The sequence below is a fragment of the Pseudomonas sp. RIT623 genome, from assembly GCF_004519305.1.
Taxonomy (GTDB): Bacteria; Pseudomonadota; Gammaproteobacteria; order Pseudomonadales; family Pseudomonadaceae; genus Aquipseudomonas.
This window is the reverse complement of the sequence record NZ_SOZA01000036.1, coordinates 1-51,875: the sequence shown is the minus strand read 5'-3', so window position 1 is coordinate 51,875 and position 51,875 is coordinate 1. Positions and strand designations below refer to the sequence as shown.

At 60.1% G+C, this 51,875-nt stretch carries 56 protein-coding genes and 5 tRNA genes; 2 read left to right on the top strand and 59 right to left on the bottom strand.

Translation table 11 applies throughout. The features are described 5' to 3' along the window. Window positions 1-154: 154 nt before the first annotated feature. The 7 genes from E3U47_RS20390 to fdnG form a co-directional block, all read right to left on the bottom strand. Window positions 155-250 (bottom strand) — tRNA-Sec (locus tag E3U47_RS20390). Between the two features lie 10 nt (window positions 251-260). Continuing rightward, window positions 261-2,183, bottom strand: coding sequence for a selenocysteine-specific translation elongation factor (selB, locus tag E3U47_RS20385; RefSeq protein ID WP_134693412.1), 1,923 nt, complete (start codon window positions 2,181-2,183; stop codon window positions 261-263). Next, window positions 2,180-3,607, bottom strand: a complete 1,428-nt coding sequence (gene selA / locus E3U47_RS20380; RefSeq protein WP_134693411.1) for an L-seryl-tRNA(Sec) selenium transferase — start codon at window positions 3,605-3,607, stop codon at window positions 2,180-2,182. The genes selB and selA overlap by 4 nt, the downstream gene beginning before the upstream one ends. A gap of 140 nt (window positions 3,608-3,747) precedes the next feature. After that, window positions 3,748-4,674, bottom strand: a complete 927-nt coding sequence (gene fdhE / locus E3U47_RS20375) for a formate dehydrogenase accessory protein FdhE (protein ID WP_134693410.1) — start codon at window positions 4,672-4,674, stop codon at window positions 3,748-3,750. Window positions 4,675-4,678: 4 nt separating this feature from the next. Further along, complete coding sequence (locus tag E3U47_RS20370) at window positions 4,679-5,335, bottom strand: formate dehydrogenase subunit gamma (protein ID WP_134693409.1); 657 nt, start codon at window positions 5,333-5,335, stop codon at window positions 4,679-4,681. Continuing rightward, complete coding sequence (gene fdxH / locus E3U47_RS20365; RefSeq protein ID WP_134693408.1) at window positions 5,332-6,282, bottom strand: formate dehydrogenase subunit beta; 951 nt, start codon at window positions 6,280-6,282, stop codon at window positions 5,332-5,334. The genes E3U47_RS20370 and fdxH overlap by 4 nt, the downstream gene beginning before the upstream one ends. Next, window positions 6,282-9,350 (bottom strand): formate dehydrogenase-N subunit alpha, encoded by a 3,069-nt coding sequence (fdnG, locus tag E3U47_RS20360; protein ID WP_167659514.1) that lies wholly within the window; start codon window positions 9,348-9,350, stop codon window positions 6,282-6,284. The genes fdxH and fdnG overlap by 1 nt, the downstream gene beginning before the upstream one ends. Window positions 9,351-9,585: 235 nt before the next feature. Here fdnG and E3U47_RS20350 point away from each other — a divergent pair, with 235 nt between their 5' ends. Beyond that, window positions 9,586-10,080 carry a heme-binding protein gene (locus E3U47_RS20350; protein WP_256660315.1) on the top strand — a complete coding sequence of 165 codons (495 nt, stop codon included), beginning with the start codon at window positions 9,586-9,588 and terminating at the stop codon, window positions 10,078-10,080. A gap of 88 nt (window positions 10,081-10,168) precedes the next feature. On the opposite strand, the gene E3U47_RS20345 is transcribed toward E3U47_RS20350, so the two are convergent. Together E3U47_RS20345 and E3U47_RS20340 are read right to left on the bottom strand one after the other, a co-directional pair. Next, window positions 10,169-10,717 carry a single-stranded DNA-binding protein gene (locus E3U47_RS20345; protein ID WP_023629920.1) on the bottom strand — a complete coding sequence of 183 codons (549 nt, stop codon included), beginning with the start codon at window positions 10,715-10,717 and terminating at the stop codon, window positions 10,169-10,171. Window positions 10,718-10,726: 9 nt separating this feature from the next. After that, window positions 10,727-12,121, bottom strand: a complete 1,395-nt coding sequence (locus E3U47_RS20340; RefSeq protein ID WP_134693405.1) for an MFS transporter — start codon at window positions 12,119-12,121, stop codon at window positions 10,727-10,729. A gap of 129 nt (window positions 12,122-12,250) precedes the next feature. Here E3U47_RS20340 and uvrA point away from each other — a divergent pair, with 129 nt between their 5' ends. Continuing rightward, window positions 12,251-15,085 carry an excinuclease ABC subunit UvrA gene (gene uvrA, locus E3U47_RS20335; protein ID WP_167659513.1) on the top strand — a complete coding sequence of 945 codons (2,835 nt, stop codon included), beginning with the start codon at window positions 12,251-12,253 and terminating at the stop codon, window positions 15,083-15,085. Between the two features lie 132 nt (window positions 15,086-15,217). On the opposite strand, the gene bfr is transcribed toward uvrA, so the two are convergent. From bfr to birA, 50 genes are all read right to left on the bottom strand, one after another. Continuing rightward, window positions 15,218-15,682, bottom strand: coding sequence for a bacterioferritin (gene bfr, locus E3U47_RS20330; protein WP_011531900.1), 465 nt, complete (start codon window positions 15,680-15,682; stop codon window positions 15,218-15,220). Between the two features lie 163 nt (window positions 15,683-15,845). Further along, complete coding sequence (locus tag E3U47_RS20325; protein WP_134693403.1) at window positions 15,846-17,285, bottom strand: catalase; 1,440 nt, start codon at window positions 17,283-17,285, stop codon at window positions 15,846-15,848. A 171-nt stretch (window positions 17,286-17,456) separates the two neighbouring features. Continuing rightward, window positions 17,457-17,843, bottom strand: a complete 387-nt coding sequence (rplQ, locus tag E3U47_RS20320) for a 50S ribosomal protein L17 (protein WP_134693402.1) — start codon at window positions 17,841-17,843, stop codon at window positions 17,457-17,459. A gap of 42 nt (window positions 17,844-17,885) precedes the next feature. After that, window positions 17,886-18,887: a DNA-directed RNA polymerase subunit alpha gene (rpoA, locus tag E3U47_RS20315; RefSeq protein ID WP_003255452.1), complete on the bottom strand. Its 1,002-nt coding sequence runs from the start codon at window positions 18,885-18,887 to the stop codon at window positions 17,886-17,888. A 22-nt stretch (window positions 18,888-18,909) separates the two neighbouring features. Beyond that, window positions 18,910-19,530 (bottom strand): 30S ribosomal protein S4, encoded by a 621-nt coding sequence (gene rpsD / locus E3U47_RS20310; protein WP_134693401.1) that lies wholly within the window; start codon window positions 19,528-19,530, stop codon window positions 18,910-18,912. Between the two features lie 15 nt (window positions 19,531-19,545). Further along, entirely contained in the window at window positions 19,546-19,935 is a 390-nt protein-coding gene (gene rpsK / locus E3U47_RS20305) for a 30S ribosomal protein S11 (RefSeq protein ID WP_003255454.1), read from the bottom strand. Between the two features lie 18 nt (window positions 19,936-19,953). Further along, a complete protein-coding gene (rpsM, locus tag E3U47_RS20300; RefSeq protein WP_003255457.1) occupies window positions 19,954-20,310 on the bottom strand; it encodes a 30S ribosomal protein S13 in 357 nt (118 codons plus the stop codon). Window positions 20,311-20,441: 131 nt separating this feature from the next. Then, window positions 20,442-20,558, bottom strand: coding sequence for a 50S ribosomal protein L36 (rpmJ, locus tag E3U47_RS20295; RefSeq protein WP_011531897.1), 117 nt, complete (start codon window positions 20,556-20,558; stop codon window positions 20,442-20,444). A 30-nt stretch (window positions 20,559-20,588) separates the two neighbouring features. Beyond that, on the bottom strand, window positions 20,589-21,920 hold the full coding sequence (gene secY / locus E3U47_RS20290) for a preprotein translocase subunit SecY (protein ID WP_003255459.1): 1,332 nt from the start codon (window positions 21,918-21,920) through the stop codon (window positions 20,589-20,591). Further along, window positions 21,921-22,355: a 50S ribosomal protein L15 gene (gene rplO, locus E3U47_RS20285; protein ID WP_011531896.1), complete on the bottom strand. Its 435-nt coding sequence runs from the start codon at window positions 22,353-22,355 to the stop codon at window positions 21,921-21,923. A gap of 3 nt (window positions 22,356-22,358) precedes the next feature. After that, window positions 22,359-22,535, bottom strand: a complete 177-nt coding sequence (gene rpmD, locus E3U47_RS20280; protein ID WP_028690238.1) for a 50S ribosomal protein L30 — start codon at window positions 22,533-22,535, stop codon at window positions 22,359-22,361. Between the two features lie 2 nt (window positions 22,536-22,537). Then, window positions 22,538-23,038 (bottom strand): 30S ribosomal protein S5, encoded by a 501-nt coding sequence (gene rpsE / locus E3U47_RS20275; protein WP_023629184.1) that lies wholly within the window; start codon window positions 23,036-23,038, stop codon window positions 22,538-22,540. 3 nt (window positions 23,039-23,041) lie between these two features. Next, window positions 23,042-23,392 (bottom strand): 50S ribosomal protein L18, encoded by a 351-nt coding sequence (rplR, locus tag E3U47_RS20270; RefSeq protein WP_011531893.1) that lies wholly within the window; start codon window positions 23,390-23,392, stop codon window positions 23,042-23,044. A 10-nt stretch (window positions 23,393-23,402) separates the two neighbouring features. Then, complete coding sequence (rplF, locus tag E3U47_RS20265) at window positions 23,403-23,936, bottom strand: 50S ribosomal protein L6 (RefSeq protein ID WP_011531892.1); 534 nt, start codon at window positions 23,934-23,936, stop codon at window positions 23,403-23,405. A 12-nt stretch (window positions 23,937-23,948) separates the two neighbouring features. Continuing rightward, the gene (rpsH, locus tag E3U47_RS20260; RefSeq protein ID WP_134693400.1) at window positions 23,949-24,341 is read right to left on the bottom strand and encodes a 30S ribosomal protein S8; all 393 of its coding nucleotides are present in this window, start codon (window positions 24,339-24,341) and stop codon (window positions 23,949-23,951) included. Between the two features lie 209 nt (window positions 24,342-24,550). Next, on the bottom strand, window positions 24,551-24,856 hold the full coding sequence (rpsN, locus tag E3U47_RS20255) for a 30S ribosomal protein S14 (protein ID WP_134693399.1): 306 nt from the start codon (window positions 24,854-24,856) through the stop codon (window positions 24,551-24,553). 13 nt (window positions 24,857-24,869) lie between these two features. Beyond that, complete coding sequence (rplE, locus tag E3U47_RS20250; protein ID WP_012316517.1) at window positions 24,870-25,409, bottom strand: 50S ribosomal protein L5; 540 nt, start codon at window positions 25,407-25,409, stop codon at window positions 24,870-24,872. Window positions 25,410-25,429: 20 nt separating this feature from the next. Then, on the bottom strand, window positions 25,430-25,744 hold the full coding sequence (gene rplX, locus E3U47_RS20245; RefSeq protein WP_023629180.1) for a 50S ribosomal protein L24: 315 nt from the start codon (window positions 25,742-25,744) through the stop codon (window positions 25,430-25,432). 11 nt (window positions 25,745-25,755) lie between these two features. Next, window positions 25,756-26,124, bottom strand: coding sequence for a 50S ribosomal protein L14 (gene rplN / locus E3U47_RS20240; protein WP_008089810.1), 369 nt, complete (start codon window positions 26,122-26,124; stop codon window positions 25,756-25,758). A gap of 23 nt (window positions 26,125-26,147) precedes the next feature. Next, the gene (gene rpsQ / locus E3U47_RS20235; RefSeq protein WP_023534981.1) at window positions 26,148-26,414 is read right to left on the bottom strand and encodes a 30S ribosomal protein S17; all 267 of its coding nucleotides are present in this window, start codon (window positions 26,412-26,414) and stop codon (window positions 26,148-26,150) included. Window positions 26,415-26,416: 2 nt separating this feature from the next. Continuing rightward, entirely contained in the window at window positions 26,417-26,608 is a 192-nt protein-coding gene (gene rpmC / locus E3U47_RS20230) for a 50S ribosomal protein L29 (RefSeq protein ID WP_002555481.1), read from the bottom strand. Continuing rightward, complete coding sequence (rplP, locus tag E3U47_RS20225) at window positions 26,608-27,021, bottom strand: 50S ribosomal protein L16 (RefSeq protein ID WP_009397508.1); 414 nt, start codon at window positions 27,019-27,021, stop codon at window positions 26,608-26,610. The genes rpmC and rplP overlap by 1 nt, the downstream gene beginning before the upstream one ends. 12 nt (window positions 27,022-27,033) lie before the next feature. Continuing rightward, the gene (gene rpsC, locus E3U47_RS20220) at window positions 27,034-27,720 is read right to left on the bottom strand and encodes a 30S ribosomal protein S3 (protein WP_003255481.1); all 687 of its coding nucleotides are present in this window, start codon (window positions 27,718-27,720) and stop codon (window positions 27,034-27,036) included. 13 nt (window positions 27,721-27,733) lie between these two features. Further along, window positions 27,734-28,066: a 50S ribosomal protein L22 gene (gene rplV / locus E3U47_RS20215; protein WP_003103908.1), complete on the bottom strand. Its 333-nt coding sequence runs from the start codon at window positions 28,064-28,066 to the stop codon at window positions 27,734-27,736. A gap of 11 nt (window positions 28,067-28,077) precedes the next feature. Further along, a complete protein-coding gene (gene rpsS, locus E3U47_RS20210; RefSeq protein WP_003255482.1) occupies window positions 28,078-28,353 on the bottom strand; it encodes a 30S ribosomal protein S19 in 276 nt (91 codons plus the stop codon). Between the two features lie 16 nt (window positions 28,354-28,369). Continuing rightward, entirely contained in the window at window positions 28,370-29,194 is an 825-nt protein-coding gene (gene rplB / locus E3U47_RS20205; RefSeq protein ID WP_016393391.1) for a 50S ribosomal protein L2, read from the bottom strand. A 14-nt stretch (window positions 29,195-29,208) separates the two neighbouring features. Then, entirely contained in the window at window positions 29,209-29,508 is a 300-nt protein-coding gene (gene rplW / locus E3U47_RS20200; RefSeq protein WP_003255484.1) for a 50S ribosomal protein L23, read from the bottom strand. Then, on the bottom strand, window positions 29,505-30,107 hold the full coding sequence (rplD, locus tag E3U47_RS20195; protein WP_003255485.1) for a 50S ribosomal protein L4: 603 nt from the start codon (window positions 30,105-30,107) through the stop codon (window positions 29,505-29,507). The genes rplW and rplD overlap by 4 nt, the downstream gene beginning before the upstream one ends. A 12-nt stretch (window positions 30,108-30,119) precedes the next feature. Further along, window positions 30,120-30,755 carry a 50S ribosomal protein L3 gene (rplC, locus tag E3U47_RS20190; RefSeq protein ID WP_011531887.1) on the bottom strand — a complete coding sequence of 212 codons (636 nt, stop codon included), beginning with the start codon at window positions 30,753-30,755 and terminating at the stop codon, window positions 30,120-30,122. 80 nt (window positions 30,756-30,835) lie between these two features. Beyond that, window positions 30,836-31,147: a 30S ribosomal protein S10 gene (gene rpsJ / locus E3U47_RS20185; protein ID WP_003186070.1), complete on the bottom strand. Its 312-nt coding sequence runs from the start codon at window positions 31,145-31,147 to the stop codon at window positions 30,836-30,838. 141 nt (window positions 31,148-31,288) lie between these two features. After that, window positions 31,289-32,482, bottom strand: coding sequence for an elongation factor Tu (gene tuf / locus E3U47_RS20180; protein WP_010951775.1), 1,194 nt, complete (start codon window positions 32,480-32,482; stop codon window positions 31,289-31,291). Between the two features lie 27 nt (window positions 32,483-32,509). After that, the gene (gene fusA, locus E3U47_RS20175) at window positions 32,510-34,657 is read right to left on the bottom strand and encodes an elongation factor G (RefSeq protein WP_134693398.1); all 2,148 of its coding nucleotides are present in this window, start codon (window positions 34,655-34,657) and stop codon (window positions 32,510-32,512) included. A gap of 30 nt (window positions 34,658-34,687) precedes the next feature. Continuing rightward, on the bottom strand, window positions 34,688-35,158 hold the full coding sequence (rpsG, locus tag E3U47_RS20170; RefSeq protein WP_003246741.1) for a 30S ribosomal protein S7: 471 nt from the start codon (window positions 35,156-35,158) through the stop codon (window positions 34,688-34,690). A gap of 106 nt (window positions 35,159-35,264) precedes the next feature. Then, a complete protein-coding gene (rpsL, locus tag E3U47_RS20165) occupies window positions 35,265-35,636 on the bottom strand; it encodes a 30S ribosomal protein S12 (protein WP_003255492.1) in 372 nt (123 codons plus the stop codon). A gap of 211 nt (window positions 35,637-35,847) precedes the next feature. Beyond that, window positions 35,848-40,047, bottom strand: coding sequence for a DNA-directed RNA polymerase subunit beta' (rpoC, locus tag E3U47_RS20160; protein ID WP_134693397.1), 4,200 nt, complete (start codon window positions 40,045-40,047; stop codon window positions 35,848-35,850). 64 nt (window positions 40,048-40,111) lie between these two features. After that, window positions 40,112-44,185 carry a DNA-directed RNA polymerase subunit beta gene (gene rpoB / locus E3U47_RS20155; RefSeq protein WP_134693396.1) on the bottom strand — a complete coding sequence of 1,358 codons (4,074 nt, stop codon included), beginning with the start codon at window positions 44,183-44,185 and terminating at the stop codon, window positions 40,112-40,114. Window positions 44,186-44,405: 220 nt separating this feature from the next. Beyond that, window positions 44,406-44,777 (bottom strand): 50S ribosomal protein L7/L12, encoded by a 372-nt coding sequence (gene rplL / locus E3U47_RS20150; RefSeq protein WP_133330037.1) that lies wholly within the window; start codon window positions 44,775-44,777, stop codon window positions 44,406-44,408. Between the two features lie 78 nt (window positions 44,778-44,855). Continuing rightward, on the bottom strand, window positions 44,856-45,356 hold the full coding sequence (gene rplJ, locus E3U47_RS20145; protein ID WP_043215352.1) for a 50S ribosomal protein L10: 501 nt from the start codon (window positions 45,354-45,356) through the stop codon (window positions 44,856-44,858). Between the two features lie 198 nt (window positions 45,357-45,554). Then, entirely contained in the window at window positions 45,555-46,250 is a 696-nt protein-coding gene (rplA, locus tag E3U47_RS20140; RefSeq protein ID WP_028692260.1) for a 50S ribosomal protein L1, read from the bottom strand. After that, window positions 46,250-46,681, bottom strand: coding sequence for a 50S ribosomal protein L11 (gene rplK / locus E3U47_RS20135; protein WP_070094635.1), 432 nt, complete (start codon window positions 46,679-46,681; stop codon window positions 46,250-46,252). The genes rplA and rplK overlap by 1 nt, the downstream gene beginning before the upstream one ends. A gap of 119 nt (window positions 46,682-46,800) precedes the next feature. Next, on the bottom strand, window positions 46,801-47,334 hold the full coding sequence (gene nusG, locus E3U47_RS20130) for a transcription termination/antitermination protein NusG (RefSeq protein ID WP_011531880.1): 534 nt from the start codon (window positions 47,332-47,334) through the stop codon (window positions 46,801-46,803). 9 nt (window positions 47,335-47,343) lie between these two features. Beyond that, entirely contained in the window at window positions 47,344-47,712 is a 369-nt protein-coding gene (gene secE, locus E3U47_RS20125) for a preprotein translocase subunit SecE (protein WP_011531879.1), read from the bottom strand. 44 nt (window positions 47,713-47,756) lie between these two features. Continuing rightward, window positions 47,757-47,832: transfer RNA gene (locus E3U47_RS20120), tRNA-Trp, on the bottom strand. A gap of 54 nt (window positions 47,833-47,886) precedes the next feature. Further along, complete coding sequence (gene tuf / locus E3U47_RS20115) at window positions 47,887-49,080, bottom strand: elongation factor Tu (protein WP_010951775.1); 1,194 nt, start codon at window positions 49,078-49,080, stop codon at window positions 47,887-47,889. Between the two features lie 79 nt (window positions 49,081-49,159). Beyond that, window positions 49,160-49,235, bottom strand: a tRNA-Thr gene (locus E3U47_RS20110). Between the two features lie 29 nt (window positions 49,236-49,264). Then, a tRNA-Gly gene (locus E3U47_RS20105) sits at window positions 49,265-49,338 on the bottom strand. Between the two features lie 24 nt (window positions 49,339-49,362). Beyond that, window positions 49,363-49,446: transfer RNA gene (locus E3U47_RS20100), tRNA-Tyr, on the bottom strand. Between the two features lie 152 nt (window positions 49,447-49,598). Then, window positions 49,599-50,024: a hypothetical protein gene (locus tag E3U47_RS20095; protein WP_134693395.1), complete on the bottom strand. Its 426-nt coding sequence runs from the start codon at window positions 50,022-50,024 to the stop codon at window positions 49,599-49,601. A gap of 7 nt (window positions 50,025-50,031) precedes the next feature. Next, window positions 50,032-50,781: a pantothenate kinase gene (locus E3U47_RS20090; RefSeq protein ID WP_134693394.1), complete on the bottom strand. Its 750-nt coding sequence runs from the start codon at window positions 50,779-50,781 to the stop codon at window positions 50,032-50,034. Further along, window positions 50,771-51,730 (bottom strand): bifunctional biotin--[acetyl-CoA-carboxylase] ligase/biotin operon repressor BirA, encoded by a 960-nt coding sequence (birA, locus tag E3U47_RS20085; protein WP_134693393.1) that lies wholly within the window; start codon window positions 51,728-51,730, stop codon window positions 50,771-50,773. Before birA ends, E3U47_RS20090 begins: the two co-directional genes overlap by 11 nt. Window positions 51,731-51,875 lie beyond the last annotated feature (145 nt).

The following is a 51,875-nucleotide window of genomic DNA, read 5'->3' as shown; positions in this document are numbered from 1 at the left end:
AGAGCGGGCGGGTATTAATTATTTTCAGATGCGGTTAAATGAATAAAAATTCAAGATCGCGACCAACATGATTAAACAAGGGACCATCCGCGCTGGCAGAATGAACTTGAAGTCAGCAAGCCTATATCGCGAGCAATCAAGGTCAAAAATAAAATGGCGGAAGGCAGCGGGAGTCGAACCTGCCCGGGAACGGCTGCCGTCCCCAACCGGGTTTGAAGCCCGGCCGCGCCACCGGGCGCGATTGCCTTCCTTAGAAATCGTCAGCGCCTGGCCTGCAACTGGGCCAAGGCACTGTCAGCGCGGATATGCCGCTGGTCGGCGACCCTGCGGGTCAAGCCAACACGGTCGAAGTACTCCAGAATCTGCACGCTACGCTTGCGACCGATGCCCAACATATCGCGAAACGCCGCCACCTGCACTATCGGCGATGTCGTCGCCTGCTGCAACAACAGCTCTGCCATGCGCCTTAGCGTCGCCTCCGGGTAGAAAAGATCACGCACCACCTGGTGCAATATCCCCAACCTCGCCAGCTTGCGCAGCAACAAACGCACCTCGGCCTCCTGGACCTGTTCCTCGGTAGCCAAGGTCCGCACCCAGGGCGGATCGAACTCACCCGCCAGCAGGCGCGGCTCCAGGCGAGCCCACAGCGCCGTATCGGCAGCACTGAGCTGGACCTTGTGCGCGGGTAGGTGCAACCAAGGCCCGCTGCTGCTGATCGCGCCCTCGCCCAGCAACTCATCCAACAAGCTGACGAAGGCCGGGCGCTCCAACGGCAAAGCCGTATATCGACGCAGCCGATCACGGTCCGGGCCAAGCTGGTCAGGCTCCTGCTCATGGAACTGCGCCAAACGCGCCAGCACCTGCTGCTTGAGCGCCTGCCATTGGCCACGATCGAACAACAACTGGCCCTGACGGGTGGCGACCACCAACACTTGCTCTGGCAACCGCCAGGTATCGCGCAAGCGATTGAACTGGCGCTCCAACCGCTGCGGGTCGAGCCCGCCTGGGGCGGCCTCGAGCAAGGCCGGCAGGGCCTGTTCGAGATCCTCGGCCTCGCGCAATACCTGCAACTGGCGCAGACGCGCCTCGCTGCGACGCTGCCGGCTAGGCGCGAACGGGTCGAGCACCCGGCCACCACCCAAGGTGCGCTGGGCCCGCTGGTCGCGCAGCACCAGGCGATCGCCATGCACCGCCTGCAACGGCGCATTGAGCAACAACTGGGCGAACATGCGGTGGCCTGCACGCAGGCTTTCGCCTTCGAGCAACGCCACCCGGGCGGTGACATCCTGGGTACCCAGATGCACATGCACGGCGCTGAAATGCTCGAATGTACGGGTCTCGCCCGGCAACAGCGTCAAATCGATATCAACCCGCACGCTCGGGCCATGCAGCCATGCCGGCAGCAGCCAGTCACCCCGATGTACCTGCTCGACCGCCAGCCGCTCCCCGCTGATGTTCAATGCCACCCGTTGCCCGGCCTCGGCCACCAGCGCCGCCTGGTTCTGCGCGTGCAGGCCGCGCACCCGCACCGGTTTGCCGGCCTTGCCCAGCAGCAAGGTATCGCCGGCACTGACCTGCCCGGCCAAGGCCGTGCCGGTGACCACCAGACCTGCGCCGGACACCGCGAACGCTCGGTCCACGGCTAGACGAAAACCACCGCGCGCGCTGCGCTGGCGTATCTTGGCCGCCGCGGCCAACAAGGCATCGCGCAGGGCCCCGACGCCCTCGCCGCTGACACTCGACAACACGAACTGCGCCGCCCCCGCATAGGGTCCTGGCGCCAGCAGTTCAGCGACCTGGGCCTGCACCTCGGCCAGCCGCGCCGGCTCCACCCGGTCGCACTTGCTGATCGCCACCAGCGCCTGGGGAATGCCCAGCAGCTCGATGATCGACAGGTGCTCACGCGTCTGCGGCATCACCCCATCGTCAGCGGCCACCACCAGCAACACCAGGTCGATACCATGGGCGCCAGCCAGCATGTTGTGGATAAAACGCTCATGCCCGGGCACATCGATAAAACCGGTCAGCGGCGCCCCCTCTGCCAGTGCCGCATAGCGGTAACCGAGGTCGATGGTCATGCCCCGGGCCCGCTCTTCCTGGCGCGTGTCCCCGGCCTGGCCGGTAAGGGCCTGGAGCAGCGTGGTCTTGCCATGGTCGATATGCCCGGCGGTACCGACAATCACTGCACCGGCCCTAATTGCAGCGCTGGTAGTTGCGCCAGCCACTGGGCCTCGTCGTCCAGCTGGCGCAGGTCGAGCCACAGGGCATCGTCATCGATGCGCCCCAGCACTGGCACCGGCAGCTCGCGCAAGGCGCGCTCCAGCACATGCAGGCTACGGCCACGCAACTTCTTCGACACCTGCGGGCGCAGGCACAGCGCCGCGCTGGGCAGGCGTGCCACCGGCTGGCTGCCGCTGCCGATCATGCCCAGGGCCGTTTCGACCGTGACGACCCACTGCGCGCCCAGGCACGTCGCCAAGGCCGGCGCCAGGCGCTCGGCCTGGGCGGCGATCTCGGCTTGCGGTCGGGTCAGCAGGCGCAAACTGGGCAAGCGCTCGGCCAGGCGGTCGGGGTTGCGGTAGAGCTGCAAGACCGCCTCCAACGCCGCCAGGGTGATCTTGTCCACCCGCAAGGCGCGCTTGAGCGGGTTCTTCTTGATCTTCGCGATCAGTTCCTTGCGCCCGACGATGATCCCCGCCTGGGGGCCGCCGAGCAGCTTGTCGCCGCTGAAGGTGACGATATCGGCGCCGTCGACCAGGGCCTGGCGCACCGTCGGCTCGGCCGGCAGGCCCCAGCGGGTGAGGTCGAGCAAGCTGCCGCTGCCCAGGTCCTCGAGCAGCGGCAGCTCATGCTGGTGGGCAATGCGCGCCAGCTCGGCGGTGGCCACCTGGGTGGTGAAACCCTGGATGCTGTAGTTGCTGCAATGCACACGCATCAGCAGGCCAGTGCGCGGGTTGATCGCGGCTTCGTAGTCGCGTGCGTGGGTGCGGTTGGTGGTGCCGATCTCGTGCAGCTTCACCCCGGCGCGGGCCATGATGTCGGGGATGCGGAAGGCGCCGCCGATCTCGATCAGCTCGCCGCGGGAAATCACCCCTTCCTTGCGCGCGCCCAGGCTGTTGAGCGCCAGCAGCACGGCGGCGGCGTTGTTGTTGACCACGGTGACGGCTTCGGCGCCGGTCAGCTCGCGGATCAGGCCTTCGATCAGGTCGTCGCGGTCGCCCCGCTTGCCGGTGGCCAGGTCGAACTCCAGGTTGAGCGGGTAGCGGGCGGCGGTCTGCATGGCCTCGACCGCTTCCTCGGGTAACAGCGCGCGACCGAGATTGGTGTGCAGTACCGTGCCGGTGAGGTTGAACACCCGGCGTACCTGGCTGCGCTGCTGAATAGCCAAGCGCTCGCCGGCGCGACCGAGCAGCACTTCGGCAGCCAGCTCCACGGCACTCAGCTGGCCCAGGCGGGCCGGCTCGCGCAGGTCGTCGAGCAGTTGCCGCAGGGCGGCCAGCGTGGCGTCGCGGCCATGGCGTTCGAGCAAGGGCTGGCAGGCGGGGTGGCGCAGCAGGGTGTCGATGGACGGCAGGCGTGGGGTGTCGCTGGCGAGGCTGGAAGACATGCGGTACTACCTATGACTGATCCGTTGTCTGTTCTGGCCCTTTCGCTGGCTAGGCCGGCTCCTACAAGGCTAAGCGTCGCCGGTTGTAGGAGCCGGCCTTGCCGGCGAACGGGGGCAACTCGGTATTGCAGTGTAGCCCGCTAACCCCCTCCAGGTGCCAGCAGCAGGTTCGGCGCCAGGCGCTGGAAGCCCTCCTCGTCCAGACGCATATCCAGCGCCAGGCTGGCCAGGTCGTCGGCCATCGGTTCGGCGGCGGCGTCGTTTTCCAGGTAGCTCTGCTTGAGGTAGGCCTGGCACCCTGGGCAACACTCGGCACGCAGTGGCGCCTTGCCCGGCGCGTGGAGATCATCCTCGAGGTTGCTGTAGCGCAAGTCCTTACTCGACTCGCAATACACGCACTTGACCCGCACCACATGCCATTCGCAACTGCACAACGAGCAGGCCAGGTAACGCAGGCCATTGTGCTTGCCGCGGTTGCGCACCACCCCGGCCATGGCCGGCGAGCCGCAGGCCGGGCATTGGGCCAGGCTACCGGCCGGCTTGAGCTCCGGCTCCGGCAGCGCCAGCAACCAACTGGACCAGGCCGCCTGCAACGCGGCACCAATCAACGGCACCAAGGCTGCGGGCACCGCGTCGTACTGGCCGCCAAGCAAGGCAATGCCCCAGCCCTTGCGCCGAGCCTCATCAGCCTCACGCAAACTGCGCACGGCATCGGCCAACGGCCCCTCGGGCTCGTTCCTGAAGCGCTCCAGCAGCGCCTGCAGCCAGACCAGCCAAGGCCCTTCGCGTACCAGGCTGTCCGCCGCCAAGGGCGGCAGGCCATGACTTATACACAGGCGCTGGCGTTCGTCGGCCACCGGCAAGGCGCCGGGTGGGTTATCCACAAGCTGCTGCTGAATGCGGCACAACCGCGCCACCAGCCGCAGGTAATCGCCGAGGGCGTTGCCCTCGGCCAGATACTCCAGGCGCACGGCGCGCAGTGCGAACAGGTTGGCGGGCGGCAGGTGCAGAAACGGCGGCATCACTGCCGACGCTTCGATCTGCCCGGGTTCGAGAATCGTGCTCAAACGGTCATCCTTCTTTTCCACCATGGTTGTGCGGCGACTTGTCGCCGGTCACGTCCCGGTACCAGAGTTCATGATGCTTGCGTGCCCAGGCGCGGCTGACCCAGCCATGCAGCATGGCGCCGATCGAGCCCTTGATCCAGATCCCGGCATAGATGTGCACGATGATGCTGAGGATCAGCACGAACGCCGCCAGCGCATGCAGCAACGCAGACAGACGAATGAGGTCGATGCCGAACCAATGGCTGAAATATGCGCGCCAGATCACCACGCCACTGACCAGCAGCACCAGCATGCACGCCAGCAGGGTCCAGAACAGCAACTTCTGCCCGGCGTTGTACTTGCCGATCGGCGGCACGCCTTCTTCCTTGTTCAGCATCACCCGGTCAATCCGCCGTAGCCACAGGCGGTCATTGGCGCTGATGAAGTTGGCGCGCCAGAAACGCAGCACCAGGCCCAGGAAGAACACGAACATCGCCACGCCGATGAACGGGTGGAGAATCCGCGTCCAGGGCCCGCCGCCGAACAGGTGGCTGAGCCAGAACAGCGCCGGATGGAACAGCGCCAGCCCAGACAACCCGGCCAGCACGAACAGGATCGCCACCACCCAGTGATTGCTGCGCTCGTTGGCGTTGTAGCGCAGGATCGGTTTGTTGTCGCTCATGGCCGCTGCTCCCCTTCGCCGCCCGGGCGCTTCGGATCATAGACATGCACCGCCGGATCCACCTGGTGCACGCTGTTATCCACAGGCGCTGGATGCTCGTCCTCCTCGACCCGCTGCGGCCCCACCCGTACATAGTGGAAGAACCCGGCCACCACCGCCGCGCCCATGGCCAGCAGCGCCAGCGGCTTGGTGAAGCCCTTCCACAGCCCCACCAACGGGCTGATCACCGGTTGGTCCGGCAAGCCGGCGTAGATCCGTGGGGTGTCGGCGTGGTGCAGCACGTACATCACATGGGTGCCACCGACCCCGTCCGGGTCGTACAGCCCGGCGTTCTCGTACCCACGCGACTTGAGGTCGACGATGCGCTCGTCGGCATGCACCTTCATCTCATCCTTGGTACCGAAGACGATCGCCCCGGTCGGGCAGGTCTTCACGCAGGCCGGCTCCAGGCCCACGCTCACGCGGTCGGAGCACAGGGTGCACTTGTACGCCTTGTGATCCTTCTGCGAGATGCGTGGAATATTGAACGGGCAGCCGGTGATGCAGTAGCCGCAGCCGATGCAGTGGTCCTGGTTGAAGTCGACGATGCCGTTGGCGTGCTTGATGATCGCCCCCAGGCTCGGGCAGGCCTTCAGGCAACCGGGCTCGGCGCAGTGCATGCAGCCGTCCTTGCGGATCAGCCACTCGAGGTTGCCGTCGTCGCGCTCGTGCTCGGTGAAGCGCATCAGGGTCCAGGTCTCGGCGGAGAGGTCCTGGGGGTTGTCGTAGGTACCGTGATTGTGGCCAACCTCGTCACGCAGTTCGTTCCACTCCGAGCACGCCACCTGGCAGGCCTTGCAGCCGATGCACTTGGTGGTGTCGATCAGCTTGGCGACTTCCTGCTGCTGGCGTACCGAGGGCGGCACGGTGGTGGTGGCCGAGCGGGCAATGATGTCTTGGCTGGCCATCAGAGTTTCTCCACTTTGACGAGGAACGACTTGGACTCCGGCGTCTGCGTGTTGCCATCGCCGAGGAACGGCACCAGGGTGTTGGTCAGGTAGCCGTGCCGCGTGGTGCCGGTGAAGCCCCAGTGCAACGGTATGCCGATCTGGTGCACGGTCTGGTTGTTGACCTGCAGCGGACGGATCCGCTTGGTCACCACCGCCACCGCGTCGATATGCCCGCGCTTGCTCGACACCCGCACCCGGTCACCGGCCTTGATGCCTTTCTCATTGGCCAGCACCTCGCCGATCTCGACGAACTGCTCGGGCTGGGCGATGGCGTTGAGCCGGCAATGCTTGCTCCAGAAGTGGAAGTGCTCGGTCAGCCGGTAGGTGGTCGCCGCATGGGGGAACTCGTCGTGGGTGCCCAAGGTGTCCCACACCGAATCGAAGATGCGCCCGGCCGGGTTGCTGGTGGCCTTCTTGTTCTGCGGGTGCAGCGGGTTGATGCCAATCGGCGTCTCGAACGGCTCGTAGTGCTCGGGGAACGGCCCCTCGGCCATCTTGTCGATGGCGAAGAAGCGCGCCACGCCCTCGGGGTTCATGATGAACGGGTTCATCCCTGCCTCGGGCGGCGAGTCGACCTTGAAATCGGGCACGTCGGTGCCGGTCCAGGCCTTGCCGTTCCACCACACCAGGCGCTTCTTCTCTGGGTCCCACGGCTTGCCTTGCGGGTCGCTGGAGGCGCGGTTGTAGAGAATGCGCCGGTTGGCCGGCCAGGCCCAGGCCCAGTTCTGCACCTGGTGCATGCCGTACGGGTCGCTGTTGTCGCGCCGGGCCATCTGGTTGCCCTGCTCGGTCCAACAGCCAGCGAAAATCCAGCAGCCCGACGCGGTGCTGCCGTCGTCCTTCATCTGGCCGAAGCCGGCGAGCTGTTGCCCGGCCTTGAGCGTGGCGCCGCTCGGGTCGGTGAGGTCGCTGACCGCCCAGCCGTTCATCTCCTTGGCCAGTTCCTCGGGCGAAGGCTCCTCTGGCACCTTGTACGGCCAGCTGATGTTGAGCATCGGCTCGGGATACGCTCCGCCCTCGGCCTGGTAACGCTTGCGCAGGCGCAGGAACAGCTCGCTCATGATGTGCACGTCGGTACGGGTCTGGCCCGGCCCATCGGCGCCCTTCCAGTGCCACTGCAGCCAGCGGCTGCTGTTGACCAGCGAACCGTCCTCTTCGGCGAAGCAAGTGGTGGGCAGGCGGATTACCTCGGTCTGGATGTTGGCCGTGTCGACATCATTGAACGGGCCGGCGTTGCGCCAGAACTCGGAGGTCTCGGTAGCCAGCGGATCCATGATCACCAGCCACTTGAGCTTGGCCAGCGCGGCGGTGACGCGGTTCTTGTCCGGCAACGCGGCAATCGGGTTGAAGCCCTGGCACATGTAGCCGTTGACCTTGCCCTGGCCCATCATCTCGAACATGCGCAGCACGTCGTAGGCCGGCACGTCGAGCTTGGGCAGCCAGTCGTAGCCCCAGTTGTTTTCGGCGGTGGCATTGGCGCCGTACCAGGCCTTCATCAGGCTGACGTGGAACTTGCCGTAGTTCTGCCAGTACGACAGTTGCCCGGGGCGCAGCGGCTTGGAGGCGCGCTTGTCGATGTAGCTGGTGTAATCCTGCTCGGCATCGCCGGCCAAGGTGAGGTAGCCCGGCAGCGAGTTCGACAGCAGGCCCAGGTCGGTCAGGCCCTGGATGTTGGAATGCCCGCGCAGGGCGTTGACCCCGCCACCGGGCATGCCGACGTTGCCCAGCAGCAACTGCACCATCGCCGCGCTGCGGATGATCTGCGCGCCGATCGAGTGCTGGGTCCAACCCAGGGCATAGAGGATCGTCATGGTCTTGCCCGGCACCGAGCAGGTGGCGATCTCTTCCCAGACTTTCATCATCTGGTCCTGGGGCATGCCGCAGGTCATGCTCGCCAGCTCCGGCGTGTAGCGGCTGTAGTGCTGCTTCATCAGCTGGTACACGCAACGCGGGTGCTGCAGGGTCGGGTCGACCTTGGCAAAGCCATCCTCGCCCAGCTCATAGCCCCAGCCAGACTTGTCGGCATACACGCGCTTGGCCGCGTCGTAGCCGCTGAACAGCCCGTCCTCGAAGCCATAGCTCTCTTTGACGATGAACGACACATCGGTGTAGTTGCGCACGTACTCGTGCTGGATCTTGTCGTTGCTCAGCAGGTAGTTGATCAGCCCGCCCATGAAGGCGATGTCGCTGCCGGTACGGATCGGCGCGTAGTAATCGGCCACCGAGGCGGTACGGGTGAACCGCGGGTCGACCACGATCAGCCGCGCCTTGTTGTGCGCCTTGGCTTCGGTCACCCACTTGAAGCCGCACGGGTGCGCTTCAGCGGCGTTGCCGCCCATCACCAGGACCAGGTTTGCGTTGGCGATATCAGACCAGTGATTGGTCATCGCGCCACGGCCATACGTCGGGGCAAGACTTGCCACCGTCGGGCCGTGTCAGACACGCGCCTGGTTGTCGAACCCCAGCATGCCTAGCGAACGGATCACCTTGTGCGTCAGGTAGCCCGCTTCGCTGGAAGCGGCGGACGCGGCAAGAAAGCCTGTGGTCAGCCAGCGGTTGACCGTCTGGCCCTGGGCGTTCTTCTCGATGAAGTTGGCATCGCGGTCCTGTTTCATCAGGTCGGCGATGCGGTCGAGGGCTTCGTCCCACTCGATGCGGGTCCACTCGTTGCTGCCCGGCTTGCGTACCTCGGGGTACATCAGGCGGTTGGGGCTGTGGATAAAGTCCAGCAGGCCAGCGCCTTTCGGGCACAGGGTGCCGCGGTTGACCGGATGATCCGCGTCGCCCTCGATATGGATGATGTTCTGCTTGACGTTCTTGCCCGCGTCACCCTGGCTGTACATGATCAGGCCGCAGCCGACCGAGCAGTAAGGGCAGGTGTTACGGGTTTCTTTAGTGTGCGCCAGCTTGAAGTGGCGCACCTGCTCGGCGAACGCAGGGGTCGGGGCCATGCCCAACGCCGCGAGGCTCGAGCCTCCAAGGCCGACGGCGGCGACCTTGAAGAATTGCCGACGGTTGAGGTCCATCGTGCACTCCTGATCAGGTTCTCGGGCGCACGGGACATGGCCGGCGCCTCAGGGACTCCACGGTGGCGGTGGGTAGAGACCGCCAACTGTTAAGCCTAGTCAAGAATCTGGGAAGTGGGGTGATCTGGATCATGGAAAGGTAATGCAATCCCACATCGCGATCAGAAACGGACTACACCGCAAACCAGCTTTTGCTTGCTAGGTTGCTGAATCCACATGGACGAGGCACGTATGAATGAACACGAAACACTTCATGGTCGGGCTCTTGCTCGCCCTCCCGATGCACGTAACGCCCACACTGGCGGCCCCACCCAACCGACCCGACACCCCTGCCATTTCGCCCATTAGCGCCGAGAAGGCTCGAAGCCTGGCCGCCGCCGCCGAGCGTGCCGCCCGCGCCCAGGGCTTCGCCATCGTCATCAGCATCGTCGACAACCATGGCAACCTGAAGCATTTCCACCGCATGGATGGCACCAGCAGCGGCAGCATCCAGGTCGCGCAGCTCAAAGCCGCTACATCTGCACGCTTTCCACTTTCATCCCGCACACTGGGTGAACGCAGCGCCGGGTTGCCAGCCAATCCCTACGCTTCGCTGCCCGGTTTCACTTTGCTGGAAGGCGGGTTGCCAATCATGGATGCGAACGGCAGGCATATCGGCGGTATAGGCATCAGCGGAGCAACACCCGAGCTTGATGCACAGTTTGCCAAGGCGGCGCTCGAAGAAAGCTGACAGGCAAAAAGAAACCCGCTTCATGCCTGAAGCGGGTTTCTTGTCACAGCTCCGTTCACCTGTGGCACCTGGTGCCCACAGGAAAGGATCAGAACGGAATATCGTCGTCGAAGCTGTCGAAGTCAGCGGCAGGCTGCGGAGCCGGCTGTTGCGGCGCTGGGCGCTGCGGAGCTTGCTGCGGGCGCTGGGCCTGCTGGCGCGGGGCCTGGTTGTACTGTTGCTGCTGACCGCCCTGGTTGTAGTTGTTGCCACCACCCTGGTTGTACTGGTCGCCACCGCCCTGCTGGCCCTGCGGACGACCGCCGAGCAGCTGCATGGTGCCGTTGATGTCGACGATGATCTCGGTGGTGTAGCGCTTGATGCCGTCCTTTTCCCACTCGCGGGTCTGCAGCTTGCCCTCGATGTAGCACTGCGAACCCTTGCGCAGGTATTCGCCGGCGATTTCGGCGACCTTGCCGAACAGCGAGACACGGTGCCACTCGGTGCGCTCGACCTTCTGGCCCGACTGCTTGTCGGTCCACTGCTCGCTGGTGGCCAGGCTCAGGTTGGTCACGGCGTTACCGTTGGGCAGGTAGCGGACTTCGGGATCCTGACCGCAGGTGCCGACCAGAATGACTTTGTTAACCCCACGGGCCATAACGTTCTCCTAGGCTTCGCACGCCGAAGCGGCTGGGTTCACCAGACGCTCTAGGGTCGCGCGGTCCAAAATTTTCGTATCCAGTTTGATATAGATGGCGGCTTCTTCTGCCACCACCACGGCGTCGGTCACACCCGGCACGGCCAGCAAGCGCTCGGTCAGCCCGGCTTCCCGGACCGCTTCTGGCGTCAATGGCATGCGCAGGCTGGTCACGTAGGGTGGTTCGTTCATGCGCAACGCAGTGAGCAACCACAGGACGCACAACACCGCACACCCCAGGAACACCATGCTCAAGCCACCGTGCTGGAACAACCAGCCACCGAGGATGCCTCCCAGCGCGGCGCCGAGGAACTGGCTGGTGGAATACACCCCCATTGCCGTCCCCTTGCCGCCGGCAGGCGATACCTTGCTGACCAGCGAAGGCAAGGATGCCTCCAGCAGGTTGAATGCAGTAAAGAATACCACGGTGCCGATCACCAGTCCCTGCAAGTTGTCAGCCCACTGCCAGAAGAACACCTCCACCAGCAGCAGGACACTGACCGCGCCGAGCAACACGCGTTTCATCTTGCGCTTCTTTTCCCCGTAGATGATGAAGGGGATCATTGCAAAAAATGAAACCAGCAGCGCGGTCAGGTACACCCACCAGTGCTGCTCCTTGGGCAGCCCGCCGCGCTCGACGAAAGCCAGGGGCAGCGCCACGAAGCTGGCCATCAGGATCGCGTGCAGCACGAAAATGCTGATATCCAGGCGCAGAAGGTCCGGATTGCGCAGGGTCGGGCCAAGAGCTTGACGGGCAACACCAGACTCACGGTGTGTCAGAACACTGTGCGAGCTGGGCACGACGAAGGCGATCAAGCCAATGCCGACCAGGGCAAGTCCTGCGGTGGCAAGGAACAATCCTGACAAGCCAAAGGCGCGGGTCAGCAGCGGCCCGACCACCATCGCCACGGCAAACGACAGGCCGATGCTCATGCCGATCATGGCCATGGCCTTGGTCCGGTGCTGCTCACGAGTAAGGTCGGACAGCAAGGCCATGACGGCCGCGGAAATCGCCCCAGCGCCTTGCAGGATACGCCCGGCGATCACGCCCCAGATCGAGTCGGCCTGGGCCGCCAGCACACTGCCCAGGGCGAAGATGATCAATCCCACGTAGATCACCGGACGGCGACCGATGCGGTCGGAAATCACCCCGAACGGAATCTGCAGCACCGCCTGGGTCAGACCATAGGCGCCGATGGCCAGGCCGATCAGTGCAGGCGTGGCGCCGGCCAGGTCCATGCCGTAGGTGGCCAGCACCGGCAGCACCATGAACATGCCCAGCATACGAAAGGCAAAGACCAGGGCCAGGCCGCTCGCGGCGCGGGTTTCGCTACCGCTCATGCGCTCGTTGTGGGTGTCGTGCATGGATTAACCTCGTGTGAACCGGCGGCGATTCTATCAGTCCGACGCCTTGACGGCATATACGCGACGCTTTGCCGCGTAATGGCAGCGCGCCGTATACTCCTTTGTTTATGCCCGCCGAGCGAGGCCGTAGTGGACAAGATCCTGATCCGTGGGGCGCGTACCCACAACCTGAAGAACATCGACCTGACCCTGCCCCGGGACAAACTGATCGTGATCACCGGCTTGTCCGGGTCCGGCAAGTCCTCGCTGGCCTTCGACACGTTGTACGCCGAGGGCCAGCGCCGCTACGTCGAGTCGCTGTCGGCCTATGCCCGGCAGTTCCTGTCGATGATGGAAAAGCCCGACGTCGATACCATCGAAGGCCTGTCGCCGGCGATCTCCATCGAGCAGAAGTCGACCTCGCACAACCCGCGCTCGACCGTGGGCACCATCACCGAGATCTACGACTACCTGCGCCTGCTCTATGCCCGGGTCGGCACGCCGCGCTGCCCGGACCACGATATTCCACTGGAAGCGCAAACGATCAGCCAGATGGTCGACCTGGTGCTGGAAAAACCCGAGGGCAGCAAGCTGATGCTGCTGGCGCCGGTGATTCGCGAGCGCAAGGGCGAGCACCTGGCGGTGTTCGACGAACTGCGCGCCCAGGGCTTTGTGCGGGCCCGGGTCAACGGCAAGCTCTACGAACTGGACGAGCTGCCCAAGCTGGATAAGCAGAAAAAGCACAGCATCGACGTGGTGGTGGACCGCTTCAAGGTCCGCGCCGACTTGCAGCAGCGCCTGGCCGAATCGTTCGAGACCGCGCTCAAGCTGGCCGACGGCATCGCCCTGGTGGCACCGATGGACGATGAGCCCGCAGAGGAGATGATCTTCTCCGCGCGCTTCGCCTGCCCGGTCTGCGGCCACGCCATCAGCGAACTGGAACCCAAGCTGTTCTCCTTCAACAATCCGGCCGGCGCCTGCCCGACCTGCGATGGCCTGGGCGTGAAGCAGTTCTTCGACACCAAGCGCCTGGTGAACACCGAACTGACCCTGGCCGAGGGCGCGATCCGCGGCTGGGACCGGCGCAACGTCTATTACTTCCAGATGCTCGGCTCATTGGCCGCGCACTATGGCTTCAGCCTCGAAGAACCGTTCGGCCAGCTCTCGGCCGATCACCAGAAAGTCATCCTGCACGGCAGCGGCAAGCAGAGCGTCGACTTCAAGTACCTCAACGACCGCGGCGATATCGTCAAGCGCTCGCACCCGTTCGAAGGCATCGTGCCGAACCTGGAGCGCCGCTACCGCGAGACCGAGTCGGCCACCGTGCGCGAAGAGCTGGCCAAGTTCCTCGGCACCCAACCCTGCCCGGACTGCCGCGGCACCCGTCTGCGCCGTGAAGCGCGCCACGTATGGGTGGGTGAGAAGACCCTGCCGGCGGTGACCAACCTGCCGATCGGCGAAGCCAGCAACTACTTCGGCGCGCTGACCCTGACCGGACGGCGCGGCGAGATCGCGGCGAAGATCCTCAAGGAAATCTGCGAACGCCTGCAGTTCCTGGTCAACGTCGGCCTCGACTACCTGACCCTGGACCGCAGCGCCGATACCCTGTCTGGCGGTGAAGCCCAGCGGATCCGCCTGGCCAGCCAGATCGGTGCTGGCCTGGTGGGGGTGATGTACATCCTCGACGAGCCGTCCATCGGCCTTCATCAACGGGACAACGACCGCCTGCTGGCCACCCTCAACCACCTGCGTGACCTGGGGAACACGGTGATAGTGGTGGAGCACGACGAAGACGCCATTCGCCTGGCCGACTACGTGGTCGACATTGGCCCAGGCGCTGGGGTGCACGGCGGCCAGATCGTCGCCGAGGGCTCGCCGCAGCAGGTCATGGATCACCCAGACTCGCTGACCGGCAAGTACCTGTCCGGGCGCAAGAAGATCGTCGTGCCGGCCAAGCGCACCCCGCGCAACAAAAAGCTGCAACTCAAGCTCAAGGGCGCGCGCGGCAACAACCTGCAGAACGTCGACCTGGAGATCCCGATCGGCCTGCTGACCTGCGTGACCGGGGTTTCCGGCTCGGGCAAGTCGACCCTGATCAACAACACCCTGTTCCCGCTGGCTGCCACCGCCCTGAATGGCGCAAGCAGCCTGGAGGCCGCGCCGCACAGCAGCATGGATGGCCTGCAGCACCTGGACAAAGTGGTGGATATCGACCAGAGCCCGATCGGCCGCACCCCACGCTCGAACCCGGCGACCTACACAGGCATCTTCACACCGATCCGCGAGCTGTTCTCCGGCGTCCCGGAATCACGCTCACGCGGCTACGGCCCGGGGCGGTTCTCGTTCAACGTCAAGGGCGGCCGCTGCGAAGCCTGCCAGGGCGATGGCTTGATCAAGGTAGAGATGCACTTCCTGCCAGACATCTACGTGCCGTGCGATGTGTGCAAGAGCAAGCGCTATAACCGTGAAACCCTGGAGATCAAGTACAAGGGCAAGAACATCCACGAGGTGCTGGAAATGACCATCGAGGATGCCCGCGAGTTCTTCGATGCGGTGCCGGCGCTGGCGCGCAAGCTGCAAACCTTGATGGACGTCGGTTTGTCGTACATCAAGCTGGGGCAGTCGGCGACCACCTTGTCGGGAGGCGAGGCGCAGCGCGTGAAGTTGTCCCGCGAGCTGTCCAAGCGCGATACCGGCAAGACCCTGTATATCCTCGACGAGCCCACCACCGGCCTGCACTTCGCCGATATCCAGCAGTTGCTGGACGTATTGCACCGCCTGCGCGACCACGGCAACACCGTGGTGGTGATCGAACATAACCTGGATGTGGTGAAGACCGCCGATTGGCTGGTCGACCTGGGGCCGGAGGGTGGCTCCAAGGGTGGGCAGATCATTGCCTGTGGTACGCCGGAAGAGCTGGCCGAGACGAAGCAGTCCTACACCGGGCATTACTTGAAACCGCTGCTGGAGCGGGATCGGGCATAAGACACTGGGGGCGCTTTGCGCCCATTCGCGACACAAGGCCGCTCCTACAGGACCGCGCAAACCGTCAGATCGGCGCTGTCCTGTAGGAGCGGCCTTGTGCCGCGAATGGGCTGCAAAGCAGCCCCCAGGCTTTTACATCTGCGACTGCAGGTAATTCTCCAGGCCGATGGCCTTGATCAACCCCTGCTGCTTCTCCAGCCAGTAGGTGTGATCTTCCTCGGTGTCAGCCAGCTGCGCGCGCAGGATGTCGCGGCTGATGTAGTCCTTGTGCAGCTCGCACAGCTCGATGCCTTTGCACAGCGCGGCGCGCACCTTGTACTCGAGCTTTAGGTCGGCCTCGATCATTTCAGGGACCGTGGTGCCGACTTCGAGGTCGTCGGCACGCATGTCGGGGGTGCCTTCGAGCATGAGGATACGGCGCATCAGAGCATCGGCGTGCTGCGTCTCTTCTTCCATCTCGTGGTTGATACGCTCGTAGAGCTTGCCCAAGCCCCAGTCTTCGTACATGCGCGAGTGGATGAAATACTGGTCGCGTGCTGCCAGTTCGCCCTTCAGCAACGTGACGAGGTAGTTGATTACGTCCGGGTGACCTTGCATCGCCCTGCTTCTCCCTGTGAATGCGTCAATGACCACTAGTGTGAACCAGCTTTTGCCCGCGGTCACTGAAAAATGCGCAATCAGATGCAAAAAATCGGTTAAACAGTAGTGATTTTCATTGAAAAACCGCCCAAATGAGGGCGGTTCTTCTTATCACTTCGACTTAGGCGAGATTCACGCCCAGGGCCTTGGCGATGCCTTCCCCGTAGGCCGGATCAGCCTTGAAGAAGTGCTGCAGCTGGCGCCGCACCACATCCTCGCTGACCCCGACCAGGGTGCCGGCAATGTTGCTGATCAGCAGCGCCTTCTGCTCGGCGCTCATCAGGCGGAACAGCGCGCCGGCGTGGCTGTAGTAATCCGTGTCCTCACGGTGATCGTAGCGATCCGCCGCCCCACTGAGTGCCAGCGCTGGCTCGCCATGGCGGGGCGATTGCTTCGGCGCGTCGGCATAGCTGTTGGGCTCGTAGTTCGGCGCGCTGCCGTAGCCGCCCATAGCCATCGAACCGTCACGCTGGTAGCTGTTGACCGGGCTGCGCGAAGCATTGACCGGCAACTGCTGGTGGTTGGTGCCCACCCGGTAGCGGTGCGCATCGGCGTAGGCGAACACCCGGCCTTGCAGCATGCGATCCGGCGACAGGCCAACACCCGGGACCATGTTGCTCGGGCCGAAGGTGGCCTGCTCGACCTCGGCAAAGTAGTTGAGCGGGTTGCGGTTGAGCTCCAGCACACCCACTTCGATCAGCGGGTATTCCTTCTGCGACCAGGTCTTGGTCACGTCGAAGGGGTTCTCTGCCCGCGCGGCCGCCTCGTCTTCGCTCATCACCTGAATGCACACCGTCCAACGTGGGAAGTCGCCACGCTCGATGGCCTCGAACAGGTCGCGCTGGGCGTAGTCCGGGTCGGTGCCGGCCAGGCGTGCGGCATCGGCCGGCGCCAGGTTCTTGATGCCCTGCTGGGTCTTGAAGTGCCACTTGACCCAAGTGCGCTCCCCCTTGGCGTTGATCAGGCTGTAAGTGTGGCTGCCGAAGCCGTGCATGTGACGGTAGCCATCCGGAATACCGCGGTCGGAGAACAGGATGGTGACCTGGTGCAGCGCTTCCGGCGAGTGCGACCAGAAGTCCCACATCATCTGGGCGTTCTTCAGGTTGCTCTGCGGGTGGCGCTTTTGGGTGTGAATGAAGTCAGGGAACTTCAGCGGGTCGCGGATGAAGAACACCGGGGTGTTGTTGCCGACGATGTCCCAGTTGCCTTCCTCGGTGTAGAACTTCACCGCGAAGCCACGTGGGTCACGCTCGGTATCGGCGGAGCCGCGCTCACCACCGACCGTGGAGAAACGCAGGAAGGTTTCGGTGCGCTTGCCAATGGCATCGAACAACTTGGCGCTGGTGTAGCCGCTGATATCACGGGTGACGGTGAAGGTACCGTAGGCGCCCGAGCCCTTGGCGTGGACGCGACGCTCAGGGATGTTCTCGCGGTTGAAGTGGGCCAGCTTCTCGATCAGGTGGAAGTCGTCGAGCAGCAGCGGGCCGCGCGGGCCGGCGGAACGGGAATTCTGGTTGTCAGCAACGGGGGCACCGCTGGCGGTGGTGAGAATCTTGCTCATGGGCTCTCCTTATCGGGTCTCGAACTGCCGGCTAATCGGCTTGGAGAGAGTATTGACCAGCAGTATTACAAGAACAAATTCATTAAGTGACTTACATCAATAGAAAATAACAATTCATCAGGCGACAAAAAACCGGGCCTAGGCCCGGTTTCTTGTAGCAGACAGAACGTCTTACTCGGCAGCTTCTACAACACCACCGACCGGACGATCAACCAGCTCGACGTACGCCATAGGCGCGTTGTCGCCAGCGCGGAAACCGCACTTCAGGATGCGCAGGTAGCCGCCCTGACGGGTGGCGTAACGCTTGCCCAGGTCGTTGAACAGTTTGCCAACGGCGGACTTCGAACGGGTACGGTCGAAGGCCAGACGACGGTTGGCGACGCTGTCTTCCTTGGCCAGGGTGATCAGCGGCTCGGCAACGCGGCGCAGTTCCTTGGCTTTCGGCAGGGTGGTTTTGATCAGCTCGTGCTCGATCAGCGACACTGCCATGTTCTGGAACATAGCCTTGCGGTGAGAGCTGGTACGGCTCAGGTGACGTCCACTTTTACGATGACGCATGATTCATTCCTTACCAAACACTACGTTCGGTGATTACGACGATCAGGCAGTCGCCTTGTCGTCTTTCTTAAGACTTGCAGGCGGCCAGTTGTCGAGGCGCATGCCGAGAGACAGACCACGGGAGGCCAGGACGTCCTTGATTTCAGTCAGGGACTTCTTGCCCAGGTTAGGAGTCTTCAACAGCTCTACTTCGGTACGCTGAATCAGGTCGCCGATGTAGTAGATGTTCTCCGCCTTGAGGCAGTTGGCCGAACGTACAGTCAGTTCCAGGTCGTCAACCGGACGCAGCAGGATCGGATCGATCTCGTCTTCCTGCTCGACCACCACCGGCTCGCTGTCACCTTTGAGGTCGACGAACGCGGCCAGCTGCTGTTGCAGGATGGTCGCGGCGCGGCGGATAGCCTCTTCAGGGTCCAGGGTGCCGTTGGTTTCCAGATCGATGACCAGCTTGTCCAGGTTGGTACGCTGTTCAACACGGGCGTTCTCGACCACGTAGGCGATACGACGCACCGGGCTGAACGAAGCGTCCAGCTGGAGACGGCCAATGCTGCGGCTTTCGTCTTCGTCGGTCTGACGGGAGTCGGCCGGCTCGTAACCGCGACCACGAGCTACGGTGAGCTTCATGTTCAGGGCGCCGTTGGACGCCAGGTTCGCGATTACGTGATCGGGGTTGACGATCTCGACATCGTGATCCAGCTGAATATCGGCAGCGGTAACCACCCCCGAACCCTTTTTCGACAAGGTCAGCGTAACTTCGTCACGACCGTGCAGTTTGATAGCCAGGCCTTTCAGGTTCAACAGGATTTCAATGACGTCTTCCTGTACACCTTCGATCGCGGAGTACTCATGGAGTACGCCATCGATCTCGGCCTCGACTACTGCACAGCCAGGCATGGAGGACAACAGGATGCGGCGCAGCGCGTTGCCCAGGGTATGGCCGAAGCCACGCTCGAGAGGCTCGAGCGTGATCTTGGCGCGGGTTGGACTGACAACCTGCACGTCGATGTGACGGGGTGTCAGAAACTCATTTACCGAAATCTGCATGGATGCACCTATTTTCTAGCCCTTACTTGGAGTAGAGCTCGACAATCAGGTTTTCGTTGATGTCGGCGGACAGGTCGCTGCGAGCAGGAACGTTCTTGAAAACGCCCGACTTTTTGGCAGCATCCACGTCAACCCACTCAACGCGGCCACGCTGGGCGCACAGTTCAAGGGCTTGAACAATGCGCAGCTGGTTCAGCGACTTCTCGCGAACTGCGACCACGTCACCCGGACGAACTTGGTAGGATGGAATGTTTACGGTCTTGCCGTTCACGCTGATCGCTTTGTGCGAAACCAGCTGACGGGACTCGGAACGGGTGGAACCGAAGCCCATACGGTAAACGACGTTGTCCAGACGGCACTCGAGCATCTGCAGCAGGTTCTCACCAGTGGCGCCTTTCTTCGAGGCAGCCGCTTGGTAGTAACCGCGGAATTGACGCTCCAGCACGCCGTAGATACGACGGACTTTTTGTTTCTCGCGCAGCTGGGTACCGTAGTCGGACTGACGGCCACGGCGCTGGCCGTGGATACCTGGGGCTGCTTCGATGTTGCACTTCGATTCCAGAGCGCGAACGCCGCTCTTCAGGAACAGGTCAGTGCCTTCACGGCGAGACAGTTTGCATTTTGGACCAATGTAACGTGCCATTTATCTGTCTCCTGATTACACGCGACGCTTCTTCGGCGGACGGCACCCGTTATGCGGGATTGGCGTCACGTCGGTGATGCTGGCGATCTTGTAGCCGCAGCTGTTCAGTGCACGAACGGCGGATTCACGACCTGGACCTGGACCCTTGACGTTAACGTCGAGGTTCTTCAGACCATATTCCAGCGCAGCTTGACCAGCACGCTCAGCAGCGATCTGAGCTGCGAACGGGGTGGATTTGCGCGAACCACGGAAACCCGAACCACCGGAAGTAGCCCAGGACAGTGCGTTGCCCTGACGATCGGTGATGGTCACGATGGTGTTGTTGAAAGACGCATGGATGTGGGCGATGCCATCAACCACTGTCTTTTTGACTTTTTTACGAGGACGAGCAGCAGGTTTTGCCATGTCTATATTCCTGGGCGATTACTTGCGGATCGGCTTACGCGGGCCCTTACGGGTGCGTGCGTTGGTCTTGGTGCGCTGACCGCGAACCGGCAGACCCTTACGATGGCGCAGGCCGCGGTAGCAACCCAGGTCCATCAAGCGCTTGATCTTCATGTTGATGTCACGACGCAGGTCACCTTCGGTGGTGAACTTCGCGACTTCGCCACGCAGGGTTTCGATTTGCTCGTCGCTCAGATCCTTGATCTTTGCGGCTGGGTTGACACCAGCGTCTGCACAGATTTTCTGCGCAGTAGTGCGACCGACACCATAGATGTAGGTCAGCGAGATAACAGTATGCTTGTTATCTGGAATGTTGACGCCTGCAATACGGGCCATTCAGTGGGACTCCAATTGACAGCTACCTACGCCCCGGAAGCCAAGAAATAGGGCGCGAGATAATATCGCTGTAGAAACGAATAATCAACCCAGCAGCACACTAGCTGCTGGGTTTGAAGCGCGGATCACACTCAGCCTTGGCGCTGCTTGTGACGCGGTTCCGCGCTGCAGATCACGCGCACGATACCTTCGCGACGAATGATCTTGCAGTTGCGGCACAGCTTTTTCACCGATGCACGAACTTTCATTACCGACTCCTCGAACCTTAAGGGGCTAGATCAGCGCAGCAGACCGCTGCCGCCGTAGCCTTTCAGGTTGGCTTTCTTCATCAGGGATTCGTACTGGTGCGAAACGAGGTGCGATTGTACTTGGGACATGAAGTCCATCACAACCACTACCACAATCAGCAACGAGGTCCCGCCAAGGTAGAACGGCACGTTTGCTGCCACCACCAGGAACTGGGGCAGAAGGCAGACGGCCATCATGTAAAGAGCACCGAACATGGTCAAACGGGTCAGAACGCCATCAATGTAGCGTGCCGACTGTTCACCAGGACGGATACCCGGAATAAAGGCACCGGACTTCTTCAGGTTTTCCGCTACGTCTTTCGGGTTGAACATCAGCGCTGTGTAGAAGAAGCAGAAGAAAATGATCCCTGCACTAAACAGCAGAATGTTCAACGGCTGACCAGGAGCGATCGACTGCGAGATGTCCTGCAGCCAGCCCATACCTTCGGACTGACCGAACCAGGCACCCAGCGAAGCCGGGAACAGCAAGATGCTGCTCGCGAAAATGGCCGGGATGACCCCCGCCATGTTCACTTTCAGCGGCAGGTGGCTGGTCTGCGCAGCGAAGACCTTGCGGCCCTGCTGACGCTTGGCGTAGTGAACGGCGATACGACGCTGACCACGCTCAATGAACACCACGAAGCCGATAATCGCTACTGCCAGCAAACCGATAGCGACCAGGGCGAAGATGTTGATATCGCCTGTGCGCGCAGACTCGAAAGACTGCCCGATTGCTCTCGGAAGACCGGCAACGATACCTGCGAAGATCAACATCGAGATACCGTTGCCCACACCGCGCTCGGTGATCTGCTCGCCGAGCCACATCATGAACATCGCACCCGCCACGAAAGTGGAGACAGCGACGACATGGAAGCCCAGGCCTGCAGAAAACGCCACGCCCTGGTTGGCCAGGCCAATGGACATGCCAATGGCTTGAACCAGCGCCAGGATAACGGTGCCGTAGCGGGTGTACTGGCTGATCTTGCGACGGCCAGCTTCACCTTCCTTCTTCAACTGCTCCAGCTGCGGGCTGACAGCGGTCATGAGCTGCATGATGATCGATGCCGAGATGTACGGCATGATCCCCAGTGCAAAGATGCTCATGCGCTCCAGCGCGCCACCGGAAAACATGTTGAACAAGCTAAGAATGGTCCCCTCATTCTGCCGGAACAGATCCGCGAGACGGTCCGGGTTAATGCCTGGCACTGGGATGTGCGCGCCAATCCGATAGACGATGATCGCCATGAACAGAAAGCGCAGACGAGCCCAGAGTTCCGACATCCCGCCCTTACCGAGCGAAGAGAGAGCACCTTGCTTAGCCATTTATTCCTCGAACTTGCCGCCAGCTGCTTCGATAGCCGCACGTGCACCTTTGGTGACGGCGATACCCTTGAGGGTGACTGCGCGAGTGACTTCGCCCGACAGCATGATTTTCACACGCTGTACGTGCTGGCCGATCACGTTGGCGTCCTTCAGGGACTGAACGGTGATCAGATCGCCTTCCACCTTGGCCAGCTCGGACAGACGCACTTCGGCGCGGTCCATGGCTTTCAGGGAAACGAAGCCGAACTTCGGCAGGCGACGGTGCAGCGGCTGTTGACCGCCTTCGAAGCCTGGAGCGATGGAGCCACCGGAGCGGGAGGTCTGACCTTTGTGACCACGGCCACCGGTCTTGCCCAGACCGCTACCGATACCACGGCCCGGACGGTGCTTCTCGCGACGGGAACCCGGCGCTGGACTCAGATCATTGAGTTTCATCGATTAACCCTCGACCTTCAGCATGTAGTAAGCCTTGTTGATCATCCCGCGGTTCTCGGGAGTATCCTGGACTTCTACAGTGTGACCGATGCGACGCAGACCCAGGCCTTTAACGCACAGTTTGTGGTTAGGCAGGCGGCCGGCGGTGCTCTTGATCAGCGTTACTTTTACGGTTGCCATGATCAGATGATCTCCTCAACAGTCTTGCCGCGCTTGGCAGCAATGGACTCAGGGGATTGCATGGCTTTCAGACCCTTGAAGGTGGCGTGAACCACGTTCACCGGGTTGGTCGAGCCATAGCACTTGGCCAGAACGTTCTGCACGCCAGCGACTTCCAGGACGGCACGCATGGCGCCACCGGCGATGATACCGGTACCTTCCGAGGCAGGCTGCATGTAGACCTTCGAGGCGCCGTGGGCAGCCTTGGTGGCGTACTGCAGGGTGGTGCCCTTCAGGTCAACCTGAATCATGTTGCGGCGAGCAGCTTCCATGGCTTTCTGGATCGCGGCAGGTACTTCGCGCGATTTGCCACGGCCGAAACCAACACGGCCCTTGCCATCACCTACCACGGTCAGCGCGGTGAAGGTGAAGATACGGCCGCCCTTGACGGTCTTGGCTACGCGGTTAACTTGAACCAGCTTCTCGATGTAGCCTTCGTCGCGCTTTTGATCGTTATTTGCCATAACTTAGAACTCCAGCCCGCCTTCACGAGCAGCATCAGCCAGCGCCTTGACGCGGCCGTGGTACTTGAAGCCGGAACGGTCAAAGGCAACTTGAGATACACCGGCGGCTTTCGCGCGCTCAGCTACCAGCTTGCCAACCTTAGTGGCCGCGTCGATGTTGCCGGTGGCGCCATCACGCAGTTCTTTGTCCAAGGTCGAGGCGCTTGCCAGAACCTTGCTGCCGTCGGCCGAGATGACCTGGGCATAGATGTGCTGCGAGGAGCGGAACACGCACAGACGCACGGCTTCGAGCTCGTGCATTTTCAGGCGTGCTTTGCGAGCGCGACGCAGTCGAGTAACTTTTTTGTCGGTCATTTGCTAGGCCCTACTTCTTCTTGGCTTCTTTACGACGGACTACTTCGTCCGCGTAACGCACACCCTTGCCCTTGTAAGGCTCTGGCGGACGGAAACCGCGGACTTCAGCGGCCACCTGACCTACCAGCTGCTTGTCGATACCCTTGATCAGGATGTCGGTCTGGCTTGGGGTTTCAGCGGTGATACCGGCTGGCAGTTCGTAATCCACTGGGTGCGAGAAGCCCAGAGCCAGGTTCAGGACGGTGCCTTTAGCCTGTGCCTTGTAACCAACACCGACCAGCTGGAGCTTGCGCTCGAAGCCTTGGCTTACGCCCTGGACCATGTTGTTCACCAGGGCGCGGGTGGTACCGGCCATGGCGCGAGCTTGCTGGTCACCGTTGCGAGCGGAGAAACGCAGCTCACCAGCTTCTTCGGTAACTTCAACAGACGAGTGAACGTTCAGTTCGAGAGTGCCCTTGGCACCCTTCACCGAAAGCTGCTGGCCGGCGAATTTGACTTCGACGCCTGCTGGCAGCTTAACGGGGTTCTTAGCGACGCGAGACATGCCTATCTCCCCTTAGAACACTGTGCACAGAACTTCGCCGCCGACACCGGCAGCGCGCGCAGCGCGGTCAGTCATCACACCTTTGTTGGTGGAGACGATAGACACGCCCAGGCCGCCACGTACTTTCGGCAGCTCGGTAACGGCCTTGTACTGGCGCAGGCCAGGACGGCTGGTACGCTTCAGCTCTTCGATAACCGGACGGCCTTCGAAGTACTTCAGCTCGATCGACAGGGAAGGCTTGGCTTCGCCAGTGACTTCGTAGCCGGCGATGTAACCTTCGTCTTTCAGTACTTTGGCAACCGCGACCTTCAGGGTGGAAGAAGGCATGCTTACGACAGACTTTTCAGCCATCTGGGCATTACGGATGCGAGTTAGCATGTCCGCTAACGGGTCCTGCATACTCATGGGCTAGATGCTCCTGATACAAGAATTATTAGCCTTGCGGCTATCACAACCACCCGAGCAGGCAGGGCAAAAAACCCAGGCTCAGGTGAGCCGGTCATTCTAGACACAAGACAGAAACGAAACAAGCCCCATATAGGGGCTTGTTTCGTTGCGAGGTCACCGGCGGTCGGAAGATCACTCCCCTCCCGCCGGTGGTCACGCCAACCGGATTACCAGCTGGCCTTGACCAGACCTGGCACGTCACCACGCATGGCGGCTTCGCGCAGCTTGTTACGGCCGAGGCCGAACTTGCGGTACACGCCGTGCGGACGGCCGGTGATGCGGCAACGGTTACGCATGCGCGAGGCGCTGGCGTCACGTGGTTGCTTCTGCAGGGCGACAACGGCAGCGAAACGCTCTTCAGGAGAGGCGTTCTGGTTGACGATGGTCGCTTTCAGCTCGGCACGCTTTTTGGCGTACTTGGCAACCGTGAGCTGACGCTTCAGCTCGCGGTTTTTCATGCTCTTCTTGGCCATTTTCCTACTCCAATCAGTTGCGGAACGGGAACTTGAAAGCACGCAGCAGAGCGCGGCCTTCGTCGTCCGAACGAGCAGTGGTGGTCAGGGTGATGTCCAAACCGCGCAGAGCATCGATCTTGTCGTAGTCGATTTCCGGGAAGATGATCTGCTCTTTCACGCCCATGCTGTAGTTGCCGCGACCATCGAAGGACTTGGCATTCAGGCCGCGGAAGTCGCGAACCCGTGGCAGGGAGATCGCCAGCAGGCGGTCCAGGAACTCGTACATTTTTTCGCGACGCAGGGTCACCTTGACACCGATCGGCCAGCCTTCACGAACTTTGAAGCCCGCGATGGATTTACGAGCGAAAGTCACGACCGGCTTTTGACCGGTGATCTTTTCCAGGTCGGCAACAGCGTGCTCGATGACTTTCTTGTCGCCGATCGCTTCGCCCAGACCCATGTTCAGGGTGATTTTGGTAACGCGCGGAACTTCCATCACGTTCGACAGCTTAAGTTCTTCCTTAAGCTTAGGAGCGATTTCGTTCCGGTAAATCTCTTTCAGTCGTGCCATGGTCTTCTACCTAGCAGTGTTCAAGCATCAACCGCTTTTTGGGTCGACTTGAAGACACGAATTTTTTTACCTTCTTCAACTTTGAAGCCAACGCGGTCAGCCTTGTTGGTTTCGCTGTTGAAGATGGCAACGTTGGAAGCGTGCAGAGGCGCTTCTTTCTCGACGATACCGCCCTGGACGCCCGCCATCGGATTAGGCTTGGTGTGACGCTTGACCAGGTTGACACCACCGATGACCAGACGGTCGTCAGCGAGAACCTTCAGCACCTTACCGCGCTTACCTTTGTCTTTGCCGGCGATCACGATGATCTCGTCGTCACGACGAATCTTTTGCATGTCGGATCTCCTTACAGCACTTCAGGGGCGAGCGAGACGATCTTCATGAACTTCTCGGTACGAAGTTCACGGGTCACTGGCCCGAAGATGCGAGTGCCGATCGGCTCTTGCTTGGTGTTCAGCAGAACAGCAGCGTTGCCGTCGAAACGAATGATGGAACCGTCAGCGCGACGTACACCGTGACGGGTACGGACGACAACAGCGGTCATCACCTGGCCTTTCTTGACCTTACCGCGCGGAATCGCTTCCTTGACGGTTACTTTGATGATGTCACCGATGCCGGCGTAACGGCGGTGCGAACCGCCGAGCACCTTGATGCACATGACGCGACGAGCGCCGCTGTTATCGGCCACATCGAGCATGGATTGAGTCTGAATCATAAAATTTCTCCGACCCCTAGCCCTTAGACTTCAACAGCGCGTTCGAGGACTTCAACCAGTGCCCAGGACTTGGTCTTGGCCAGCGGACGAGTTTCGGTGATCGAAACTTTGTCGCCGATTTTGCACTGGTTGGTTTCGTCGTGCGCGTGCAGCTTAGTCGAACGCTTAACGTATTTACCGTAGATCGGGTGCTTGACGCGACGCTCGATCAGAACGGTGATGGTCTTGTCCATTTTGTCGCTGACGACACGGCCAGTCAGCGTACGGACGGTTTTTTCAGCTTCAGCCATGATCACTTACCTGCCTGCTGGTTGAGCACAGTTTTCACGCGAGCGATGTCACGCTTAACTTGCGAGAGCAGGTGCGACTGCCCCAACTGGCCAGTTGCTTTCTGCATGCGCAGATTGAACTGGTCGCGCAGCAAGCCGAGCAGTTGCTCATTCAGTTGCTGTGCCGATTTTTCACGAAGTTCATTCGCTTTCATCACATCACCGTCCGCTTAACAAAGGAGGTGGCGAGAGGCAGCTTTGCAGCAGCCAGGGCGAAAGCTTCGCGCGCCAGCTCTTCAGAAACACCCTCGATTTCGTACAGGACTTTGCCTGGCTGAATCTGGGCAACCCAGTATTCCACGGAACCTTTACCTTTACCCATACGAACCTCGAGAGGCTTCTTGGTAACCGGCTTGTCCGGGAAGACACGGATCCAGATCTTACCGCCACGCTTAACGTGACGGGTCAGGGCACGACGTGCCGACTCGATCTGACGGGCGGTGAGACGACCGCGAGCGACAGCTTTCAGAGCGAACTCGCCGAAGCTGACCTTGCTACCGCGCAGTGCCAGACCACGGTTGTGGCCGGTCATCTGCTTGCGGAATTTTGTACGCTTTGGTTGCAACATTTGGCGTACCCCTTACTTAGCAGCTTTTTTACGAGGCGCTGGTGCTTGAGGCTTCAGCTCTTCCTGGCGACCACCAATAACTTCGCCTTTGAAGATCCAAACCTTCACACCGATCACACCGTAGGTGGTGTGAGCTTCGTAGGTGTTGTAGTCGATATCGGCACGCAGGGTGTGCAGAGGCACACGACCTTCGCGATACCACTCGGTACGTGCGATCTCGGCACCGCCGAGACGACCGCTCACCTGGATCTTGATGCCCTTGGCACCAATACGCATGGCGTTCTGCACGGCGCGCTTCATGGCGCGACGGAACATAACGCGGCGCTCCAGCTGCTGGGCAACGCTCTGAGCAACCAGCATGGCGTCGAGTTCCGGCTTGCGGATCTCTTCGATGTTGATGTGCACAGGCACACCCATCTGCTTGGTCAGGTCCTGACGCAGTTTCTCAACATCTTCACCTTTCTTGCCGATAACGATACCGGGACGAGCGGTGTGGATGGTGATGCGTGCAGTTTGAGCCGGACGATGAATATCGATACGGCTTACGGACGCGCTTTTTAGTTTGTCTTGGAGGTACTCACGCGTTTTCAGATCCTTCAACAGGTAATCTGCGTAAGTAGCGCCGTCTGCATACCAGACGGAGGTGTGCTCCTTGACGATTCCCAGGCGAATGCCAGTGGGATGTACTTTCTGACCCATCTGATCGACTCCGTTACTTGTCCGCAACCTTGACAGTGATATGGCAAGACCGCTTGACGATGCGATCAGCGCGGCCTTTGGCACGCGGCATGATGCGCTTCAGCGAACGCCCTTCGTTGACGAAGACGGTGGAGACCTTCAGGTCATCAACGTCTGCGCCTTCGTTGTGTTCGGCGTTGGCAACGGCCGACTCGAGGACTTTCTTCATGATTTCAGCGGCTTTTTTGCTGCTGAAGGCCAACAGGTTGAGCGCTTCGCCCACCTTCTTCCCGCGGATCTGGTCGGCGACCAAGCGGGCTTTCTGGGCGGAGATGCGAGCGCCCGACAACTTAGCGGCTACTTCCATTTCCTTACCCCTTAACGCTTGGCTTTCTTGTCAGCCACGTGCCCACGATAAGTGCGGGTACCGGCGAACTCGCCCAGTTTGTGGCCGACCATGTCTTCGTTCACGAGAACTGGGACGTGTTGGCGACCGTTGTGTACCGCGATGGTCAGACCGACCATCTGTGGCAGGATCATCGAACGGCGCGACCAGGTTTTAACTGGCTTGCGATCGTTCTTCTCCACCGCCACTTCGACCTTCTTCAGCAGGTGAAGATCGATAAAAGGACCTTTTTTCAGAGAACGTGGCACTGTCGTATCCCTCTAGTTACTTGCGACGACGGACGATCATGTTGTCGGTACGCTTATTACCGCGGGTTTTAGCACCCTTGGTTGGGAAGCCCCATGGCGATACCGGATGACGACCACCGGAGGTACGACCTTCACCACCACCATGTGGGTGGTCAACCGGGTTCATGGCAACACCACGAACGGTTGGGCGAACGCCGCGCCAGCGTTTGGCACCAGCTTTACCCAGCGAACGCAGGCTGTGCTCGGAGTTCGAGACTTCGCCCAGGGTCGCACGGCACTCAGCCAGGACTTTACGCATTTCACCAGAGCGCAGACGCAGGGTCACATAGACACCGTCGCGAGCGATCAGCTGAGCCGAAGCACCAGCGGAACGAGCGATCTGAGCACCTTTACCCGGCTTCAGTTCGATGCCGTGAATGGTGCTACCTACTGGGATGTTGCGCAGCTGCAGGGAGTTACCGGCCTTGATTGGGGCCAGGGCACCTGCGATCAGCTGGTCGCCAGCGCTCACGCCTTTAGGGGCGATGATGTAGCGACGCTCACCGTCTGCGTAGCACAGCAGGGCGATGTGAGCAGTACGGTTCGGGTCGTATTCGATACGCTCGACAGTGGCAGGGATGCCATCTTTGTCGTTGCGACGGAAGTCAACCAGACGGTAATGCTGCTTATGACCACCACCAACGTGACGAGTGGTGATGCGGCCATTGTTGTTACGACCACCAGACTTCGATTTTTTCTCGAGCAGCGGTGCGTGAGGAGCGCCTTTGTGCAGCTCCTTGTTGACCACCTTGACCACAAAACGGCGGCCAGGGGAAGTCGGTTTGCATTTAACGATTGCCATGATGCACCCCTTCCTTACTCAGCACTGCTGCTGAAATCGAGATCTTGGCCTGGCTGAAGGGAGACGATCGCCTTCTTCCAGTCATTACGCTTGCCCAGACCACGTGCGGTACGCTTGGTTTTACCCAGAACGTTAACAGTCGACACGTTTTCAACTTTTACGTTGAACAGGCCTTCGACAGCTTTCTTGATTTCCAGCTTGGTTGCGTCAGTAGCAACCTTGAATACGAACTGGCCTTTTTTCTCAGCCAGAACGGTAGCCTTCTCGGAAACGTGCGGGCCAAGGAGGACTTTGAATACGCGTTCCTGGTTCATCCCAGCAGCTCCTCGAATTTCTTCACGGCCGAGACAGTGATCAACACTTTCTCGTATGCGATCAGACTGACCGGGTCGGAACCTTGAACGTCACGTACGTCGACGTGCGGCAGGTTGCGAGCAGCCAGGTACAGGTTCTGATCAACAGCGTCCGAAACGATCAATACATCGCTCAGACCCATGCCGTTCAGCTTGTTCAGCAGGTCTTTGGTTTTCGGGGCTTCAACAGCGAAGTCCTGAACCACAACCAGACGGTCGCTACGCACCAGCTCAGCGAGGATGGAGCGCAGGGCTGCGCGATACATCTTCTTGTTGAGCTTCTGCGAGTGATCCTGAGGACGAGCTGCGAAGGTTACACCACCGCCACGCCAGATCGGACCACGGGTAGTACCAGCACGAGCGCGGCCAGTACCTTTCTGACGCCATGGGCGCTTACCGCCACCGGCTACGTCAGAACGGGTCTTCTGCTGCTTGGTGCCCTGACGGCCGCCGGCCATGTAGGCCACGACTGCTTGGTGTACCAGCGTCTCGTTGAATTCGCCACCGAAGGTCAGTTCGGAAACTTCGATCGCCTGAGCGTCATTTACATTAAGTTGCATGTCAGTTTCCCCTTAACCGCGAGCCTTGACAGCCGGACGCACGACCACGTCGCCGCCAGTAGCGCCTGGGACGGCACCCTTGATCAGCAGCAGGTTGCGTTCAGCGTCTACGCGTACTACTTCCAGGGACTGAACAGTCACGCGCTCGGCGCCCATGTGACCGGACATCTTCTTGCCCTTGAATACACGACCAGGAGTCTGGCACTGGCCGATGGAGCCAGGGACACGGTGCGATACGGAGTTACCGTGGGTGTTGTCTTGACCACGGAAGTTCCAACGCTTGATGGTACCGGCGAAGCCTTTACCTTTGGACTGACCGGTTACGTCTACCAGCTGGCCTGCAGTGAAGAGTTCAGCTTTGATCAGATCGCCAGCCTGGAAATCGCCTTCTTCAAGACGGAACTCCCAGACACCGCGACCAGCGGCAACGTTAGCCTTGGCAAAGTGGCCTGCCTGAGCGGCGGTCACACGCGAAGCACGACGCTCGCCGACAGTGACTTGCACTGCACGGTAGCCATCAGTTTCTTCGGTTTTGAACTGGGTGACGCGATTCGGCTCGATCTCAATGACCGTGACCGGAATGGAGACACCTTCTTCGGTGAAAATACGGGTCATGCCCGCTTTTCGACCGACTACACCAATAGTCATGTTGTAAACCTCATGAGTGTACGGGGCTTTCACCCGCTATGGCCGCCCATTTCAGAGCGTTACACGACCAGACCGAAGTCTTAGCCGAGGCTGATCTGCACTTCCACACCGGCCGCCAGATCGAGCTTCATCAGCGCGTCAACGGTTTTATCCGTTGGCTGGACGATGTCCAGAACACGCTTATGAGTGCGAATCTCGTACTGGTCACGCGCGTCTTTGTTGACGTGCGGGGAGACCAGAACGGTGAAACGCTCTTTGCGGGTAGGCAGTGGAATTGGACCACGCACTTGTGCACCAGTACGTTTCGCGGTTTCCACGATTTCCTGGGTGGATTGGTCGATCAGGCGATGGTCGAAAGCCTTCAACCTGATACGGATTTGCTGATTTTGCATTGGATTTCAGACTCCAGGCTGTTCCCATCGGGCGCACTACGCCCGTTAAAAGGAGGCGTGATTCTATAGACGCCCCAATTTAGTGTCAACCCAATAAAAAAAACCCCCGCTGAGCGGGGGTTTTTTCAACCGATCGAGTGATTACTCGATGATTTTGGCCACGACGCCGGCGCCGACGGTACGACCGCCTTCACGGATGGCGAAGCGCAGACCGTCTTCCATTGCGATGGTCTTGATCAGGGTGACAGTCATCTGAATGTTGTCACCTGGCATTACCATTTCAACGCCTTCCGGCAGTTCGCAGTTACCGGTCACGTCAGTGGTACGGAAGTAGAACTGAGGACGGTAGCCTTTGAAGAACGGAGTGTGACGGCCGCCTTCTTCCTTCGACAGGACGTAGACTTCTGCGGTGAACTTGGTGTGCGGCTTGACCGAACCTGGCTTGACCAGAACCTGGCCACGCTCAACGTCGTCACGCTTGGTACCACGCAGCAGGACGCCGCAGTTCTCGCCAGCACGACCTTCGTCCAGCAGCTTGCGGAACATCTCAACGCCGGTGCAGGTGGTGGTGGTGGTGTCACGCAGACCAACGATTTCCAGCGGATCCTGAACGCGGACGATACCACGCTCGATACGGCCGGTAACAACGGTACCACGACCCGAGATCGAGAATACGTCTTCGATCGGCATCAGGAACGGCTGGTCGATGGCACGAACTGGCTCAGGGATGTAGGCATCCAGAGTTTCTACCAGCTTCTTGACAGCGGTAGTGCCCATTTCGTTGTCGTCTTTGCCTTCCAGGGCCATACGAGCCGAACCGATGATGATCGGAGTGTCGTCGCCTGGGAAGTCGTAGGTGGACAGCAGGTCGCGAACTTCCATCTCGACCAGTTCCAGCAGCTCAGCGTCGTCTACCAGGTCAGCCTTGTTCAGGAAGACCACGATGTACGGAACGCCAACCTGACGGGACAGCAGGATGTGCTCACGGGTTTGTGGCATCGGACCATCGGCGGCCGAGCAAACCAGGATCGCGCCGTCCATCTGGGCAGCACCGGTGATCATGTTCTTCACGTAGTCAGCGTGACCTGGGCAGTCAACGTGAGCGTAGTGACGAATGTTCGAGTTGTACTCGACGTGAGCGGTGTTGATGGTGATACCGCGCGCTTTTTCTTCCGGAGCCGAGTCGATCTTGTCGAACTCAACGACGGCCGAACCGAAAACTTCGGAGCAGACGCGGGTCAGAGCTGCGGTCAGAGTGGTCTTACCGTGGTCAACGTGGCCGATGGTGCCGACGTTAACGTGGGGAAGGGAACGATCAAATTTTTCTTTAGCCACGACAGTGAACCTCTTGCCTAAAGGGGATTAGCCTTGTTTTTTAACGAGTGCTTCGACGATGTTCGACGGAGCTTCGGCGTATTTGGAGAATTCCATGGAGTAGCTTGCGCGACCCTGAGACATGGAACGAACGTCGGTTGCGTAACCGAACATCTCTCCGAGCGGTACCTCAGCAGTGATTACCTTGCCGGACACCGAGTCTTCATTACCCTGGATCATCCCGCGACGACGGCTCAGGTCACCCATCACGTCACCCAGGTAGTCTTCCGGGGTTACAACTTCGACCTTCATGATCGGCTCAAGTACCACGCCACCGCCCTTCTGGGCCAGTTGCTTGGTCGCCATCGAAGCGGCGATCTTGAACGCCATTTCGTTGGAGTCGACGTCATGGTACGAACCGTCGAATACCGTGGCCTTCAGGCCGAGCAGCGGATAGCCGGCGACAACGCCGTTTTTCATCTGCTCTTCGATACCCTTCTGGATCGGGGCGATGAATTCCTTAGGAATCACGCCACCAACGACTTCGTTGGTGAACACCAGACCTTCGGTGATGTTGCCCTTCTCGTCGACGTCCGGCTCCGAGAAACGGATCCAGCAGTGACCGAACTGACCACGACCACCCGACTGACGAACGAACTTGCCTTCGATCTCGACGTTGGACTTGGTGATCTTCTCGCGGTACGAAACCTGCGGCTTGCCGACGTTGCACTCGACGTTGAACTCGCGCTTCATGCGGTCAACGAGGATGTCCAGGTGCAGCTCACCCATACCGGAGATGATGGTCTGGCCGGTTTCTTCGTCGGTCTTGACGCGGAACGACGGGTCTTCCTGGGCCAGCTTGCCCAGTGCGATACCCATCTTCTCCTGGTCAGCCTTGGTTTTCGGCTCTACGGAGAGCGAAATAACCGGCTCAGGGAAGTCCATACGCTCGAGGATGATCGGCTTGTCGGCGTTGCACAGGGTGTCACCAGTGGTGACGTCCTTCATGCCGATCAGAGCAGCGATGTCGCCAGCGCGTACTTCTTTGATCTCTTCACGCTGGTTGGCGTGCATCTGCACCATACGACCAACGCGCTCTTTCTTGCCCTTGACCGAGTTGATGACGGAGTCACCAGAGGTCAGGAAGCCCGAGTAAACGCGGACGAAGGTCAGAGTACCCACGAACGGGTCGGTGGCGATCTTGAACGCCAGGGCCGAGAACGGCTCGTTGTCGTCAGCAGGACGCTCGTCGTACTGCTCCGGAGTGACTTCATCCTTCGGCACGTCGATCAGGTCAGGGTGGATACCCTTGATCGCCGGGATTTCGGTCGGAGCAGGCAGGAAGTCGATGACGGCGTCGAGAACCAGGGGAACGCCCTTGTTCTTGAACGAGGAACCGCAGACAGCAGGAACGATCTCGCTCGCCAGGGTACGGGCGCGCAGACCAGCCTTGATGTCTTCGACGGACAGGTCACCTTCTTCAAGGTACTTGTTCATCAGCTCTTCGTTGGCTTCGGCGGCAGCCTCAACCATGTTGCTGCGCCACTCGTTGGCCAGCTCGACCATATCCGCAGGAATTTCTTCCTCACGGTAGCTGGTGCCCTTGTCGTCGTCGTTCCAGTAGATGGCTTTCATCTTGATCAGGTCAACCTGACCCTGGAAGTCATCTTCCGCACCGATAGCCAGCTGGACCGGAACCGGGGTGTGACCCAGGCGGTTCTTGATCTGGCCGACAACGCGCAGGAAGTTGGCACCAGCACGGTCCATCTTGTTCACGTAGACAACACGTGGAACGCCGTACTTGTTGGCCTGACGCCATACGGTTTCGGACTGCGGCTCAACGCCGGAGGTACCGCAGAACACAACGACCGCGCCGTCGAGTACCCGCAGCGAACGCTCTACTTCAATGGTGAAGTCAACGTGGCCGGGGGTATCGATGACGTTTACGCGGTAGTTGTCGTACTGACCACGGGAACCTTTCCAGAAGGTAGTAACGGCAGCGGAGGTAATGGTGATACCGCGCTCCTGCTCCTGCACCATCCAGTCGGTGGTCGCGGCGCCGTCGTGCACCTCGCCCATCTTGTGGCTCAGACCTGTGTAGAACAGGATCCGCTCGGTAGTGGTAGTCTTGCCCGCGTCAACGTGGGCACAGATACCGATGTTACGGTAGCGGTTAATTGCTGTAGTACGAGCCATAGAGCCCTCGCAAAAATATTGATGCTTGAATTAGAAGCGGTAGTGCGAGAACGCTTTGTTGGCCTCGGCCATACGGTGCACGTCTTCACGCTTCTTGACTGCAGCACCCTTGCCTTCGGCAGCATCCAGCAGTTCGCCGGCCAGGCGCAGAGCCATCGACTTCTCGCCGCGCTTGCGGGCGTAGTCTACGAGCCAGCGCATTGCCAGAGCGTTACGACGGGATGGACGAACTTCAACCGGAACCTGGTAAGTAGCACCGCCGACACGACGGGACTTAACTTCGACCAGCGGAGCGATGGCGTCGAGAGCTTTCTCGAAGATTTCCAGGGGGTCGCTGTTCTTGCGTGCTTTGACGGTATCCAGGGCACCGTAAACGATGCGCTCGGCTACGGCCTTCTTGCCGCTTTCCATCACGTGGTTCATGAACTTGGCGAGGATCTGGGATCCGTACTTCGGATCGTCCAGGATCTCACGTTTTGCTGCTACACGACGTCTTGGCATGATAAGCCCTCAAACGGTCTTCAGGTTAGCCCGGGACGTGGGTCTTCGACCCCTGCCCGACCTTACTCTTATCGACTCAAATAAATGGATGTCTGCAAACGGCCGATTACTTCGGACGCTTGGTACCGTACTTCGAACGACCCTGGTTACGGCCTTTGACGCCCGAAGTATCCAGAGAGCCGCGAACGGTGTGGTAACGAACACCTGGCAAGTCTTTTACACGGCCGCCACGGATCAGGACGACGCTGTGCTCTTGCAGGTTGTGGCCTTCACCACCGATGTACGAGGAAACCTCGAAACCGTTGGTCAGACGCACACGGCATACTTTACGCAGTGCCGAGTTAGGTTTTTTCGGCGTGGTGGTGTACACACGGGTGCACACGCCACGACGTTGCGGGCAGTTCTGCAGCGCAGGAACGTCGGACTTCTCGACCGAACGCTTACGCGGCTGACGTACCAGCTGGTTGATAGTTGCCATCTACTAGCTCCACTGATTGTCTTGCGACTCTATTGTCTTGCAAGAAAGCCAAAAATTGGCGAGACGGAGCCTCACCAAATTTAAGGGTACAAAAGTCTAAAGAGGATCTTGCACCCAGTCAAGACGAGGCCCCGGCCCTCCTCGCCCGGTCATCGGCAACAATTCATGTCACCGATGCCCTGGCGAGGCGTGCCGGGGCCCTGCCCTGTACTCAGTTACCGCTGGAATTCAGCGCTTCGGTCAGTGCGGCTTCCACCTCACTGGCGCTCACACGCAGCGGCTTGTCGGCATCACGGCGACGCTTGCGCTCGCTGTGGTAGGCCAGACCGGTACCGGCCGGGATCAGACGACCCACGACCACGTTCTCTTTCAGGCCGCGCAGGTAGTCACGCTTGCCGGTTACCGCCGCTTCGGTCAGTACGCGGGTGGTTTCCTGGAAGGAAGCCGCCGAGATGAACGATTCGGTGGACAGCGAGGCCTTGGTGATACCCAGCAGCACGCGGGTGAACTTCGAGATGAACTTGTCTTCGCTGGCGAGACGCTCGTTCTCGACCAGTACCTGAGTCAGTTCCATCTGGTCGCCCTTGATGAAGCTGGAATCGCCGGACTCGGAAATCTCAACTTTACGCAGCATCTGACGCAGGATGGTCTCGATGTGCTTGTCGTTGATCTTCACGCCCTGCAGACGGTAAACGTCCTGGATCTCGTTGACGATGTACTTGGCCAGCGCGCTCACGCCCAGCAGACGCAGGATGTCGTGCGGATCGCTCGGGCCGTCGGAGATAACTTCGCCGCGGTTTACCTGTTCGCCTTCGAAGACGTTCAGGTGGCGCCACTTCGGAATCAGCTCTTCGTACGGATCGCTGCCATCGGTCGGGGTGATGACCAGGCGACGCTTGCCCTTGGTTTCTTTACCGAAGGCAATGGTGCCGCTGACTTCAGCCAGAATCGAGGCTTCTTTCGGACGACGCGCTTCGAACAGGTCGGCAACGCGTGGCAGACCACCGGTGATGTCACGGGTCTTCGACGTTTCTTGCGGGATACGCGCGATAACGTCACCGACGCCGATCTGGGCACCGTCAGCCACACCGACGAGGGCGTTGGCCGGCAGGAAGTACTGGGCCGGTACGTCGGTACCTGGCAGGTACAGGTCCTTGCCAGCGGCATCGACCATCTTGATCGCCGGGCGGATTTCCTTGCCTGCGGCAGGGCGATCCTTGACGTCCATCACTTCAATGTTGGTCAGGCCGGTCAGTTCGTCGGTCTGGCGCTTGATGGTGATGTTTTCTTCCATGCCCACGAAGGTCACGGTACCTTTCAGCTCGGTAACGATCGGGTGGGTGTGCGGGTCCCACTTGGCGACGATGGCGCCAGCTTCGACCTTCTCACCTTCCTTGACCGAAATCACCGCACCGTAAGGCAGCTTGTAGCGCTCACGCTCACGGCCGAATTCGTCGGCAATGGCCAGCTCGCCGGAACGCGATACGGCAACCAGGTTGCCATCGGCGCGCTCGACCTGCTTGAGGTTGTGCAGACGCACCATGCCGCCGTTCTTCACCTGGACGCTGTCGGCAGCCGAGGTACGGCTTGCAGCACCACCGATGTGGAACGTACGCATGGTCAGCTGGGTACCCGGTTCACCGATCGACTGGGCGGCGATAACGCCGACAGCTTCACCGATGTTCACCTGGTGACCACGAGCCAGGTCGCGACCGTAGCACTTGGCGCAGATGCCGTAGCGGGTTTCGCAGCTGATCGGCGAACGCACGACCACTTCGTCGATGCTGTTCAGCTCGATGAACTCGACCCACTGCTCGTCGACCAGGGTACCGGCCGGAACGATGACGTCCTCGGTGCCTGGCTTGAACACGTCACGGGCAATGACACGACCCAGTACGCGCTCACCCAGCGGCTCGACAACGTCGCCGCCTTCGATGTGCGGAGTCATCAGCAGACCCTGGTCGGTGCCGCAGTCGATCTCGGTCACGACCAGATCCTGCGCCACGTCTACCAGACGACGGGTCAGGTAACCGGAGTTCGCGGTCTTCAGTGCGGTATCCGCCAGACCCTTACGAGCACCGTGGGTCGAGATGAAGTACTGCAGTACGCTCAGACCTTCACGGAAGTTCGCGGTGATCGGCGTCTCGATGATCGAGCCGTCCGGCTTGGCCATCAGGCCACGCATACCGGCCAGCTGACGGATCTGAGCCGCGGAACCACGAGCACCGGAGTCAGCCATCATGTACATCGAGTTGAAGGACTCTTGCTCGACTTCCTTGCCCTCGCGGTCGACGACCTTCTCTTTCGAGAGGTTGGCCATCATCGCCTTGGACACTTCGTCGTTCGCCTTGGACCACAAGTCGATGACCTTGTTGTACTTCTCGCCCTGGGTTACCAGGCCGGAGGCGTACTGGCTCTCGATTTCCTTCACTTCATCGGTGGCGCTGTTGATGATGCGCGCTTTTTCATCAGGGATAACGAAGTCGTTAACACCGATGGAAACGCCGGAAATGGTCGAGTAGGCAAAGCCGGTGTACATCAACTGGTCAGCGAAGATCACGGTCTCTTTCAGACCCACCACGCGATAGCACTGGTTGATCAGCTTGGAGATCGCCTTCTTCTTCATCGACTGGTTGACGACGTCGAACGGCAGGCCTGCCGGCACAACCTGGAACAGCAGCGCACGGCCGACAGTGGTGTCGACGATACGGGTGTTCTTGGTGATGCTGCCATCGCGATCCTTCACGGTTTCGTTGATACGAACCTTGATTTTCGCGTGCAGGGCGGCTTCGCCGGCGCGGAATACGCGGTCGACTTCCTGCAGGTCGGCGAACACGCGACCTTCGCCCTTGGCGTTGATGGCTTCGCGGGTCATGTAGTACAGACCCAGTACAACGTCCTGCGACGGAACGATGATTGGCTCACCGTTGGCTGGCGACAGGATGTTGTTGGTCGACATCATCAGCGCGCGCGCTTCGAGCTGGGCTTCCAGGGTCAGCGGCACGTGAACGGCCATCTGGTCACCGTCGAAGTCGGCGTTGTACGCGGCGCAGACCAGCGGGTGCAGCTGGATAGCCTTACCTTCGATCAGTACCGGTTCAAAGGCCTGGATACCCAGACGGTGCAGGGTTGGCGCACGGTTGAGCAGCACGGGGTGTTCGCGGATCACCTCGGCGAGGACGTCCCACACCTCTGGCAGCTCGCGCTCGACCATCTTCTTGGCGGCCTTGATGGTGGTCGCCAGACCACGCATTTCCAGCTTGCCGAAAATGAACGGCTTGAACAGCTCGAGGGCCATCTTCTTCGGCAGACCGCACTGGTGCAGACGCAGGGTCGGGCCAACGGTAATTACCGAACGGCCGGAGTAGTCCACGCGCTTACCGAGCAAGTTCTGACGGAAACGACCTTGCTTACCTTTGATCATGTCGGCCAGCGACTTCAGCGGACGCTTGTTCGAGCCGGTGATGGCGCGACCGCGACGGCCGTTGTCGAGCAGGGCGTCGACCGCTTCCTGCAGCATGCGCTTTTCGTTGCGCACGATGATGTCCGGCGCCGACAGATCGAGCAGGCGCTTCAGACGGTTGTTACGGTTGATCACCCGACGATACAGGTCGTTCAGGTCGGAGGTCGCGAAGCGGCCGCCATCCAGCGGAACCAGCGGACGCAGGTCCGGCGGCAGCACTGGCAGGACGGTCAGGACCATCCACTCAGGCAGGTTGCCCGAGCCCTGGAAAGCCTCCATCAGCTTCAGGCGCTTGGACAGCTTCTTGATCTTGGTTTCCGAGTTGGTCTGCGGAATTTCTTCGCGCAGGCGACCGATCTCGTGCTCCAGGTCGATAGCGTGCAGCAGCTCGCGGACAGCCTCGGCACCCATGCGGGCGTCGAAGTCGTCACCGAACTCTTCCAGCGCTTCGAAGTACTGCTCGTCGTTCAGCAGCTGGCCCTTCTCGAGGGTGGTCATGCCCGGATCGATCACCACGTAGCTCTCGAAGTAGAGCACGCGCTCGATATCACGCAGGGTCATGTCCATCAGCAGGCCGATACGGGACGGCAGCGACTTCAGGAACCAGATGTGGGCAACCGGCGAGGCCAGCTCGATGTGCGCCATGCGCTCACGACGAACCTTGGCCAGGGCAACTTCAACGCCGCACTTCTCGCAGATCACGCCGCGGTGCTTGAGGCGCTTGTACTTGCCGCACAGGCACTCGTAGTCCTTGACTGGGCCAAAGATCTTGGCGCAGAACAGGCCGTCACGCTCAGGCTTGAACGTACGGTAGTTGATGGTTTCCGGCTTTTTGACTTCACCGAACGACCACGAACGGATCATTTCAGGCGACGCCAGACCGATGCGGATGGCGTCGAACTCTTCGACTTGACCCTGGTTTTTCAGCAAATTCAGTAGGTCTTTCAAGGCCTTTCCTCCTGGCGGAGCAGGGAGCGGGCATTACCTGCCCCACCCCCCTTCGCGTCACGTGTTATTCGGTTTCCAGATCGATATCGATACCGAGCGAACGGATCTCTTTGATCAACACGTTGAAGGACTCGGGCATGCCCGGCTCCATACGGTGATCGCCATCCACGATGTTCTTGTACATCTTGGTACGGCCGTTCACGTCGTCCGACTTCACTGTGAGCATTTCTTGCAGGGTGTATGCCGCGCCGTATGCTTCCAGCGCCCACACTTCCATCTCCCCGAAACGCTGACCACCGAACTGCGCCTTACCACCCAGCGGCTGCTGGGTAACCAGGCTGTAGGAACCAGTGGAACGCGCGTGCATCTTGTCGTCCACCAAGTGGTTCAGCTTGAGCATGTACATGTAACCAACGGTCACAGGACGCTCGAACTTGTTGCCGGTACGGCCGTCGAACAGCACCATCTGGCCGCTTTCTGGCAGGTCTGCCAGTTTCAGCATGGCCTTGATCTCACGCTCCTTGGCACCGTCGAAGACTGGGGTGGCCATCGGCACGCCTTTCTTCAGGTTGTTCGCCAGGGCGATGATCTCTTCGTCGGTGAACTCTTCCAAGTTCTCCTGACGACCACCGATCTCGTTGTAGATCTCGGTGAGGAAGGTACGCAGCTCAGCGGCTTTACGCTGCTCTTCGATCATGCGGTCGATCTTCTCGCCCAACCCCTTGGCCGCGAGGCCCAGGTGGGTTTCAAGGATCTGACCGACGTTCATACGCGAAGGTACGCCCAGCGGGTTCAGTACGACGTCGACCGGAGTACCGTTGGCGTCGTGCGGCATGTCTTCGACCGGCATGATCACCGAGACGACACCCTTGTTACCGTGACGACCGGCCATCTTGTCACCCGGCTGGATGCGACGGCGGATTGCCAGGTAGACCTTGACGATCTTCAGTACGCCTGGAGCCAGGTCATCGCCCTGCTGCAGCTTGCGCTTCTTGTCTTCGAACTTGTCGTCCAGCAGGCGGCGGCGGTCGACGATGTACTGCTGAGCCTTTTCCAGCTGCTCGTTCAGTGCATCTTCGGCCATGCGCAGCTTGAACCACTGGCCGTGCTCCAGACCGTTCAGCACGTCGTCGCTGATCACGGTGCCTTTCTTCAGGCCCGCGCCACCGTCGACCACCTGGCCGTTCAGGGCGGAACGCAGACGCTCGAAGGTTGCGCCTTCGACGATACGGAACTCTTCGTTGAGGTCCTTGCGGATCTCGTCCAGCTGCATCTTCTCGATGGCCAGGGCACGGCTGTCGCGCTCGACGCCATCACGGGTGAAGACCTGTACGTCGATGACGGTACCCTTGGTGCCAGTCGGCACGCGCAGGGAGGTGTCCTTAACGTCGCTGGCCTTCTCACCGAAGATCGCGCGCAGCAGTTTTTCTTCTGGAGTCAGCTGGGTTTCGCCTTTTGGCGTGACCTTGCCGACCAGAATGTCGCCAGCGCCGACTTCGGCACCCACGTAGACGATACCGGCTTCGTCCAGCTTGTTCAGCGCAGCCTCACCGACGTTCGGGATGTCCGCGGTGATTTCCTCTGGGCCAAGCTTGGTATCACGGGCCACACAGGTCAGTTCCTGGATGTGGATCGTGGTGAAGCGGTCTTCCTGAACCACACGCTCGGACAGGCAGATGGAGTCTTCGAAGTTGAAGCCGTTCCACGCCATGAACGCGATGCGCATGTTCTGACCCAGTGCCAGTTCACCCATGTCGGTGGACGGGCCGTCGGCCATGATGTCGCTACGCTGAACCTTGTCACCCTTGCTCACCAGCGGACGCTGGTTGATGCAGGTGTTCTGGTTGGAGCGGGTGTACTTGGTCAGGTTGTAGATGTCCACACCGGCTTCACCGGTCTCGACTTCGTCATCATTGACGCGAACGACGATACGGCTGGCGTCGACCGAATCGATCACACCACCACGGCGAGCAACCACGCAGACACCGGAGTCACGGGCAACGTTGCGCTCCATGCCGGTACCTACCAGCGGCTTGTCGGCGCGCAGGGTTGGTACAGCCTGACGCTGCATGTTCGAACCCATCAATGCACGGTTGGCGTCGTCGTGCTCGAGGAACGGAATCAGCGAGGCAGCGACGGAAACAACCTGCTTCGGCGAAACGTCCATCAGGGTGACGTCTTCCGGCGCCTTGACGGTGAATTCGTTCAGGTGACGAACAGCTACCAACTCGTCGATCAGTTGCTTCTTGTCGTTCATCGCGGCCGAAGCCTGGGCGATCACGTGATCGGCCTCTTCGATGGCGGACAGGAACACGATGTCGTCGCTGACCACGCCTTCCTTCACCACGCGGTACGGGCTTTCCAGGAAGCCATACTGGTTGGTGCGGGCATAGGCGGCCAGGGAGTTGATCAGACCGATGTTCGGACCTTCAGGAGTCTCGATCGGGCACACACGGCCGTAGTGGGTCGGGTGTACGTCACGGACTTCGAAGCCGGCGCGCTCACGGGTCAGACCACCAGGGCCGAGCGCGGAGACACGGCGCTTGTGGGTGATCTCGGAGAGCGGGTTGTTCTGGTCCATGAACTGCGAGAGCTGGCTGGAACCGAAGAACTCTTTCACCGCGGCCGCAACCGGCTTGGCGTTGATCAGGTCCTGCGGCATCAGGCCTTCGCTTTCGGCCATCGACAGACGTTCCTTGACCGCGCGCTCGACACGCACCAGGCCAACGCGGAACTGGTTCTCGGCCATCTCGCCAACGCAACGCACGCGACGGTTACCCAGGTGGTCGATGTCGTCGACGATGCCTTTGCCGTTACGGATATCGACCAGGGTCTTGAGGACCTCGACGATGTCTTCCTTGCTCAGCACGCCCGAACCTTCGATCTCGGTACGACCGATACGACGATTGAACTTCATGCGGCCAACGGCGGACAGGTCGTAACGCTCGGCGCTGAAGAACAGGTTGTTGAACAGGGTCTCGGCGGCGTCCTTGGTTGGCGGCTCGCCTGGACGCATCATGCGGTAGATCTCGACCAAGGCTTCCAGCTGGTTGCTGGTGGTGTCGATCTTCAGGGTATCCGAGATGAACGGACCGCAGTCGATGTCGTTGGTGTACAGGGTCTCGATGCGGACAACCTGAGCCTTGGCGATCTTGATCAGCAGATCGGTGGTCAGCTCGGTGTTGCACTCGGCCAGGATCTCGCCGGTGGCCGGATGCACGATGGCCTTGGCGGTGGTACGGCCCAGCACGTACTCCATCGGCACGTCGAGCTCTTTCACGCCAGCCTTTTCCAGCTGGTTGATGTGGCGCGCGGTAATACGGCGGCCTTGCTCGACGATGACCTTGCCGCTGCCGTCATGGATGTCCATGACCGCGACTTCACCACGCAGACGCTGCGGCACCAGCTCCAGGCTCAGTTTCTCGCCGGAGATGTGGAAGACGTTGGTGGTGTAGAAGGTGTTCAGCACTTCTTCAGTGCTGTAGCCCAGGGCGCGCAGCAGTACCGAGGCCGGCAGTTTGCGGCGACGGTCGATACGCACGAACACGCAGTCCTTCGGGTCGAACTCGAAGTCCAGCCAGGAACCGCGGTAAGGGATGATGCGAGCGGAGTACAGCAGCTTGCCCGAGCTGTGGGTCTTGCCACGGTCGTGGTCGAAGAACACACCCGGCGAGCGGTGCAGCTGAGACACGATCACACGCTCGGTACCGTTGATAACGAAGGTACCGTTCTCAGTCATCAGGGGGATTTCACCCATGTAGACTTCTTGCTCTTTGATGTCCTTGATCGCTTTGTTCGACGATTCCTTGTCGAAGATGATCAGGCGCACCTTCACACGCAGCGGGACCGCGAAGGTCACACCACGCAGGACACATTCCTTCACATCGAACGCCGGCTCGCCCAGGCGATAGCCGACGTACTCCAGGGCAGCATTGCCGGAGTAGCTGATGATCGGGAATACCGATTTGAAGGCCGCATGCAGGCCGACGTCGCGGAACTGGTCCTTGGATGCTCCCGCCTGCAGGAATTCGCGATACGAATCCAGCTGGATGGCCAGGAGGTAAGGCACATCCATGACGTCCGGCAACTTGCTAAAGTCCTTGCGGATACGTTTTTTCTCAGTGTATGAGTAAGCCATCAGCATTCCCCAGCTTGGTCACCTGCTTGTTTGGCATCTCCCGGCGGGAGCAGCCGAAAATCGTGCAAACCCCTTGGTTTGCGCCACCCTCATTGGGTGTCTTGCAGCTCGTTATCGGGGCCGACCTGATCGGCCACCAATAACGGAAAAAGGCCGGTGGCATAAGCCACCAGCCATCAGCCCTTCGCTTAACGCTCGGACTGTTGTCGCAAAGTCGAAATTACTTCAGCTCGACTTTAGCGCCAGCTTCTTCCAGCTTCTTCTTCGCGTCTTCAGCGGCTTCTTTCGAAACGCCTTCAGCGATAACCTGAGGAGCGCCGTCGACTTTCTCTTTGGCTTCTTTCAGGCCCAGACCGGTCAGTTCACGAACGGCCTTGATCACGTTGACTTTCTTGTCGCCAGCTTCGGTCAGAACGACGTTGAACTCGGTCTGCTCTTCGGCAGCGGCAGCAGCGCCAGCAGCTGGGCCAGCGGCAACAGCGGCAGCAGCGGTAACGCCGAAGGTTTCTTCCATCGCTTTGATCAGTTCAACAATTTCCAGAACGGTTTTCTGGCCGATCGCTTCGATGATTTGCTCGTTAGTCAGAGACATGACTTAAATCCTGTATTGGGGTGACAGCCTACGCAGCCATCAAATTAAACGTATGATTTTGAAAGAGTTGCGCGGGCCTTAGGCAGCAGCAGCTTCTTTCTGGTCGCGCAGAGCAGCCAGGGTACGAGCCAGCTTGCTGGTTGCACCTTGGATCACGCTCATCAGCTGTGCGATAGCCTCGTCGCGAGTTGGCAGGGTTGCCAGCACGTCGATCTGGTTAGCGGCAAGGAACTTGCCGTCGAACGCAGCTGCCTTGATCTCGAACTTGTCCTGACCCTTGGCGAACTCTTTGAACAGACGAGCAGCAGCGCCCGGGTGTTCGTTGGAGAAAGCAATCAGGGTCGGGCCTTTGAACGCGTCGTTGAGGATCGAGTACTCGGTGCCTTCAACAGCGCGCTTGAGCAGGGTGTTACGTACGACACGCACGTATACGCCAGCTTCGCGGGCCTCTTTACGGAGTCCGGTCATTGCGCCTACAGTCACACCACGGGCATCGGCCACGACAGCGGACAGAGCGACTTTGGCAGCCTCGTTGACTTCAGCGACGATGGCCTTCTTGTCTTCGAGTTTAATTGCCACGGGTTTACTCCTGGTTTCTACCGTTTCATCTGGCCGAGGCCGGATGTCGTTTTGGTGTCTGATTCGTAAACGAATCGGGAGCACCATCTGCGTAGGCTTGTGGTTTAAGGCTTGCGCCGCCTACGGTCTTGGATAGCCCCCGCCAGGCAGGGACCCCAATCTAGTAAGCCGCTGCGACCAGGTCGCAGCGGCCGCATATTACACGTTCAGCGAGCTCTGATCGATGATCAGACCTGGGCCCATGGTGGTGCTCAGGGTAACGCGCTTGACGTAGATACCTTTCGAGGAAGCTGGCTTGATACGCTTCAGGTCAGCGATCAGGGCTTCAACGTTTTCCTTCAGCTTGCCAGCCTCAAAGCCGATCTTGCCAACGGAGGTATGGATAATACCGTTCTTGTCGGTACGGTAGCGAACCTGACCAGCCTTGGCGTTTTTCACGGCAGTGGCTACGTCTGGAGTCACGGTACCAACTTTCGGGTTAGGCATCAGGCCGCGAGGACCCAGGACCTGACCCAGCTGACCCACAACGCGCATGGCATCAGGCGATGCGATGACGACGTCATAGTTCAGGTCGCCGCCTTTCATTTCGGCAGCCAGATCGTCCATGCCTACGCGATCGGCGCCGGCAGCCAGAGCAGCTTCTGCAGCTGGGCCCTGGGTGAAGACGGCAACGCGGACGGTCTTGCCAGTGCCGTGCGGCAGCACGGTAGCGCTACGAACGACCTGGTCGGATTTACGCGGATCAACGCCGAGGTTGACAGCGATGTCGTAGGATTCTACGAACTTGGCAGCCGGCAGCGAAGCCAGCAGGGTTGCTGCTTCTTCGAAGTTGTAGGCCTTGCCTGCTTCGATTTTCTCGGCGATAGCCTTTTGGCGCTTGGTCAGCTTAGCCATTACACACCCTCCACGTTCAGGCCCATGCTACGGGCAGAGCCGGCGATGGTGCGCACAGCAGCATCCAGGTCAGCGGCAGTCAGATCGGCCTGTTTGGTCTTGGCGATCTCTTCCAGCTGAGCACGGGTAACGGTACCGACCTTGACGGTGTTCGGGCGAGCCGAACCGCTGGTCAGGCCAGCAGCTTTCTTCAGCAGAACCGAGGCAGGGGTGCTCTTGGTCTCGAAGGTGAAGCTACGGTCGCTGTATACAGTGATGATCACTGGAGTCGGCAGACCTGGCTCTTGACCCTGAGTACGGGCGTTAAAGGCCTTGCAGAATTCCATGATGTTCACACCGTGTTGACCCAGTGCTGGACCAACGGGTGGGCTTGGGTTGGCCTGGCCGGCCTTTACTTGCAGCTTGATGTAAGCCTGAATCTTCTTAGCCATGAGCTACTCCAAAATCGGGTACAAGCGCCAGATGGCTCCCCGTATGACTTGCGTTTTATCCCAGTGACGACAAAACCCCGCAGCACATAGGGCTGCGGGGTATGGGATGCTTCGTTCTGCTAGACCTTTTCGACCTGGCTGAACTCGAGCTCCACCGGGGTGGAGCGACCGAAAATGAGCACTGCAACCTGCAGGCGACTCTTCTCGTAGTTAACTTCTTCGACACTGCCATTGAAATCAGCGAAGGGACCGTCAATAACGCGAACCACTTCACCCGGCTCGAACAGCGTCTTCGGCTTCGGCTTGTCACTACCGTCGGCAACGCGACGCAGGATGGCCTCAGCTTCTTTATCGGTGATCGGCGCAGGCTTGTCTGCGGTACCACCAATGAAACCCATGACCCGAGGGGTATCCTTGACAAGGTGCCAAGTCCCTTCGTTCATTTCCATCTGGACCAATACATAGCCCGGGAAGAACTTGCGCTCGCTCTTGCGCTTCTGGCCGTTGCGCATTTCGACGACTTCTTCGGTCGGGACCAGGATCTCGCCGAATTCGTCTTCCATGCCAGCCAGCTTGACACGCTCGATCAGGGAGCGCATGACATGCTTCTCGTAACCCGAGTAAGCATGAACAACATACCAACGCTTAGCCACGAGACACCCTTAGCCAACGATCAAGGAGACCAACCAGCCGAGCAGGGAATCAAGACCCCACAGCAGCAACGCCATGACCAGAACAACAGCCACGACAATCAGCGTGGTCTGCGTGGTTTCTTGGCGGGTTGGCCACACGACTTTACGAATCTCGGTACGAGCTTCCTTCGCCAGCGCAAAGAACGACTTACCCTTGGCGGTCTGCAAGGCAACGAAGCCAGCGACAGCAGCCAAAGCAAGCAGGACGAGCACGCGATACAGGATCGGAGAGGCGGAGTAATACTGATTACCCACTACACCAACGACTACCAATGCGACAACAGCGAGCCACTTGAACAGATCAAAACGCGATTCTTGGGCTTCAGTTTTGGGAGTCATCGAGGAGGATCCTGTGAGAAGAAAGCCAATCACACCGAGGTGAATGGCAGGTCAGGAGGGAATCGAACCCCCAACCTACGGTTTTGGAGACCGTCGCTCTGCCAATTGAGCTACTGACCTTTAACACTGTACCAGGCCGGCCATTATACCGGCCTGGTCATTTAAATCAACTACTTATTCAATAATTTTTGCTACGACGCCGGCGCCGACGGTACGACCGCCTTCACGGATGGCGAAGCGCAGACCGTCTTCCATTGCGATGGTCTTGATCAGGGTGACAGTCATCTGAATGTTGTCACCTGGCATTACCATTTCAACGCCTTCCGGCAGTTCGCAGTTACCGGTCACGTCAGTGGTACGGAAGTAGAACTGAGGACGGTAGCCTTTGAAGAACGGAGTGTGACGGCCGCCTTCTTCCTTCGACAGGACGTAGACTTCTGCGGTGAACTTGGTGTGCGGCTTGACCGAACCTGGCTTGACCAGAACCTGGCCACGCTCAACGTCGTCACGCTTGGTACCACGCAGCAGGACGCCGCAGTTCTCGCCAGCACGACCTTCGTCCAGCAGCTTGCGGAACATCTCAACGCCGGTGCAGGTGGTGGTGGTGGTGTCACGCAGACCAACGATTTCCAGCGGATCCTGAACGCGGACGATACCACGCTCGATACGGCCGGTAACAACGGTACCACGACCCGAGATCGAGAATACGTCTTCGATCGGCATCAGGAACGGCTGGTCGATGGCACGAACTGGCTCAGGGATGTAGGCATCCAGAGTTTCTACCAGCTTCTTGACAGCGGTAGTGCCCATTTCGTTGTCGTCTTTGCCTTCCAGGGCCATACGAGCCGAACCGATGATGATCGGAGTGTCGTCGCCTGGGAAGTCGTAGGTGGACAGCAGGTCGCGAACTTCCATCTCGACCAGTTCCAGCAGCTCAGCGTCGTCTACCAGGTCAGCCTTGTTCAGGAAGACCACGATGTACGGAACGCCAACCTGACGGGACAGCAGGATGTGCTCACGGGTTTGTGGCATCGGACCATCGGCGGCCGAGCAAACCAGGATCGCGCCGTCCATCTGGGCAGCACCGGTGATCATGTTCTTCACGTAGTCAGCGTGACCTGGGCAGTCAACGTGAGCGTAGTGACGAATGTTCGAGTTGTACTCGACGTGAGCGGTGTTGATGGTGATACCGCGCGCTTTTTCTTCCGGAGCCGAGTCGATCTTGTCGAACTCAACGACGGCCGAACCGAAAACTTCGGAGCAGACGCGAGTCAGCGCTGCAGTCAGAGTGGTCTTACCGTGGTCAACGTGGCCGATAGTGCCGACGTTAACGTGAGGTAGGGAACGATCAAACTTTTCCTTAGCCATCGATACATCCTCCGCAGAAGAAATAGACTTACCGCTGATAAAACAAAGGCAGATATTCTCATATCTGCCTTTGTCTATATGGAGCTCTTGAGCGGACTTGAACCGCTGACCTCACCCTTACCAAGGGTGTGCTCTACCAACTGAGCTACAAGAGCGAAACACTTTGTGCAAAACCCTGCAAACTTGGAGCGGGTAGCGGGAATCGAACCCGCATCATCAGCTTGGAAGGCTGAGGTTCTACCACTAAACTATACCCGCGGAGCTTGCGGCTCTCGCTAAAACTGGTGGAGGGAGAAGGATTCGAACCTTCGAAGCTCTCGCAACGGATTTACAGTCCGTCCCCTTTGACCGCTCGGGAATCCCTCCAGATGTGGCCGGCATTCTATTTGTCTGCCGCCCTAGTGTCAAGCGTTTTTTCAAATTTTTTCAATCAAATCTGAAACTTAGCTGCTTTGACACCGCCTCCAGCTCTACCACCGCAGTGGTGTTCCCTGTGAAGCGGGCGCCATTCTATCAAGCTATTCAGCAGTTGCAATACCTTCGCAGAAAATAATTTTGTGTTTTAAGTCTTTGAAATCCTTGGAAAGAGTCGAGAGCACTGCCGGGTCCAGCAAACGCTCGCTTTCAGGGGCTACCTTGAGCCAGAAACCATCGGCCCCCGGCAGTTGCCCCGCGACCGCCACCGCAGCGATATCAAGGCTCAACAGGCGCTGACGCAGTGCCTCGAGCTGTTCACGTTGCGCCAGGCCACCGACAACCAGGCATTCATCGCGGCGCCTGGCCGGCGCCGCGACTCCGGTTTCGCGCAGCAGGCGAATTTCCTGCTGACTGCCCTTGTACAGCGAAAGCGGCGCGACTTCCTTCACCTTGAGGGGCGCTTCCTGCTGGTGCCAGACATAATAGAAGACGTTCAGCACGACCAATAGAAGAAACAACCAGCGCATAGGCACCTCAGTTCAATGGGCAGGCCATGGCCAGGCCAACGAATACCAGGTCCGGGACGATACGCGCCTGGGGAGCGGCCTTGTGCACCAGGGGCGCATCACCGCCAGTGAGGAACACCGTGAAGTCATCGCCCCATAGTGCCCTGGCCTGCTCGATCTGCGCGCGAGCAAAACTTTGCAGCATCAGCACGCAACCCCGCTCGACCGCCTCAACGGTAGAGCGCCCCGGGGCAAGGCTGTTCAGCGCCCGCTCGGCGGAAGCGTCGTCATAACGAATGCGCCGGGTATGGGTGCGTAACTGGCTGCGCATCAACGGCATGCCTGGACATATATAGCCGCCCAGGTGCTCGCCATCGGCCGCAACGAAGTCCGCCTTGGCCGCTGTGCCAAAATCGATGACCAGGCAGGCCCCCTTGGCCAGGTGAAAAGCGCCCAGCGCCCCCAACCAACGGTCCATGCCCAGGCGCTGGTAGTCGTCATAACCATTGCGAACGCCGGCCATTTCCTGGACCGGCTGGGCAACGCTCACGGCGACCGCAAAGCGATCCTTGATCAATGCACATAATGCCGAGGTCTCTTCCTCGCTGCGTACACTGACCATTCGGCTACCGACCAGAGGCACGTCACCGAGCCCTGCAACCGCAGCCAGCAGCGCCTGGTCCGAGTCGACAATACCGCCACCGGTGATGGCGGCATCGGCACTGTGAATCACACGCCACTTTATAAAGCTGTTCCCACAATCGAGCTCAAGAATCATCACGCAACCTCAGGCTGAGCTCGCCACCGCTGAAGCTCTTTTCCACACCGTCGACCTCAAGACGCAAACCGCCCTGGCCATCCACACCCCGCGCCACCCCATCGATGCGGGTAGTCCCGGCGACCAACGACACCTTGCGCCCTTGCCAGAGATGGGCTTGCTCCCATTCCTCCTGGAACGCGGCAAACCCGTAACGCCGGTGACGGGCCAGTTCACGCTGCAACTGCTGGCTGAGCAAAGCGACCAAGCGGTTACGGTCGACGGTCTGGCCCGACTCGGCGCGCATCGAGGTCCATTGTTGATCAATGCCTTCACTGGCCTGCATATTCACATTGACACCGATCCCCAACACCACATGGCAGACATCGGCAGGGTCGCCGACCAATTCCAGCAGGATTCCGGTGATCTTCCGGCCTTTGACCAGGACGTCGTTTGGCCATTTCAGGCCGACATCCTTGAGACCGAACGCCTGCAGCGTGCGCATCACCGCCAACCCCACCACCAGGCTCAGCCCTTCAAGTTGACGCATACCGCCATCAACGCGCAGGACCAGGCTGTAATAGAGGTTTTCAGCGAACGGACTGACCCAGTGCCGCCCACGCCGACCACGACCGGCGCTTTGTCGCTCGGCCAACACCAGGAACGGAGCAACTTGCCCAGCTGCGGCAAGTCTCAGTCCTTCGGCATTAGTGGAGTCGATGGTCTCGTGGATGAATAGCGGCCACTGCTCACCCTCGGCGAAGCCAGCGATCGCCTGCGACTCGAGCAGGTTCAACGGCGCCGCCAATTGATAGCCACGGCCGCGGACCTTGTGGATGGTCAGGTTCAGTTCACTCTCGAGGTGCTGCAGCTGCTTCCAAACGGCGCTGCGGCTCACCCCAAGGGCGGCCCCCAGGGCTTCTCCGGAATGGAACCGACCATCCTTGAGGAGATTCAACAACTTCAGCATGCCAGTCTCGACTTTGAATAAGGCTGGCATGATAGCTATGGGCTGTTGGCTTGCATAGGAAAAGGGCCCAGCAACAGCGGCGAGCGCCCCCCTGTAGGAGCGCACAGTATTTTTGCGCCACAAAGACAAAACCCCTACCTGCTCA

What these genes read in the sequence shown, in the direction of transcription:
- E3U47_RS20345 (WP_023629920.1), bottom strand. Translation starts at nt 10,717, where the DNA reads ATGGCCCGTGGGGTTAACAAAGTCATTCTGGTCGGCACCTGCGGTCAG.
- selA (WP_134693411.1), bottom strand. Translation starts at nt 3,607, where the DNA reads ATGTCTTCCAGCCTCGCCAGCGACACCCCACGCCTGCCGTCCATCGAC.
- rpsH (WP_134693400.1), bottom strand. Translation starts at nt 24,341, where the DNA reads ATGAGTATGCAGGACCCGTTAGCGGACATGCTAACTCGCATCCGTAAT.
- E3U47_RS20090 (WP_134693394.1), bottom strand. Translation starts at nt 50,781, where the DNA reads ATGATTCTTGAGCTCGATTGTGGGAACAGCTTTATAAAGTGGCGTGTG.
- birA (WP_134693393.1), bottom strand. Translation starts at nt 51,730, where the DNA reads ATGCTGAAGTTGTTGAATCTCCTCAAGGATGGTCGGTTCCATTCCGGA.
- rpmD (WP_028690238.1), bottom strand. Translation starts at nt 22,535, where the DNA reads ATGGCAACCGTAAAAGTAACGCTGATCAAGAGCACCGCCGGCCGCCTG.
- rplK (WP_070094635.1), bottom strand. Translation starts at nt 46,681, where the DNA reads ATGGCTAAGAAGATTCAGGCTTACATCAAGCTGCAAGTAAAGGCCGGC.
- rpmJ (WP_011531897.1), bottom strand. Translation starts at nt 20,558, where the DNA reads ATGAAAGTTCGTGCATCGGTGAAAAAGCTGTGCCGCAACTGCAAGATC.
- rplO (WP_011531896.1), bottom strand. Translation starts at nt 22,355, where the DNA reads ATGAAACTCAATGATCTGAGTCCAGCGCCGGGTTCCCGTCGCGAGAAG.
- E3U47_RS20350 (WP_256660315.1), top strand. Translation starts at nt 9,586, where the DNA reads ATGAACACGAAACACTTCATGGTCGGGCTCTTGCTCGCCCTCCCGATG.
- rplB (WP_016393391.1), bottom strand. Translation starts at nt 29,194, where the DNA reads ATGGCAATCGTTAAATGCAAACCGACTTCCCCTGGCCGCCGTTTTGTG.
- fdxH (WP_134693408.1), bottom strand. Translation starts at nt 6,282, where the DNA reads ATGGCCAGCCAAGACATCATTGCCCGCTCGGCCACCACCACCGTGCCG.
- rplV (WP_003103908.1), bottom strand. Translation starts at nt 28,066, where the DNA reads ATGGAAGTAGCCGCTAAGTTGTCGGGCGCTCGCATCTCCGCCCAGAAA.
- rplW (WP_003255484.1), bottom strand. Translation starts at nt 29,508, where the DNA reads ATGAACCAGGAACGCGTATTCAAAGTCCTCCTTGGCCCGCACGTTTCC.
- rpsC (WP_003255481.1), bottom strand. Translation starts at nt 27,720, where the DNA reads ATGGGTCAGAAAGTACATCCCACTGGCATTCGCCTGGGAATCGTCAAG.
- fusA (WP_134693398.1), bottom strand. Translation starts at nt 34,657, where the DNA reads ATGGCTCGTACTACAGCAATTAACCGCTACCGTAACATCGGTATCTGT.
- secE (WP_011531879.1), bottom strand. Translation starts at nt 47,712, where the DNA reads ATGACTCCCAAAACTGAAGCCCAAGAATCGCGTTTTGATCTGTTCAAG.
- tuf (WP_010951775.1), bottom strand. Translation starts at nt 49,080, where the DNA reads ATGGCTAAGGAAAAGTTTGATCGTTCCCTACCTCACGTTAACGTCGGC.
- rpsN (WP_134693399.1), bottom strand. Translation starts at nt 24,856, where the DNA reads ATGGCCAAGAAGAGCATGAAAAACCGCGAGCTGAAGCGTCAGCTCACG.
- rpsL (WP_003255492.1), bottom strand. Translation starts at nt 35,636, where the DNA reads ATGGCAACTATCAACCAGCTGGTACGTCAGCCGCGTAAGCGTTCGGTC.
- E3U47_RS20370 (WP_134693409.1), bottom strand. Translation starts at nt 5,335, where the DNA reads ATGAGCGACAACAAACCGATCCTGCGCTACAACGCCAACGAGCGCAGC.
- E3U47_RS20340 (WP_134693405.1), bottom strand. Translation starts at nt 12,121, where the DNA reads ATGCACGACACCCACAACGAGCGCATGAGCGGTAGCGAAACCCGCGCC.
- rpsD (WP_134693401.1), bottom strand. Translation starts at nt 19,530, where the DNA reads ATGGCACGTTACATTGGTCCAAAATGCAAACTGTCTCGCCGTGAAGGC.
- rpsK (WP_003255454.1), bottom strand. Translation starts at nt 19,935, where the DNA reads ATGGCAAAACCTGCTGCTCGTCCTCGTAAAAAAGTCAAAAAGACAGTG.
- rplN (WP_008089810.1), bottom strand. Translation starts at nt 26,124, where the DNA reads ATGATTCAGACTCAATCCATGCTCGATGTGGCCGATAACAGCGGCGCT.
- rplR (WP_011531893.1), bottom strand. Translation starts at nt 23,392, where the DNA reads ATGACCGACAAAAAAGTTACTCGACTGCGTCGCGCTCGCAAAGCACGC.
- E3U47_RS20325 (WP_134693403.1), bottom strand. Translation starts at nt 17,285, where the DNA reads ATGAGCAAGATTCTCACCACCGCCAGCGGTGCCCCCGTTGCTGACAAC.
- rpsJ (WP_003186070.1), bottom strand. Translation starts at nt 31,147, where the DNA reads ATGCAAAATCAGCAAATCCGTATCAGGTTGAAGGCTTTCGACCATCGC.
- rplF (WP_011531892.1), bottom strand. Translation starts at nt 23,936, where the DNA reads ATGTCTCGCGTCGCTAAGAACCCCGTTAAGCTGCCAGCAGGCGTCGAA.
- rpsQ (WP_023534981.1), bottom strand. Translation starts at nt 26,414, where the DNA reads ATGGCTGAAGCTGAAAAAACCGTCCGTACGCTGACTGGCCGTGTCGTC.
- E3U47_RS20095 (WP_134693395.1), bottom strand. Translation starts at nt 50,024, where the DNA reads ATGCGCTGGTTGTTTCTTCTATTGGTCGTGCTGAACGTCTTCTATTAT.
- rpoA (WP_003255452.1), bottom strand. Translation starts at nt 18,887, where the DNA reads ATGCAGATTTCGGTAAATGAGTTTCTGACACCCCGTCACATCGACGTG.
- rpoB (WP_134693396.1), bottom strand. Translation starts at nt 44,185, where the DNA reads ATGGCTTACTCATACACTGAGAAAAAACGTATCCGCAAGGACTTTAGC.
- rplQ (WP_134693402.1), bottom strand. Translation starts at nt 17,843, where the DNA reads ATGCGTCATCGTAAAAGTGGACGTCACCTGAGCCGTACCAGCTCTCAC.
- rplE (WP_012316517.1), bottom strand. Translation starts at nt 25,409, where the DNA reads ATGGCACGACTGAAAGAGATTTACCGGAACGAAATCGCTCCTAAGCTT.
- rplX (WP_023629180.1), bottom strand. Translation starts at nt 25,744, where the DNA reads ATGCAAAAGATTCGTCGTGACGACGAGATCATCGTGATCGCCGGCAAA.
- bfr (WP_011531900.1), bottom strand. Translation starts at nt 15,682, where the DNA reads ATGCAAGGTCACCCGGACGTAATCAACTACCTCGTCACGTTGCTGAAG.
- rpsE (WP_023629184.1), bottom strand. Translation starts at nt 23,038, where the DNA reads ATGGCAAATAACGATCAAAAGCGCGACGAAGGCTACATCGAGAAGCTG.
- rpmC (WP_002555481.1), bottom strand. Translation starts at nt 26,608, where the DNA reads ATGAAAGCGAATGAACTTCGTGAAAAATCGGCACAGCAACTGAATGAG.
- rplD (WP_003255485.1), bottom strand. Translation starts at nt 30,107, where the DNA reads ATGCAACTTAATGTAAATGACGCTCAGGCGATCGAAGTTTCCGAACTG.
- rpsG (WP_003246741.1), bottom strand. Translation starts at nt 35,158, where the DNA reads ATGCCAAGACGTCGTGTAGCAGCAAAACGTGAGATCCTGGACGATCCG.
- rplC (WP_011531887.1), bottom strand. Translation starts at nt 30,755, where the DNA reads ATGACTATTGGTGTAGTCGGTCGAAAAGCGGGCATGACCCGTATTTTC.
- rplP (WP_009397508.1), bottom strand. Translation starts at nt 27,021, where the DNA reads ATGTTGCAACCAAAGCGTACAAAATTCCGCAAGCAGATGACCGGCCAC.
- rplL (WP_133330037.1), bottom strand. Translation starts at nt 44,777, where the DNA reads ATGTCTCTGACTAACGAGCAAATCATCGAAGCGATCGGCCAGAAAACC.
- secY (WP_003255459.1), bottom strand. Translation starts at nt 21,920, where the DNA reads ATGGCTAAGCAAGGTGCTCTCTCTTCGCTCGGTAAGGGCGGGATGTCG.
- rpsM (WP_003255457.1), bottom strand. Translation starts at nt 20,310, where the DNA reads ATGGCCCGTATTGCAGGCGTCAACATTCCAGATAACAAGCATACTGTT.
- rplA (WP_028692260.1), bottom strand. Translation starts at nt 46,250, where the DNA reads ATGGCTAAGCTGACCAAGCGCCAAAAGGCTATCGCCGAGAAAATCGAA.